Source organism: Erwinia persicina (assembly GCF_019844095.1).
Lineage (GTDB): Bacteria > Pseudomonadota > Gammaproteobacteria > Enterobacterales > Enterobacteriaceae > Erwinia > Erwinia persicina.
Map to the genome: position 1 here is coordinate 514,723 of NZ_CP082141.1, position 57,671 is coordinate 572,393.

Annotated in this window: 53 protein-coding genes and 1 tRNA gene (2 of these 54 only partly in view); 30 read left to right on the top strand and 24 right to left on the bottom strand. The window is 55.5% G+C overall.

The features are described 5' to 3' along the window. From truB to K6L24_RS02425, 6 genes are all read left to right on the top strand, one after another. Positions 1-103, top strand: the end of a protein-coding gene (gene truB / locus K6L24_RS02400) for a tRNA pseudouridine(55) synthase TruB (protein WP_062744452.1). The gene continues 842 nt to the left of window position 1, outside the view; only the last 103 of its 945 coding nucleotides appear in the window; its start codon lies beyond the left edge, outside the window; its stop codon occupies positions 101-103. A 107-nt stretch (positions 104-210) separates the two neighbouring features. Further along, the gene (gene rpsO, locus K6L24_RS02405) at positions 211-480 is read left to right on the top strand and encodes a 30S ribosomal protein S15 (RefSeq protein WP_062744451.1); all 270 of its coding nucleotides are present in this window, start codon (positions 211-213) and stop codon (positions 478-480) included. A gap of 308 nt (positions 481-788) precedes the next feature. Further along, positions 789-2,918 (top strand): polyribonucleotide nucleotidyltransferase, encoded by a 2,130-nt coding sequence (gene pnp, locus K6L24_RS02410; RefSeq protein WP_062744450.1) that lies wholly within the window; start codon positions 789-791, stop codon positions 2,916-2,918. 129 nt (positions 2,919-3,047) lie between these two features. Next, positions 3,048-3,932 (top strand): lipoprotein NlpI, encoded by an 885-nt coding sequence (gene nlpI, locus K6L24_RS02415; RefSeq protein ID WP_062744449.1) that lies wholly within the window; start codon positions 3,048-3,050, stop codon positions 3,930-3,932. A gap of 103 nt (positions 3,933-4,035) precedes the next feature. After that, positions 4,036-4,092: a protein YrbN gene (gene yrbN, locus K6L24_RS22445; RefSeq protein WP_100229640.1), complete on the top strand. Its 57-nt coding sequence runs from the start codon at positions 4,036-4,038 to the stop codon at positions 4,090-4,092. A gap of 16 nt (positions 4,093-4,108) precedes the next feature. Beyond that, positions 4,109-6,028: a DEAD/DEAH family ATP-dependent RNA helicase gene (locus tag K6L24_RS02425; RefSeq protein WP_062744448.1), complete on the top strand. Its 1,920-nt coding sequence runs from the start codon at positions 4,109-4,111 to the stop codon at positions 6,026-6,028. Between the two features lie 61 nt (positions 6,029-6,089). Here the strand turns inward: K6L24_RS02425 and K6L24_RS02430 are convergent, their stop codons facing one another. The 3 genes from K6L24_RS02430 to ubiU form a co-directional block, all read right to left on the bottom strand. Next, the gene (locus K6L24_RS02430) at positions 6,090-7,097 is read right to left on the bottom strand and encodes a luciferase-like monooxygenase (RefSeq protein WP_062744447.1); all 1,008 of its coding nucleotides are present in this window, start codon (positions 7,095-7,097) and stop codon (positions 6,090-6,092) included. Between the two features lie 243 nt (positions 7,098-7,340). Next, complete coding sequence (locus K6L24_RS02435; protein WP_062744446.1) at positions 7,341-8,219, bottom strand: U32 family peptidase; 879 nt, start codon at positions 8,217-8,219, stop codon at positions 7,341-7,343. 8 nt (positions 8,220-8,227) lie between these two features. After that, on the bottom strand, positions 8,228-9,223 hold the full coding sequence (ubiU, locus tag K6L24_RS02440; protein WP_062744445.1) for a ubiquinone anaerobic biosynthesis protein UbiU: 996 nt from the start codon (positions 9,221-9,223) through the stop codon (positions 8,228-8,230). 208 nt (positions 9,224-9,431) lie between these two features. Between ubiU and ubiT the strand changes: the two genes are divergently transcribed. After that, positions 9,432-9,956: a ubiquinone anaerobic biosynthesis accessory factor UbiT gene (gene ubiT / locus K6L24_RS02445; protein WP_118665922.1), complete on the top strand. Its 525-nt coding sequence runs from the start codon at positions 9,432-9,434 to the stop codon at positions 9,954-9,956. Further along, a complete protein-coding gene (locus tag K6L24_RS02450; RefSeq protein WP_222681900.1) occupies positions 9,950-10,453 on the top strand; it encodes a GNAT family N-acetyltransferase in 504 nt (167 codons plus the stop codon). Before ubiT ends, K6L24_RS02450 begins: the two co-directional genes overlap by 7 nt. Here K6L24_RS02450 and K6L24_RS02455 read toward each other — a convergent pair. Next, the gene (locus tag K6L24_RS02455; RefSeq protein ID WP_062744443.1) at positions 10,440-10,745 is read right to left on the bottom strand and encodes a GIY-YIG nuclease family protein; all 306 of its coding nucleotides are present in this window, start codon (positions 10,743-10,745) and stop codon (positions 10,440-10,442) included. The two genes, K6L24_RS02450 and K6L24_RS02455, sit on opposite strands and share 14 nt — an antisense overlap. Positions 10,746-10,845: 100 nt before the next feature. Further along, on the bottom strand, positions 10,846-11,367 hold the full coding sequence (locus K6L24_RS02460; protein ID WP_062744442.1) for a type 1 glutamine amidotransferase domain-containing protein: 522 nt from the start codon (positions 11,365-11,367) through the stop codon (positions 10,846-10,848). Positions 11,368-11,578: 211 nt separating this feature from the next. Here K6L24_RS02460 and K6L24_RS02465 point away from each other — a divergent pair, with 211 nt between their 5' ends. The 3 genes from K6L24_RS02465 to K6L24_RS02475 are packed head-to-tail and all read left to right on the top strand — an operon-like array spanning position 11,579 to position 13,827. Further along, the gene (locus K6L24_RS02465; RefSeq protein WP_062744536.1) at positions 11,579-11,977 is read left to right on the top strand and encodes a DUF350 domain-containing protein; all 399 of its coding nucleotides are present in this window, start codon (positions 11,579-11,581) and stop codon (positions 11,975-11,977) included. Between the two features lie 27 nt (positions 11,978-12,004). Next, complete coding sequence (locus tag K6L24_RS02470; RefSeq protein WP_062744441.1) at positions 12,005-12,628, top strand: DUF1190 domain-containing protein; 624 nt, start codon at positions 12,005-12,007, stop codon at positions 12,626-12,628. 2 nt (positions 12,629-12,630) lie between these two features. Continuing rightward, complete coding sequence (locus tag K6L24_RS02475) at positions 12,631-13,827, top strand: glutathionylspermidine synthase family protein (RefSeq protein WP_222681901.1); 1,197 nt, start codon at positions 12,631-12,633, stop codon at positions 13,825-13,827. A gap of 2 nt (positions 13,828-13,829) precedes the next feature. Here K6L24_RS02475 and nrdG read toward each other — a convergent pair whose 3' ends face one another. From nrdG to K6L24_RS02490, 3 genes are all read right to left on the bottom strand, one after another. Then, a complete protein-coding gene (gene nrdG, locus K6L24_RS02480) occupies positions 13,830-14,294 on the bottom strand; it encodes an anaerobic ribonucleoside-triphosphate reductase-activating protein (RefSeq protein WP_062744439.1) in 465 nt (154 codons plus the stop codon). Then, on the bottom strand, positions 14,291-16,429 hold the full coding sequence (nrdD, locus tag K6L24_RS02485; RefSeq protein WP_137269565.1) for an anaerobic ribonucleoside-triphosphate reductase: 2,139 nt from the start codon (positions 16,427-16,429) through the stop codon (positions 14,291-14,293). The genes nrdG and nrdD overlap by 4 nt, the downstream gene beginning before the upstream one ends. Before the next feature lie 145 nt (positions 16,430-16,574). Further along, positions 16,575-17,741 (bottom strand): YbfB/YjiJ family MFS transporter, encoded by a 1,167-nt coding sequence (locus K6L24_RS02490; RefSeq protein WP_118665424.1) that lies wholly within the window; start codon positions 17,739-17,741, stop codon positions 16,575-16,577. 227 nt (positions 17,742-17,968) lie between these two features. Between K6L24_RS02490 and K6L24_RS02495 the strand changes: the two genes are divergently transcribed. Both K6L24_RS02495 and K6L24_RS02500 read left to right on the top strand, forming a co-directional pair. After that, positions 17,969-19,795: an FAD/NAD(P)-binding protein gene (locus K6L24_RS02495; protein WP_222681902.1), complete on the top strand. Its 1,827-nt coding sequence runs from the start codon at positions 17,969-17,971 to the stop codon at positions 19,793-19,795. A gap of 148 nt (positions 19,796-19,943) precedes the next feature. Further along, a complete protein-coding gene (locus tag K6L24_RS02500) occupies positions 19,944-22,496 on the top strand; it encodes a DEAD/DEAH box helicase (RefSeq protein ID WP_062744436.1) in 2,553 nt (850 codons plus the stop codon). 36 nt (positions 22,497-22,532) lie between these two features. On the opposite strand, the gene treC is transcribed toward K6L24_RS02500, so the two are convergent. Next, on the bottom strand, positions 22,533-24,197 hold the full coding sequence (treC, locus tag K6L24_RS02505) for an alpha,alpha-phosphotrehalase (protein WP_118665426.1): 1,665 nt from the start codon (positions 24,195-24,197) through the stop codon (positions 22,533-22,535). Positions 24,198-24,398: 201 nt separating this feature from the next. Here treC and K6L24_RS02510 point away from each other — a divergent pair, with 201 nt between their 5' ends. Continuing rightward, positions 24,399-26,771, top strand: coding sequence for a beta-N-acetylhexosaminidase (locus K6L24_RS02510; RefSeq protein ID WP_191927572.1), 2,373 nt, complete (start codon positions 24,399-24,401; stop codon positions 26,769-26,771). Between the two features lie 45 nt (positions 26,772-26,816). On the opposite strand, the gene ridA is transcribed toward K6L24_RS02510, so the two are convergent. The 4 genes from ridA to argF form a co-directional block, all read right to left on the bottom strand. Further along, positions 26,817-27,203: a 2-iminobutanoate/2-iminopropanoate deaminase gene (gene ridA, locus K6L24_RS02515; RefSeq protein ID WP_062744433.1), complete on the bottom strand. Its 387-nt coding sequence runs from the start codon at positions 27,201-27,203 to the stop codon at positions 26,817-26,819. 73 nt (positions 27,204-27,276) lie between these two features. Next, entirely contained in the window at positions 27,277-27,741 is a 465-nt protein-coding gene (gene pyrI / locus K6L24_RS02520) for an aspartate carbamoyltransferase regulatory subunit (RefSeq protein WP_062744432.1), read from the bottom strand. Positions 27,742-27,753: 12 nt separating this feature from the next. After that, positions 27,754-28,689: an aspartate carbamoyltransferase gene (pyrB, locus tag K6L24_RS02525; RefSeq protein ID WP_062744431.1), complete on the bottom strand. Its 936-nt coding sequence runs from the start codon at positions 28,687-28,689 to the stop codon at positions 27,754-27,756. 307 nt (positions 28,690-28,996) lie between these two features. Beyond that, on the bottom strand, positions 28,997-30,007 hold the full coding sequence (gene argF, locus K6L24_RS02530) for an ornithine carbamoyltransferase (RefSeq protein ID WP_222681903.1): 1,011 nt from the start codon (positions 30,005-30,007) through the stop codon (positions 28,997-28,999). Between the two features lie 280 nt (positions 30,008-30,287). Here argF and rraB point away from each other — a divergent pair, with 280 nt between their 5' ends. Together rraB and miaE are read left to right on the top strand one after the other, a co-directional pair. After that, on the top strand, positions 30,288-30,719 hold the full coding sequence (rraB, locus tag K6L24_RS02535) for a ribonuclease E inhibitor RraB (RefSeq protein WP_062744429.1): 432 nt from the start codon (positions 30,288-30,290) through the stop codon (positions 30,717-30,719). A 54-nt stretch (positions 30,720-30,773) separates the two neighbouring features. Further along, on the top strand, positions 30,774-31,538 hold the full coding sequence (gene miaE, locus K6L24_RS02540) for a tRNA isopentenyl-2-thiomethyl-A-37 hydroxylase MiaE (RefSeq protein WP_062744428.1): 765 nt from the start codon (positions 30,774-30,776) through the stop codon (positions 31,536-31,538). 57 nt (positions 31,539-31,595) lie between these two features. On the opposite strand, the gene K6L24_RS02545 is transcribed toward miaE, so the two are convergent. Then, complete coding sequence (locus K6L24_RS02545; protein WP_062744427.1) at positions 31,596-32,099, bottom strand: GNAT family N-acetyltransferase; 504 nt, start codon at positions 32,097-32,099, stop codon at positions 31,596-31,598. Positions 32,100-32,319: 220 nt separating this feature from the next. Between K6L24_RS02545 and K6L24_RS02550 the strand changes: the two genes are divergently transcribed. Together K6L24_RS02550 and K6L24_RS02555 are read left to right on the top strand one after the other, a co-directional pair. Further along, on the top strand, positions 32,320-33,507 hold the full coding sequence (locus tag K6L24_RS02550) for a YjgN family protein (protein WP_062744426.1): 1,188 nt from the start codon (positions 32,320-32,322) through the stop codon (positions 33,505-33,507). A gap of 1 nt (position 33,508) precedes the next feature. After that, a complete protein-coding gene (locus tag K6L24_RS02555; protein ID WP_137269560.1) occupies positions 33,509-34,525 on the top strand; it encodes a M48 family metallopeptidase in 1,017 nt (338 codons plus the stop codon). A gap of 80 nt (positions 34,526-34,605) precedes the next feature. Here K6L24_RS02555 and K6L24_RS02560 read toward each other — a convergent pair whose 3' ends face one another. From K6L24_RS02560 to pepA, 3 genes are all read right to left on the bottom strand, one after another. Further along, positions 34,606-37,461, bottom strand: a complete 2,856-nt coding sequence (locus K6L24_RS02560) for a valine--tRNA ligase (RefSeq protein WP_222681904.1) — start codon at positions 37,459-37,461, stop codon at positions 34,606-34,608. Between the two features lie 5 nt (positions 37,462-37,466). Then, positions 37,467-37,922: a DNA polymerase III subunit chi gene (locus K6L24_RS02565; protein WP_062744424.1), complete on the bottom strand. Its 456-nt coding sequence runs from the start codon at positions 37,920-37,922 to the stop codon at positions 37,467-37,469. An 89-nt stretch (positions 37,923-38,011) separates the two neighbouring features. Beyond that, positions 38,012-39,520: a leucyl aminopeptidase gene (gene pepA, locus K6L24_RS02570; RefSeq protein WP_062744423.1), complete on the bottom strand. Its 1,509-nt coding sequence runs from the start codon at positions 39,518-39,520 to the stop codon at positions 38,012-38,014. Positions 39,521-39,797: 277 nt separating this feature from the next. On the opposite strand from pepA, the gene lptF reads away from it, so the two are divergent. Together lptF and lptG are read left to right on the top strand one after the other, a co-directional pair. Then, entirely contained in the window at positions 39,798-40,898 is a 1,101-nt protein-coding gene (gene lptF, locus K6L24_RS02575) for an LPS export ABC transporter permease LptF (protein WP_062744534.1), read from the top strand. After that, positions 40,898-41,974: an LPS export ABC transporter permease LptG gene (gene lptG / locus K6L24_RS02580; protein WP_062744422.1), complete on the top strand. Its 1,077-nt coding sequence runs from the start codon at positions 40,898-40,900 to the stop codon at positions 41,972-41,974. Before lptF ends, lptG begins: the two co-directional genes overlap by 1 nt. Positions 41,975-42,061: 87 nt before the next feature. Here lptG and K6L24_RS02585 read toward each other — a convergent pair whose 3' ends face one another. Together K6L24_RS02585 and K6L24_RS02590 are read right to left on the bottom strand one after the other, a co-directional pair. Further along, on the bottom strand, positions 42,062-43,339 hold the full coding sequence (locus K6L24_RS02585; protein WP_062744421.1) for a DUF445 domain-containing protein: 1,278 nt from the start codon (positions 43,337-43,339) through the stop codon (positions 42,062-42,064). A gap of 7 nt (positions 43,340-43,346) precedes the next feature. Next, the gene (locus tag K6L24_RS02590; protein WP_118665924.1) at positions 43,347-44,849 is read right to left on the bottom strand and encodes a helicase HerA-like C-terminal domain-containing protein; all 1,503 of its coding nucleotides are present in this window, start codon (positions 44,847-44,849) and stop codon (positions 43,347-43,349) included. Between the two features lie 200 nt (positions 44,850-45,049). Here K6L24_RS02590 and K6L24_RS02595 point away from each other — a divergent pair, with 200 nt between their 5' ends. After that, positions 45,050-45,829 (top strand): acetoin reductase, encoded by a 780-nt coding sequence (locus tag K6L24_RS02595; protein ID WP_118665926.1) that lies wholly within the window; start codon positions 45,050-45,052, stop codon positions 45,827-45,829. A gap of 36 nt (positions 45,830-45,865) precedes the next feature. Here K6L24_RS02595 and K6L24_RS02600 read toward each other — a convergent pair whose 3' ends face one another. Together K6L24_RS02600 and K6L24_RS02605 are read right to left on the bottom strand one after the other, a co-directional pair. Beyond that, positions 45,866-46,282, bottom strand: coding sequence for a hypothetical protein (locus K6L24_RS02600; protein WP_222681905.1), 417 nt, complete (start codon positions 46,280-46,282; stop codon positions 45,866-45,868). Positions 46,283-46,442: 160 nt separating this feature from the next. Next, positions 46,443-46,958 (bottom strand): YjjA family protein, encoded by a 516-nt coding sequence (locus K6L24_RS02605; protein ID WP_062744419.1) that lies wholly within the window; start codon positions 46,956-46,958, stop codon positions 46,443-46,445. Positions 46,959-47,314: 356 nt separating this feature from the next. Here K6L24_RS02605 and K6L24_RS02610 point away from each other — a divergent pair. Next, positions 47,315-47,399: transfer RNA gene (locus tag K6L24_RS02610), tRNA-Leu, on the top strand. A gap of 162 nt (positions 47,400-47,561) precedes the next feature. After that, a complete protein-coding gene (locus tag K6L24_RS02615; RefSeq protein WP_222681906.1) occupies positions 47,562-48,821 on the top strand; it encodes a tyrosine-type recombinase/integrase in 1,260 nt (419 codons plus the stop codon). Between the two features lie 80 nt (positions 48,822-48,901). Here the strand turns inward: K6L24_RS02615 and K6L24_RS02620 are convergent, their stop codons facing one another. From K6L24_RS02620 to K6L24_RS02630, 3 genes are all read right to left on the bottom strand, one after another. After that, positions 48,902-50,161, bottom strand: coding sequence for a HEPN domain-containing protein (locus K6L24_RS02620; RefSeq protein ID WP_222681907.1), 1,260 nt, complete (start codon positions 50,159-50,161; stop codon positions 48,902-48,904). 860 nt (positions 50,162-51,021) lie between these two features. Then, positions 51,022-51,267: an ogr/Delta-like zinc finger family protein gene (locus K6L24_RS02625; protein WP_222681908.1), complete on the bottom strand. Its 246-nt coding sequence runs from the start codon at positions 51,265-51,267 to the stop codon at positions 51,022-51,024. Beyond that, the gene (locus K6L24_RS02630) at positions 51,264-51,974 is read right to left on the bottom strand and encodes a hypothetical protein (protein ID WP_222681909.1); all 711 of its coding nucleotides are present in this window, start codon (positions 51,972-51,974) and stop codon (positions 51,264-51,266) included. The genes K6L24_RS02625 and K6L24_RS02630 overlap by 4 nt, the downstream gene beginning before the upstream one ends. 543 nt (positions 51,975-52,517) lie before the next feature. Between K6L24_RS02630 and K6L24_RS02635 the strand changes: the two genes are divergently transcribed. The 7 genes from K6L24_RS02635 to K6L24_RS02665 all read left to right on the top strand — a co-directional run. Continuing rightward, positions 52,518-52,775, top strand: coding sequence for a helix-turn-helix transcriptional regulator (locus tag K6L24_RS02635; RefSeq protein WP_222681910.1), 258 nt, complete (start codon positions 52,518-52,520; stop codon positions 52,773-52,775). Next, a complete protein-coding gene (locus K6L24_RS02640; RefSeq protein ID WP_222681911.1) occupies positions 52,772-53,020 on the top strand; it encodes a hypothetical protein in 249 nt (82 codons plus the stop codon). The genes K6L24_RS02635 and K6L24_RS02640 overlap by 4 nt, the downstream gene beginning before the upstream one ends. A gap of 13 nt (positions 53,021-53,033) precedes the next feature. Further along, positions 53,034-53,561, top strand: coding sequence for a host cell division inhibitor Icd-like protein (locus tag K6L24_RS02645; protein WP_222681912.1), 528 nt, complete (start codon positions 53,034-53,036; stop codon positions 53,559-53,561). Beyond that, positions 53,558-53,821, top strand: coding sequence for a hypothetical protein (locus K6L24_RS02650; protein ID WP_222681913.1), 264 nt, complete (start codon positions 53,558-53,560; stop codon positions 53,819-53,821). The genes K6L24_RS02645 and K6L24_RS02650 overlap by 4 nt, the downstream gene beginning before the upstream one ends. Continuing rightward, on the top strand, positions 53,811-54,149 hold the full coding sequence (locus K6L24_RS02655) for a DUF5375 family protein (protein WP_222681914.1): 339 nt from the start codon (positions 53,811-53,813) through the stop codon (positions 54,147-54,149). Before K6L24_RS02650 ends, K6L24_RS02655 begins: the two co-directional genes overlap by 11 nt. Before the next feature lie 14 nt (positions 54,150-54,163). Further along, positions 54,164-56,485, top strand: a complete 2,322-nt coding sequence (locus tag K6L24_RS02660; RefSeq protein ID WP_222681915.1) for a primase-helicase zinc-binding domain-containing protein — start codon at positions 54,164-54,166, stop codon at positions 56,483-56,485. A 378-nt stretch (positions 56,486-56,863) separates the two neighbouring features. Beyond that, positions 56,864-57,671, top strand: partial view of a TIR domain-containing anti-phage reverse transcriptase gene (locus K6L24_RS02665; protein WP_245006708.1) — the 5' end (the start) only. The gene runs 824 nt beyond the window's last position; the window shows 808 of its 1,632 coding nt (coding positions 1-808); it begins with the start codon at positions 56,864-56,866; the stop codon falls past the right edge of the window.

Below are 57,671 nucleotides of genomic sequence, written 5' to 3' on the forward strand. Positions count from 1 at the left end.
GCGGGTGACGGAAGGCGAGGAGCACAAGTTTATTGGTATGGCGGAAATCGCCGACGATGGACGGGTAGCCCCGCGCCGGCTGGTTGTAGAATATTTCGACTAGCTATTTGCGCTTAAGTAGCGCTAAGAGTAGAATGGCGCGGCTTTACACTGGGTTGCTGAATTAGAGATCGGCGCCTGTACATTTATCTTAATTTTTGGAGTTGTCTCATGTCTCTAAGTGTTGAAACTAAAGCACAGATCGTTGCTGATTTCGGTCGTGGCGCAAACGACAGTGGTTCTACTGAAGTTCAGGTTGCACTGCTGACCGCGCAGATTACTCATCTGCAGGGTCACTTCTCTGAGCACAAGAAAGACCACCACAGCCGTCGTGGCCTGCTGCGCATGGTATCTCAGCGTCGTAAGCTGCTGGATTACCTGAAGCGTAAAGACGTTGCACGCTACACCAGCCTGATCGAACGTCTGGGTCTGCGTCGCTAAGTCTTACAGGTTGTCCCGCCACGGTTTCAGATCTTCTGAAAGTGTAAGTGGGTCATCGGACAACCTGGTGCGAGTTTCGCTGGAAAGGGGCCTTTAAGGCCCCTTTTTTCAAGCAAGCGGCAGCAATTACACGCAAACTATTGTATTGTTGCTGAGTGTGATCTTCAGTTGCAGACGTTCGCGCGGCTAATGAGAGGCTTTATCCCATCTGGGATTAGGGTTGTCATTAGTCGCGAGGATGCAAAATGAAGATTAAATATCCACGGTCGGTATAAAAAACTACTGACCCTGAAGTTAAGGAACTAATTTTGCTGAACCCGATCGTAAAAAAATTCCAGTATGGTCAGCATACCGTCACTCTTGAGACCGGTATGATGGCCCGCCAGGCAACGGCTGCCGTAATGGTAAGCATGGACGACACCGCGGTGTTCGTGACCGTTGTTGGCCGTAAAAATGCAAAACCAGGTCAGGATTTCTTCCCACTGACCGTTAACTATCAGGAGCGTACCTACGCTGCTGGTCGTATCCCGGGTAGCTTCTTCCGTCGTGAAGGCCGCCCAAGCGAAGGCGAAACACTGACTTCACGTCTGATTGACCGTCCGCTGCGCCCACTGTTCCCGGAAGGCTTCGTCAACGAAGTGCAGGTTATCGCTACCGTTGTTTCCGTTAACCCACAGGTTAACCCGGACATCGTTGCGCTGATCGGTGCTTCTGCGGCACTGTCACTGTCTGGCCTGCCGTTTAACGGTCCAATCGGTGCTGCGCGCGTCGGTTACCTGAACGACCAGTACGTACTGAACCCAACGACCGATGAGCTGAAAGAGAGCAAACTGGATCTGGTCGTTGCCGGTACCAAAGGCGCTGTGCTGATGGTTGAGTCAGAAGCTGAACTGTTAAGCGAAGACCAGATGCTGGGTGCCGTGGTGTATGGCCATGAGCAGCAGCAGATCGTTATCGACACCATTAACGAACTGGTGGCTGAAGCAGGCAAACCTCGCTGGGACTGGACACCAGAAGCACCGAACGACGCGTTGAACGCCCGTATCGCTGCGCTGGCGGAATCCCGTCTGAGCGATGCTTACCGCATCACCGAAAAACAGGAGCGTTATGCTCAGGTTGACGTGATCAAATCAGAAACCACTGCGGCCCTGCTGGCTGAAGATGAGTCACTGGATGCCGGTGAGATCAGCGACATTCTGCACGCGCTGGAAAAAGACGTGGTACGTAGCCGCATTCTGCGCGGTGAGCCACGTATCGATGGCCGTGAAAAAGACATGATCCGTGGTCTGGATGTGCGTACCGGCGTTCTGCCACGTACCCACGGTTCAGCACTGTTCACCCGTGGTGAGACTCAGGCACTGGTTACCGCAACACTGGGTACTGCCCGTGATGCGCAGAATCTGGATGAACTGATGGGTGAGCGTACTGATAACTTCCTGTTCCACTACAACTTCCCTCCGTACTCTGTCGGTGAAACCGGCATGGTCGGTTCGCCTAAGCGTCGTGAAATCGGTCACGGTCGTCTGGCGAAACGTGGTGTTCTGGCCGTGATGCCAAAAGGCGATGCGTTCCCGTACACCGTGCGTGTGGTGTCTGAAATCACCGAATCTAACGGTTCATCATCCATGGCGTCCGTATGTGGTGCTTCTCTGGCACTGATGGATGCCGGTGTCCCTATCAAAGCAGCCGTAGCCGGTATTGCGATGGGTCTGGTGAAAGACAACGATAACTTCGTTGTTCTGTCAGACATTCTGGGTGACGAAGATCACCTGGGCGACATGGACTTCAAAGTAGCCGGTAGCCGTGAAGGTATCACTGCGCTGCAGATGGACATCAAAATTGAAGGCATCACTCGCGAAATCATGCATGAAGCGCTGAACCAGGCTAAGGGTGCGCGTCTGCACATTCTGAGCGTTATGGAACAGGCAATCAGCACTCCGCGCGGCGATATCTCTCAGTTTGCACCACGCATCCATACCATCAAGATCAGCGTTGATAAGATTAAAGACGTGATCGGTAAAGGGGGTTCGGTGATCCGTGCGCTGACCGAAGAAACCGGCACCACCATCGAAATTGAAGATGACGGTACGGTTAAAATCGCAGCGACTGACGGTGAGAAAGCGAAATTCGCTATCCGTCGTATCGAAGAGATTACTGCAGAAATCGAAGTGGGCCGTATCTATAACGGTAAAGTGACCCGCATCGTTGACTTCGGTGCCTTCGTTGCTATCGGCGGTGGAAAAGAAGGTCTGGTTCACATCTCTCAAATCGCTGACAAGCGCGTTGAGAAAGTGACAGACTACCTGCAGATGGGCCAGGAAGTACCAGTGAAAGTACTGGAAGTTGACCGTCAGGGTCGCGTACGCCTGAGCATCAAAGAAGCCAGCGAACAGGCTCAGCCTGAAGCTGAAGTTCCTGCAGCACCTGAAGCAGAGTAACGGCATTACCATTGAGTTCTCCGCATCTTCGGGTGCGGAGGATTGTTTCATCGCGAGGGCTGGATGGCCTTGTGAACGGCAGGCGGATGACAGGATGTCCATCCCAATGTTTGTTTTCGGGAGTGGTAAATGAAGCCATTTTTGCGCTGGTGTATAGTTGCGACAGCTTTGACGCTGGCAGGATGCAGCAACACCGAATGGCGTAAGAACGAAGTTTTGGCGGTCCCCTTGCAGCCTACGCTGCAGCAGGAAGTCATTCTCGCGCGCATGGAACAAATACTTGCCAGTCGGTCATTGACCGATGATGAACGCGCACAGCTGTTATATGAGCGCGGAGTGTTGTATGATAGTCTCGGTTTGAGAGCACTGGCGCGAAATGATTTTTCACAAGCGCTGTCTATCAGACCGGATATGCCTGAAGTATTCAATTACTTAGGCATATATTTAACGCAGGCAGGCAACTTTGATGCTGCCTATGAAGCGTTTGATTCTGTACTTGAGCTTGATCCAACTTACAATTATGCGCGTTTAAATCGTGGTATCGCTTTGTATTACGGCGGAAGATTTAAACTGGCGCAAGATGATCTGCTGGCGTTTTATCAAGACGATCCTAACGATCCCTTCCGCAGCCTGTGGCTGTATCTCACCGAACGTGAGATCAACGCAGACCAGGCAAAAGTTTCGCTCAAGCAGCGTTACGACAAAGCGGTGAAGGAACAATGGGGATGGAATATTGTCGAGTTCTACCTGGGCGATATCAGCGAAAAAACGCTGATGGAACGGCTCCAGGCGGACGCAACGGATAACACCTCGCTCGCTGAACATCTCAGTGAAACCAACTTCTATTTAGGTAAGTACTACCTAAGTCTGGGGGAGAAGGACAACGCAGAAGCGTTGTTCAAGCTGACGGTCGCCAACAACGTTCACAACTTTGTTGAGCATCGATATGCATTGTTGGAGCTGGCGCTACTCGGCCAGACACAAGACGATTTATCAGAATCTGACCAGCAATAGCTGACGAACTTCATTGCCCGTTTTTTCGAAAAGTCATCATCTTAGCGGATGAGGGCCTTTTTGTTCGTCAAAACCACTAATTTGAGCCGGTTCACACTTTTTGATGAAAATGACTGAAAATTTTCACGACGAGTTATGTAGACTGGCCGCCGCAATCTAAGAGGCACGTGTACTACATGACTGATATCCAAACTACTTTTGCTGACCTTGGCCTGAACGCCGACCTCCTCGAATCACTGACCGGCATGGGCTACGTGAAGCCTTCCCCAATCCAGCTTGAGTGTATTCCTCATCTGCTGGCGGGCCGTGATGTGCTGGGTATGGCGCAGACCGGGAGCGGCAAAACTGCAGCCTTCTCGCTGCCGTTATTACATAACATTGACCCAACCGTAAAAGCACCTCAGATCCTGGTGCTGGCACCGACCCGCGAACTGGCGGTGCAGGTTGCTGAAGCGATGACAGAATTCGCTAAACATATGCGCGGCCTGAACGTGGTTGCCCTTTACGGCGGCCAGCGTTACGACGTGCAGCTGCGCGCGCTGCGCCAGGGACCACAGGTTGTTGTGGGCACGCCTGGTCGTCTGCTTGACCACCTGAAACGCGGCACGTTAGACCTGTCTAACCTGCGCGGCCTGGTGCTGGACGAAGCCGATGAAATGCTGCGTATGGGCTTCATCGAAGACGTTGAAACTATCATGGCGCAGATCCCAGACAATCATCAGACTGCTCTGTTCTCTGCCACCATGCCAGAAGCCATTCGTCGCATTACCAAGCGCTTTATGAAAGATCCGCAGGAAGTGCGTATCCAGTCAAGCATGACCACGCGTCCGGACATCAGCCAGAGCTACTGGACTGCTTACGGCCGTAAAACGGATGCACTGACCCGCTTCCTGGAATCAGAAGACTTCGATGCTGCAATCATCTTCGTGCGCACTAAAAACGCGACGCTGGAAGTGGCTGAAGCGCTGGAGCGCAGCGGTTACAACAGTGCTGCCCTGAACGGTGATATGAACCAGGCACTGCGTGAGCAGACGCTGGAGCGCCTGAAAGATGGTCGTCTGGACATCCTGATCGCCACCGACGTTGCGGCCCGTGGCCTGGACGTTGAGCGTATCAGCCTGGTGGTTAACTATGACATCCCGATGGACGCAGAATCTTACGTTCACCGTATCGGCCGTACCGGTCGTGCAGGTCGTGCCGGCCGTGCTCTGCTGTTCGTTGAAAACCGCGAGCGTCGTCTGCTGCGCAACATCGAACGCACCATGAAGCTGACCATTCCTGAAGTCGAGCTGCCAAACGCAGAACTGCTGGGTGAGCGTCGTCTGGCGAAGTTTGCTGCTAAAGTTCAGCAGCAGCTGGAAAGCAGCGATCTGGAGCAGTACCGTGCTCTGCTGGCTAAAATGCAGCCAGAAGAAGAGCTGGACATCGAAACGCTGGCCGCAGCACTGCTGAAAATGGCTCAGGGCGAACGTCCACTGATCGTTCCTGCTGATGCGCCACAGCGTCCGCGCAGCCAGTTCCGCGATCGCGATGACCGCCAGGCCGGCCGCAGCGATCGTCCGGATCGTGGCCCACGTGAACCACGTGAACCGCGCGCAGAAGGCGATCGTCCACGTCGTGAACGTCGTGATGTTGGCGATATGGAAGTGTACCGCATTGAAGTAGGCCGTGATGACGGTGTTGAAGTACGTCACATCGTTGGCGCTATCGCTAACGAAGGCGACATCAGCAGCCGCTACATCGGTAACATCAAGCTGTTCGGTACGCACTCTACTATCGAGCTGCCAAAAGGCATGCCGGGCGAAGTTCTGTCACACTTCACCCGCACGCGTATTCTGAACAAACCGATGAATATGCAGCTGATTGGTGATGCACAGCCACGCAGCAACGACCGTGGCGGCGAACGTCGTCCGGGCGGCCCTGCTCGCGGCGGCTTCGGCGCTGGCGCTGGCCGTGAAGGCGGAGCCCCACGCGGTGGTGCTGAAGGCGGTCGTCGCTTCAGCAATGACCGTGGCGGTGAACGTCGTCCGGGTGGCCCTTCACGTGGTCCACGCACTGAAGGCGGCGCAGCACCTACCCGTCGTCGTGATGCGTAATCACTGATGCCAAATAAAAAAACCAGCCTTCGGGCTGGTTTTTTTTGCCCTGCGATCAGGGTTACAGAGCGTTGCGGGCCTGCATGGCCAGCTCAAAGGAGTAAAGCCGTGCCTGAGTATCGAAAATCTGCCCGTTGACCATCACTTCGTCTGCCTGGGTTTCACGCATCAGCGCCGCCAGCCCCTGACGGACTTTATCTTTATCACCCACCACCGACATACTCAGCGCCTGCTGCACGCCGTACTGTTCTGACGGTGACCACAGGTTGTCCATGTTATCCACCGGCGCGGGCAGCGGGCCCGGTTTGCCGCGGCGAAGATTGATAAACTGCTGCTGCATGGAGGTGAACAGGAAGCGCGCATCGCGATCGCTGTCGGCAGCCACCACGTTGACACACACCATTGCATAGGGTTTATCCAGCCGCGCAGAGGGTTTGAAGTTCTCGCGGTATAAATGCAGCGCCTGTAACAACATATCGGGAGCAAAGTGCGAAGCGAAAGCGAAAGGCAGACCCATCTGCGCCGCCAGCTGCGCGCTGTACAGGCTGGAGCCAAGCAGCCAGACCGGTATTTTCAGCCCTGTTCCGGGAACCGGCTGTACCACCGGCATCTCTTCCCCCGAGTGATCGAACCAGCGGATGAGTTCACTCACATCGGATGGGAAATTATCGACATGGCCGGCCATATGGCGGCGCAGCGCCAGCATGGTGCGCTGATCGGAACCCGGTGCGCGGCCCAGACCCAGATCGATACGGCCAGGGTAAAGCGACTCCAGGGTGCCGAACTGCTCGGCAATCACCAGCGGTGAATGGTTGGGTAACATCACCCCGCCCGACCCCAGACGCAGGGTTTGCGTATTCGCCGCGAGATAACCAATCAGTACGGAGGTTGCCGCACTGGCAATCCCGGACATGTTGTGGTGCTCTGCCAGCCAGTAGCGGTGAAAGCCAAGCGATTCAGACTGCTTAGCCAGAGAGAGTGATGCATGAAACGCATCGCGCGCGGAGGCACCCTGAGGAATGGGGGCGAGATCCAGTACCGAAAGCGGTACATTTTTTTTATCAGGCATAGTTGCTCACTTTGTCTAACGGCCGACGCTGCGCCAGGTACAAAAGAGACAGATTAAGGGATTTGTTGTCTGTATTATTGTCCGTTCGCAGCACTCCTGGAATTAACGGTACAGCGGCGCGAACGCTTTGATCAGCCTCTGCCCCGTTATCAGGTAACTGATGCACCACTATTATAATAGCGGGATTTATCCTGACGAGAGATACCGGCCGCCAGGATAACGCAGGATCGGCGCGAGCGTGTCTTAATTCACCAGCTCCAGCCCTGCGACCCGTCGCCAGTAGCCGTTACAGTCTGCGTGGTGATCCATCTTCAGTGGCCGCTGGCCCGCTTCGTTAGCGCGGAACTGGGGGATCACCGACAGCGTTCCTGCATCCTGCGGTGAAAGACGCACAATATCGACCAGCCCCTGCATGGAGGTCAGATCGTTACCCAGGTTGTAGCAGCTGCCGCTCATGGTCTGAATGCCGTTCAGAACAAACACCTGCTGATCCTCCTGGGTATGCACACGGCGTCCCTGGGGATAGTCAATACAGCAGGTCTGACATTCATCCTTGCTGCGATTTTCTGAACGGGCGGTAAAGCAGCGGGCTGACAGAGCCAGCGGCAGATGACCATAGCTCAACACTTCAACCTCAAACCGCTGGCGGATGCCCAGTTCTTCACACTGATTGATCAACTGCATCAGCCAGTCCCGCGACAGTTCCACCGGCATGCACCAGCGCGTCATTCCCATGTCCAGCAACAGTTTCAGTGCGACGGCATTATAGACATTAAGCGCAGGGCCGGCGACGAAGGGGATCCCGGCTTCGCTGGCCAGCGTCACTGCGCCGACATCATTGGCTTCGATCAAGAATTCGCCGTTATCAATGTAGCGCTTCAGCTCGGTCAGTTCCGAAGGAGACTGCACCAGTGCCAGCGTACTGAGCACCACCTGCTTGCCGGCATCAGCCAGTTGCCTGGCCATACTCAGCCAGTCGCCGGTTTTCGTGGCGCGGCGTTTACTGCACACCGACTCTCCCAGGTAGACAATGTCAGCGTCACTGTCGGCGGCCGACTGATAAAATGCGTTCAGCGTCTCTTTTGACCAGTACCACAGTACCGGTCCCAGTGAATATTTCATCCTGTCTCCTACTGCCACTGCCGGTGATAGGCACCGAGCGTGGTTTGTGTACCTTCACTCAGCGCACTGAGCGCCGTCATCCACTGCGGCTGTGCGGTAAAGTTCTGCGGGTCAGCGTGACAGCGGTCAATGGCCTGACGCCAGATCCGTGCCACCTGTTCAACATAAGCGGGGCTGCGCTGGCGCCCTTCAATTTTCACCGAGACGATATTCGCTGCCATCAGCTCGGGCAGCAGCGCCAGCGTATTGAGGCTGGTGGGTTCTTCGAGGACATGATAATGAGCCTTGTCTACCTTATAACGGCCTTTGCACAGCGTCGGGTATCCGGCATTTTCTCCCGCGTCATAGCGATCAATCAGCACTTCATTCAGTCGGGATTCCAGCCCGGCCGGGGTCTGCTGCCAGCGAACAAAACGGGCAGGCGAGCAGGCGCCGACCGTATTGGGTGACTCGCCCGTCAGGTAAGAAGAAAGGTAACAACGGCCCTCTGCCATAATGCACAGACTGCCGAAGGCAAAGACCTCCAGGGGGACGGTGGTATCGCGGGCCAGCTGGCGCACCTGATGCATCGATAGCACTCGCGGCAATACCACGCGTGATACATCGAAGTTACGCTGATAAAAGCGAACGGCAGCCGCATTTGTCGCGGAGGCCTGTACCGAAACATGACGTTCAATATGGGGATATTTTTCTGCGGCGTACGCCAGCATGGCAATATCTGCCAGGATTAAAGCATCGGCACCGGCATGAGCGGCCATATCGACGGCGCGCTGCCAACGCACATAGCCATCAGGATGGGCAAAGGTGTTGATCGCCACATGCAGTTTGCGTTTACGCTGATGAACGTAGCGTGCTGCTTCCTGCAGGCGTTTGTCGGTGAAATTCAGACCCGCAAAGTGGCGGGCATTGGTTTCATCTTTCAGGCCGATATACACCGCATCGGCACCGTTATCGATGGCCGCCTTCAGCGCCGGAAGGTTTCCGGCCGGGCAGAGAAGTTCCATAGGGATCGATCCAACTAATCAGAAGAGTTGATGAGTTTAGTGAGGAAAGCGGTGACAAATTTTGATTTAAGGCAGCTAATGGCGTATTGATGGGGTTCGTGATCCCTGATAAAACTCGTATAGTTCGCACACTTTGTTGATCCAGCCGTCAGACGCATTTTGCTGTTGTGGCAAAATAGCTGAAATTTATTCGTAAGGAGTGATAATGGTGTTGAACCCGCTACGCAGCCGCTGTGTCCGTCACGGACCGCAATTACTGCGTTTTCCACTGCGGTTTACCCCGTTTGCCGTGAAGAAGCCGCTACTGCAGGCATTGCTACGCTGGCAGTTTCAGCAGGCGCTGGCGGAAGGTGAGCTGGATTTCCTGGAAGGGCGCTGGCTGGGAATCGAGGTTAGCGATCTCGAACTGTGCTGGTCAGTGACGCTGCAGCAGGGCGAACTTCAGGTAGCCGAACGCGCGGAAGCCGATGTCTGGTTCCGTGGCAATGCCAACGATTTGGTGCTGATCGCCGCCCGCAGACAGGACCCGGACACCCTGTTTTTTCAGCGTCGTCTGCTGATTGAAGGTGATACCGAGCTGGGTCTGGAAGTGAAAAACCTGATGGATGCGATCGACCTGGAATCCATGCCGAAGCCGTTACGCATCGGACTAATGCAACTGGCTGACTTTATTGAGGCCGGACTGAAAAAGGACGCGATTTCCCCGGCGGATCGCGCAGGTGTCTCATGTTAATTCGTTCAGAAATAGGTATTGATGCTGCCAGCATCGACAGCCTGCTGCGCCGCAGCTTCCACACCTCTGCGGAGGCGGAACTGGTGCAGCAACTCCGTGAAGACGGATTATTAACGCTCGGCGTGGTGGCCACAGATGATGATGGCCAGGTGCTGGGCTATGCGGCGTTCAGCCCGGTCACGCTGAACGATGAAGATCGTCAGTGGGTGGGATTAGCGCCGCTGGCGGTTGATGAACGTGTCCGCCGGCAGGGCATTGGTAAGCAGCTTGTCTATGAAGGGCTGGATACGCTCAATGAGTTCGGCTATGCCGCCGTGGTGGTGCTGGGCGACCCCGCTTACTTCGGGCCTTACGGGTTTGAGCCGGCTGCGCGCCACCAGCTGGACTGTCGCTGGGAAGGCACTGCAGCGACTTTCCAGGTTTACAAGCTGGCAGATGACGCCTTTAACGGCGTGGAAGGTCGTATCGAATACTCGGCGCCGTTTACGCGTTTCTGAGCGCGGCAAGCCACTGAACAAGCGACACAGGCTGGTGCTCTATCAGCCTGATTTTTTGCAACTTTTTAAGCTGTTTAACCTGATATTCCAGCTTTGACGCCAGCGAACGATCCCCCGCCTCACAGTGAAACAACAGCTCAAGCGGCCCCTTACCCCGTAATGCCTTCGCGCCTTTACCGCTCTGGTGCTGCGCAAAGCGTCGTGCCACGTCATTTGTGATGCCGGTGTACAGCATCCCGCTGGCGGTACGCACAATATAAAGTTGCCAGCCGGTAGGTGCAGCAGAATGCATAGCTTCCCAATCCACACAAAGAAGGAGGAGGGTACTTTAGCGCATCTTCGACGGGATCTTAAGGGGGGCAAGGCCAGCCGCAGCTGGCCAGGGGCCACTATCAGGCGGCGTTCAGAATACGCAGGGATTCACGGTTAAAGGCGGGCAGGTCGTCCGGGGTACGGCTGGTGACCAGGCGATCGTTGTCGATCACGACCTCTTCATCGTAAAAATCCGCGCCAGCGTTTTTCAGGTCAATCACCACCGGTTTCACCGTGGTCATTTTACGCCCGCGTACCGCATTGGCGCTGATCAGCAACTGCTGGCCGTGACAGATGGCAAAAACGGGTTTACCCAGCGCAACAAAGGCTTTGGTGAATTCTACAAACCGGTCGTCACCGCGCAGTGTATCAGGGGAGTGACCGCCCGGCAGCAGCAGGGCATCAAATTCAGCCGGATGCACATCATCGATACTTTTATCGACCTTCACGCTGGCTTTACCCTGTTTCCCGGTAATCGTTTTACCGGCCTCAGTCTCAATGGTAATCACCTCGTGGCCGGCATTTCTGTACGCCTCGGCGGGGGAAGTAAATTCTGAGTCTTCAAATTCATCGGTTATCAGCACCGCAATCTTCTTGCTCATATTTCCTCCTGTGAGCTTTCGTTGAGAACGGAATAAGTGTGGTTCACTGACGCTGAAAATCAACCCGGGGCGGCTTTTGAATTCACAGGCTCCTGATTTTTCGGGAAAAGAAGGCGCACACAAAGGTAAAGAAAATGCAGCCTGCTGGCGTTTACCGGTAGCGCCCCTTATGATGAATTCTCACTCTGCCTATCACCTTCAGGACGAATCCATGGCTACGCTGCATCTGTTACTCGCTTTCGGCTCCTATTTTTTCACCAGCTGTGCAATGGTGCTGATATTCCTGTTTATCTACACACGCATTACCCCGCATAACGAGTGGCGCCTGATTAAAGAGAATAATCTGGCGGCGGCACTGGGTTTCATTGGTGCACTATTAGGTTATATTATCCCGCTGGCCAGCGTGGCGATTAACTCCGTCAATTTACTCGATTATGTTATATGGGGTGCCGTCGCGCTTGTCGTTCAACTGCTGGTGTTTGGACTGGCGCGCATTTATCTGCCGAAAATCAGCCAGCATATTGAAGATAACCATCTGGCTGTCGGCTTATTTCTCGGCGGGGTCTCCCTTGGCGGAGGGATCATCAATGCAGCCTGTATGACCTACTAAAACTTTTCAGGCAGGGAAGCAGTAAACTTGAAAAAGAAACGTCGCCGCTCACGTTCGGGCGGTCAAAAGCCGGTGGAATTTAAGTCCTTCTCGCAAGGTGCAGCCCTGAATGACGCGCCGCGTAAATCCACGACATGGCTGACGCTGGTTATTATGGGCGGCACCGGTATGGCACTGCTCCACAGCTGCCGGGACCAGGGGGAAGAGCAGACCATCTTTGCCAGCAGCAATGAGTGCACGCAGGCAGGCTATTCCCTCCGGGCCTGTGAGGCGCAGGAGCAGGCCGCCCAACAACAGCTGGATGCCAGTTCACAGGGATTTGATAACAGTTATGCCTGTCAGAACTATTATGGCCTCGGGAACTGCCATTACAGCCTGGTAACACACCATTTTCTGCCGCGACTGGCGGGCTTTACTATGGGTAAGCGCCCGCAGGAAGACAGTCAGGGGGCGTCCTCTTCAGGGGGCGGTTACTACGGCGGCGGGCGCGCCTTCTATCGTGATCCGAACGATCGTGAGACGCTGAGGACGCCGGGCAGTGAAGCACGCTGGACGCGTTCCTCTGCTGATGCTGACGCCCATAAGTTCAGTGGGCGCACGGTCTCACGCGGCGGGTTTGGCGGCAGTTCATATCATCGTTCAGGGGGCTGAAGATGATACGTATCGCCTGCACGCCACGGCGCGACCTTGCTGCCATCGCTGCCCGCTACGGTTTTAACTTCCATATTATCGATGATGAAGTGTACTGGGATGAAACCCGGGCCTATCGCTTTACCCTGCGTCAGATCGAGCAGGATATTGAGGGGCCAACGGAAGAGCTGCATCAGATGTGCCTTGATTTGGTCGATCGCGTCACCGGCGATGAAGAGCTGCTGACAGCCCTGGCGATCCCGCCCCTCTACTGGGAGGCCATTGCCCGCAGCTGGCAGCGTCGTGAACCCTCACTCTACGGCCGGATGGACTTCAGCTGGGGAGGCCAGGGGCCGGTTAAGCTGCTGGAATACAATGCTGATACCCCCACGTCTCTGTATGAAGCCGCGTTTTTTCAGTGGCAGTGGCTGACCGATGTCGCGGGCAGGGGGCAGATCCCCCATCATGCCGATCAGTTTAATTCCCTGCAGGAGAAGCTGATCGCGCGGCTGGCGCTATGGCGCAATCAGCACCCGCTCTATTTTTGCTGCTGTCAGGGATCGGCGGAAGATCGCGGCACGGTGCAGTATCTTGAAGATTGCGCCCGACAGGCAGGCCTTGAAACACGTTTTCTCTATCTGGAAGAGGTGGGCATGGGCGTGGGGGGCGTGCTCACGGATATGCAGGATCGGGTGATAGAACAGGCCTTCAAGCTTTACCCGCTGGAGTGGATGCTGCGTGATGATTACGGACCGCTACTGCGCAAGGGCCGTGAACGCTGGATTGAACCCCTGTGGAAAACCGTGCTCAGTAACAAGGGCATCTTACCGCTGCTGTGGCGCTGGCATCGCGGGCATCCTAACCTGCTGCCGGCCTGGTTTGCCGGGGAAGTGGATAAACCGGGCTGGCGGTTAGCGGAGGAAATGGGCGCTCAGTGGCGCGGCTTCGTCAGTAAACCGTTGTTCTCGCGCGAAGGGGCGAATATCACCATGTATGCCGATCGCGATGGCCGGCAACGGCTGGCCAGTGAGCCCGGCGAATACGCGGATGAACCCCGTATCTGGCAGGCCAGTGCGCCGTTACCCCGGTTCGGGCATGACCATACGCTGATCGGCAGCTGGATTGTGGGCGACAGCGCCGCGGGTATCGGTATTCGTGAGGATAACGGGCCGATCACCAAAGACAGTTCAAGGTTTATCCCGCACTTTATCGCTGACTGATCTCAGCGCAGCTGATGAATGACCTGGTTGCTGCTGCCGCGCCAGCGCAGCGCCGGGTCTCTGAGCGCCTGGATATATTTCCCGTCAATCAGTACGTTAACCTCGGCGACCACCCGCTGCTGCTGCGCGTCCAGCTCCTCCCGTCGGTAGCCGGTCCACATCCAGATATCCTTTCCCGCACAGTCACGGCGCACCCGCCGTAACAGCCGTCCGACATCGGCGAGATTAGCCGGATGCAGAGGATCGCCGCCGGACAGCGACAATCCCTGGCGCGGAATGCGCGTGTCGTTGAGATCGGCAATCAGCCGTTCTTCCATATCCAGCGTAAACGGCACCCCGGAGTTTACCCGCCAGGTACTTTTGTTATAGCAGCCCGGGCATTCGTGCACGCAGCCGGAAACAAACAGCGTGCAGCGCGTGCCGGGGCCGTTAACGATGTCCACCGGGTAATACTGATGGATGTTCATCCCAGTTGGCCGTTTTGCAGATGCTTAACCCGACGTTTTACCTCTTCCTGCTTGCCGGCGTTAAAGGGGCGGGCATCCGGGCTGCCAAGGTAGCCGCATACCCGACGGGTGACGGAAACGCGGGTGCTGTCGTGGTTACCGCATTTCGGGCAGGTGAAGCCTTTGCTGGTGCAGTCGAATTCGCCGGTAAAGCCGCACTCATAGCATTCGTCGATCGGCGTATTGGTACCGTAATAAGGCACCCGGCTGTAGCTGTAATCCCAGACATCTTCCAGCGCCTTCAGGTTGTGCTGAATATTGGGATATTCGCCGTAACAGATAAAACCGCCGCTGGCTAACGGCGGGTAGCCCGCCTCAAAGTCGATTTTATCGTATGGGTTCACCTTCTTCTCCACGTCAAGGTGGAAGCTGTTGGTGTAATAGCCCTTATCCGTCACACCCGGCACCACACCAAACTCCGCGGCATCAAGGCGGCAGAAGCGATCGCACAGATTTTCGCTGGGGGTGCTGTACAGGCTGAAGCCGTAGCCGGTCTCCTCTTTCCAGGCTTCCACGGCCTCACGCAGCCGGGCGACAATCTGCAGCCCTTTCGCCCGCAGTTGTTCATCGTCATAAGGATGCACGCTGCCGCCACTCAGGGCGTTCAGCGTTTCGTGAATGCCGATATAGCCCAGAGAAATGGAGGCTCTGCCGTTGCGGAAGATCGAGGCTACCGGCTCATCGGCCTTCAGGCGTACCCCGCAGGCACCTTCCATATAGAGGATCGGCGCAACGCGGGCTTTGACATTTTCCAGCCTGGCGATACGTGTCATCAGCGCTTTTTTCGCCAGCAGCAGGCGCTGCTCCAGCAGAACCCAGAAGCGCCCCTCGTCCCCCTCCGACTCCAGCGCAATACGCGGCAGGTTCAGGCTGATCACGCCGATATTGTTCCGGCCATCGTGGATCTGCTCGCCGTTCTCCTCATAGACCCCGAGGAAACTGCGGCAGCCCATTGGCGTTTTAAACGAACCGGTGACTTTCACCACCTGGTCGTAATTGAGGATATCCGGATACATGCGTTTACTGGCGCACTCCAGCGCCAGCTGTTTGATGTCGTAGTTAGGCTCACCCGCCGCCTGGTTCAGCCCGGCTTTAATGGCAAACACCAGCTTCGGGAACACTGCCGTTTTATGGTTTTTCCCCAGGCCGGCAATACGGTTGCGCAGGATCGACTGCTGAACCAGACGCGCCGACCAACGGGTACCCAGGCCAAAACCGAAGGTGACAAAGGGCGTCTGGCCATTGGCGGTGTGCAGGGTGTTGACCTCGTATTCCAGTGACTGGAAAGCGTCATAACACTCTTTTTCAGTGCGCGAATGCGCATAGGCTTCAGCATCCGCAATCTGCCACTGCTGTGCGGTCGCGCGGTGCTTCTCCAGGCTGGCTTCAACAAACGGTGCCAGCACCTCATCAATACGGTTAATTGTGGTTCCGCCGTAAATATGGCTGGCCACCTGCGCGATGATCTGGGCGGTGACGGCGGTGGCGGTAGAGATCGACTTCGGCGGTTCGATCTCCGCATTGCCCATCTTGAAGCCGTGCGTCAGCATGCCGCGCAGGTCGATCAGCATGCAGTTGAACATCGGAAAGAACGGAGAGTAGTCGAGATCGTGATAGTGGATCTCACCGCGTTCATGGGCGCTGACCACATCACGCGGCAGCATATGCTGACGGGCGTAATGTTTAGCCACAATACCGGCCAGCAGGTCGCGCTGTGTCGGGATCACTTTACTGTCTTTATTGGCATTTTCATTCAGCAGCGCGGGATTGCTCTGCTCAACCAGACCACGGATCTCATGATTCAGACGACCGCGCAGCTCGCGGGCGACGTCGCGATCGTGACGATACTCAATATAGCTGCGTGCCAGCTGGGGGTAACATCCCGCCATCAGCTGGTTTTCCACCGCGAGCTGCACCTCGGCAATATCCACCCGGGGACGGGCGGTCAGCAGGGCGCTGATCTGGCTGGCGGCGGTGGCGCAGTAGTCATTATCGTCAATGCTGGCTGCCTGTGCGGCAGCACGAATCGCTGCCTCAATACGTGCTGGATCGAAGGCGACCTGACAGCCGTCCCGCTTGATTACCTGAGTTGCCACCGCTGCTCTCCTGAAGGAAGAAAACTATATGTAGGTTTCGATGGCTATAGTAAGCGCTATATGTAGTGTTTGTGCGGAGAATAATGGTGATTTTATTGATTTACCGCATGGAACTTAAGAGTGGAAAATCTTTCCCGCAGCCCCCTCAGATAACGGTTGAACGTTTCAGGCAGAGCAACGCGGCGATAAACAGCGCCAGGGCGCCGATAATGATCGACATCCTCAACGGATCCGCGTGGCCGTGGAGCCATCCTGTCATCAGTGGCCCGCAAACCTGGCCGACACCATAGGTGAAGGTTACCAGCGCCATCAAATTGATACCGGAAGGAACCGGCAGTTTCTTCGCCAGCGGCATCACCAGCGCGGTGGTACCCATAAAAGTGAAGCCAAATCCGAGGCAGCAGAGGATCAGGAGTAAAGGTGAATGGCCATTCAGTGAGAGCAGTACGCAGACCGCCTGCAGGATCAGATTAAACATCAGGGAAAGCGTGATGCCAAATCGATATTCCATCAGCAGCCAGAAAAAACAGCCGGGAATAATGGCCAGCCCGACCAGCGACCAGAGGTGTTGAGAGATCGTGCTGTCTGAGAGCTGATGGGAGATGAGCGGCAGAAAGGTGGCGACAATAATATAGCCGAAGCCGGCCAGGCCATAAATAATGATCAGTTGCCACCAGCTCACCACGGCGCTTTTTCGCACCTGTGTCTGTTGTGACTCCGGCGTGAACGCAATGGCTTTGGGGGAAAGGATAACCAGCAGAATCAGCAGGACCAGGCCCACCAGGCCCGCACCGAACCAGAGATCATAAGAGGTTAAGTGGTGGCTGATGCCCACATTCACACATTCATTGCCGAGTAAAATCCCGACGCCAACCCCTGAAAACAAGGACGCTGTCACCCGGTGATTATTGGTGTGGTGCAGGACCGTCACTGAACCAAAGATCATTAATGCCGCACTGGCCACCCCAGCCAGAAAGCGCACGGCCAGGGCAAGGCTAATCTGAGTGACCCCCCACATCGCGAAGAGCAGAACAACGGAGAGCGTCGCAAAAATAAACACCATATGTTGCGAATGGGGGCGGTGAAAACCGCTCCAAGAAAATACCAGGCTCCCCACCAGATATCCGGCATAGTTGGCACTCGCCAGCCATGCCAGTTGTGGGAACGTGAAAATATGCTCTCCCAACATGGCGGGTAACATCGGCGTGTAAAGGAAACGACTGAGTCCGACCCCCAGCGCAAGTAGTAATACGCCATAGAAAGCTATCCGGATATCTTTGCGCACAAGGGCTTTTTTGGTGTTATGCAACATACCTGCAATTCCCTGACCCATCATTGATGGCGAATAAATTAGCACGCAGATAAACGATAGCGAGGTAACGATAAGTGTGATTAGGGTTATATTTTTTTTAAAGCCTTAATTTGTTCATTTCAGCATTTATTGTAGTGTTAATGCGAAAAATAAAATCCGCACTTTGAGTAAAAAAATAAGAGGGATGTTCTTGTTTGATTATTCGTAACGGTTAACAGGGGGGACAGATGGAAAAAATAAACATAGCTATTATTGGGTGCGGCTCTCGAGGTATCAGTGTATTAGAAAGGATAATTACGCTCTACTCTTCGTATTGTCAGGGTAAAGAGATTAAGATATGGCTGATTGATAAAGATAAATTGGGGTTTGGCGTTCATCGCCCTGAACAGCCAGATTATTTTTTGGCCAATACGGTTGCATGTCAGATTACTATGTTCGGAGATGACACCTTGACTGACGCGGGGAAAATCCGTAAAGGCCCCGACTTCTGGCAGTGGGCATGCACACAGGATGCTATAAATCCAGATGGTTTTTTTTCAGACCGAAAGCAGGAAAAATTAATATTACCAGACGACTACCTTCCCAGGAAAATGTTGGGTAATTACCTTTATTATGTTTATTTGAGTATTATACATGATCTTCCTCAAGAAATTACGGTTCAAGAAATCCATGGGCAAGCTGTGCAAATAAGTACATTTTCTAATCATAAAATTAAAATAAAAATAGACACAGGCTTTAAATTGAAAGTAGATTATCTTTTTCTTTCAACAGGGCATGGCGATGAATTCCCTACAGAAGATGAAGAAAAAATTCAGCGCTTTGTATCTGAAAAATCATGCCAAAACAAAGCATTGCGCTATATTTCAAGGCCCTACGATATCAACAACTACAGTAAAATTAGTTCTGCCAATAAAGTATTGATAGAAGGTATTGGTTTAACAACTTACGATATTATTTCCAACTTGACTTGTGGCCGGGGTGGTCAGTTTAGTGATTGTGACGGCAGGCTGATCTACCATCCGTCTGGCAATGAGCCTGATATTTATATCTACTCACGCCAGGCCTTACCTGCTGGAAGTCGCGGTGTTAATCAGAAAGGATCCAGCGGACAGTATTTACCTCATTTCTTCACTAGCGGTACTATTGATCGGTTACGTACGAAAACGCCTGATGGGAAAATTGATTTTGTCACCGACCTGCTGCCGTTGTTAACTAAGGAGATGAGTTATGTCTACAGGTGTGTCCAGCAAGATGAATGGCTGGATGCTGAAGACTATTATGTTGGCCAATATGAACGTGATGCAATAAATCAACTCTTCTACCCTCATCATAATTTAATTTTTCCAAACCTGAAATCGTATCGAAATTGGTTTAAGGTATTTCTGAAAGCTGATATCGCTGAAGCTGAAAAAGGTAATGTTTATGGTGGTTTAAAAGCTGCTGCTGATGTTATCAGAGATACCCGTGATATTATTCGCTATGCCGTTAACTACGGTGGGCTAACCCCGCAATCGCATCGTCAGTTTCTGCACGAGTTTTGTCCTATATTCAACCGGATTTCCGTTGGGCCTCCTTTGAGACGCAATAAAGAGTTACTGGCTTTGCTGGAAGGCGGTGTAGTGACACTGGGCGCAGGACCGAGGCCCCAATTAGTTTGCCAAAACGAGAGTAATTGTTTCGCATTGAACAGCACATTTCTTTACGAAAATAGTGTCACATTTGGGGATGTTCTGGTGAAAGCTCATATCCCGTCTTTTTCACCCATTAGAGACAATTCATTGCTATACCATAATCTGCTGATGGAAGGAGTGATCAGGCCCTATGATAATGGAGGGTTTCGCGCGGGTGGTATTGATATTGACAGACAGCATCATGTCATCAACAGGAAAAAAATAAGTCAGAAGAATATTTATGCTATTGGTAATCCCGTCGAAGGCGCAAATTTCTATACTTACATTCTACCCCGGCCCGCAGTCAATTCGACAGCCTTAAAGGAAGCGGCTTTGTGTGTCATCGACATGTATAAAAATATCTGCCAACACCCTGTCAGGTGACTCGCCCTGCTGCCTTTCTGAACGCAGCGCTATTTTTTGCCGCTCATACGTGCGGTGGTGGTTGCATTCAACCCTGAGGAGTTACTACTATTGTCGGTTGCTGTGGAGCGAACCCCATTTCGCTCTGGTTACTCAGGGATACTGCCCGATGTCGTCCGTCGCTTATAACGAAAAACAGGTCATTCGCTGGCTCGGCTCGCGAACCGTTGCCCGTGCGCGCGATCTGGTCGCCAGCGTACAGAATGTTCAGTGGCAGAATAACCTGTTAACCGGGGAGGTTCCGGGCCGTAAAGCGGAACCGTTCAGCGTGATGGTGCATTTCAGCCGCCCGCAGGGCAGGCTGCTCGCCAGCGGTGAGTGCAGCTGTGCGGTAAAGAATAACTGTAAGCACGTTGCGGCACTGATGCTGGCTAATCTTCAGCCGCGCCAGCAGGACGTCACGGTGGTGCTGGACACGATCCGGGCGACGCCGGTGCCGGTGCTGCAGCTGCAGTCCCGGGCCAAATTTATCAGCGGCTACGGGCATTACGGCCACCGGCAAAAGCGTCTCGACTTTGCCTCCGTCAGCTTTGATTACGCCGGGGTCAGCGTGGATGCCGGTAGTCGTTCGGAGAGCTTCAGCGACCGTTCGGGACTGCGCTATCACGTTCAGCGTCATACCGAAGAGGAGCAGTCCTGGCTGGCTCAGATTGACTCGGCCGGGCTGAACGCCATTCCTGCCGGCCATATCTACACCCCCGCACCGTTGCCCCCGGCCATTTTTGCCCCGGCAACGCCGCCGCAGTGGCGCGACTTTATTAAAAAAGGCCTGCCGGCGCTGCGCAAACGCGGCTGGCGCATCAGCATGGATGATGATTTTACCTGGAATGTCTCCGAGGTGGATGCGATAGAAGGGCGTGCGATCCAGGGCGAGGATGGCTGGTTCGATCTGGAACTGGCGATGAAGATTGGCCGCCGTCGCGTGCGGCTGGAGCCGCTGCTGGCAAAGCTTTTCGAGCGTGACCGTCGCTGGACGTCCGGCAATCTCAGCCTGATCGCAGACGATGAACAGATTGAACTGCGTGATGATAAAAATCAGCGCCTGCTGTTCCGCGCCGCCCAGCTTAAGCCGCTGGTGGGCAATCTGATCGATCTGTTTGACACCGCGCAGCCGCTCAGGCTGGCAGCGTGGGACATCGGGCGGCTCAGTCAGTCGGACGATCGCAGCCGCTGGATTTTTGACGGTGATAATGCCGTTCACCAGCTGGCCGAACGGCTGAGTGGCAACAGCGGTATTCAGGCCATTGCTCCCCCTGCCGGATTGCAGGCGACCCTGCGTGATTATCAGCAGCAGGGGGTGAACTGGATGCAGTTCCTGCGTCAGCATCAGCTGGCGGGCGTACTGGCCGATGATATGGGGCTGGGAAAAACCATCCAGACGCTGGCGCATCTGCTGCTGGAAAAAGAGGCCGGGCGGCTGGATCGCCCGGCGTTAATCGTGGTGCCGACCACCCTGGTGCACAACTGGTGCTGTGAGGCCCGGCGCTTTGCGCCCGATCTGCGCGTGCTGGCCCTGACCGGGCCGCAGCGCAAAGATTTTTACGACCAGCTGGAGCAGTACGATGTGGTGATCACCACCTATTCGCTGCTGTGGCGCGATCAGCCTCAACTGGTGGCACACTTCTACCATCTGCTGATCCTTGATGAAGCGCAGTACGTGAAGAACAGCGCCTCGCGTGCCGCCTCGGTGATCCGCACCCTGAAGACGCGTCATCGCCTGTGCCTGACCGGAACGCCACTGGAAAACCATCTTGGCGAGCTGTGGTCACAGTTTGATTTTCTTCTGCCGGGCTTCCTGGGCAGCGAGCGCGACTTCACCCAGAACTGGCGTATTCCGGTCGAGCGCAACGGTGACAAAGTGCGGCGCGAGCTGCTGGCAAAACGCGTGCGGCCGTTTATGCTGCGCCGCCGCAAGCAGGAAGTTGCCAAAGAGCTGCCGCCGAAAAACACCATCGTCCGCAGCGTACCGCTGGAGGGCGCGCAGCGGGACCTGTACGACCAGGTGCGGGAAGCCATGCAGGATCGGGTGCAGCTGGCAGTGCAGCAGCAGGGGCCGGGGCGCAGCCATCTGCTGGTGCTGGACGCGTTGCTGAAATTACGGCAGATCTGCTGCGATCCGCGCCTGATGTCTGATCCGCGTGCCGAACGGGTCAAACAGTCCGCCAAGCTGGCGCTGCTGCGCGAGATGCTGCATGACCTGCTGGCAGAGGATCGGCGCATTCTGATCTTCTCCCAGTTCACCACCATGCTCGGCATTATTGCGGAAGAGTTACAGAAAGCACGTATTCCCTTCGTGATGCTGACCGGCAGTACGCGCGATCGCAATGAGCCCGTGCGCCGTTTTCAGGAGGGGGAAGTGCCGGTGTTTCTGATCAGCCTGAAAGCGGGCGGCGTCGGGCTGAACCTGACGGCGGCGGATACCGTGATCCACTACGATCCCTGGTGGAACCCGGCGGCAGAAAATCAGGCTACCGATCGTGCTTACCGGCTCGGGCAGGATAAACCGGTGTTTGTCTACAAGCTGATCGCCGCCAACACCATTGAAGAGAAGATCGTCGCCATGCAGCAGCAAAAAGCCGATCTGGCCGGTGAGATACTGGATGATGAACTGAGCGAACCGGGCCAGTTCAGCCCGGACGATCTTACTGCGCTGTTTTCGTAACGGGGATATGGGCCAGCCGGAACAAACGCGCGGCCCCTACCGCAGGGTTTTCTGATACCACCACACCGCCTCCCAGGGACGCAGCATCACTTCACCCGGCGTGACGTGCGTATCGGCATAGTTGCTGATTAACACTTCCCAGTGGCCGCTGTAAGCCGGTGGATGCCAGACCTGCGTTTCACCACTGAAGTTGGTTGCCACCACCAGCGTTTCCCCCGCTATCCGGCGGCAGTAACACCACAGGCGCGGATGGTCAGGCAGCAGGTCAAGGTAGTCCCCGTGGGTCAGGATGGCGTAGCGTTTACGCAGCGCGATCAGCTTTTGATAGCAGTAAAAAACGGAGTCCGGGTCTGCCAGCGCGGCGGCCGCATTCACGGTGCTCACATTGTCGCCCATGCCAATCCACGGTGTGCCCTGGGTAAATCCGCCGTTCTCACTGTCGTCCCACTGCATCGGCGTGCGGCCGTTATCACGGGATTTACTGGCGAGGATCGCCAGCAGGTTATCGCTGTCGCGGCCCTGGGAACGCAGCTCCGCGTACATATTGTGACTTTCAATGTCGCGATAATCGATAATGCGGGTGAAGTGCGGGTTGGTCATTCCCAGCTCTTCCCCCTGGAAAATATAGGGGGTGCCCTGCATGCCGTGCAGGGCCAGGGCCAGCATCTTGGCAGATTCAACCCGGTAGTTAAACTCATCCCCCCAGCGTGAGACAACCCGTGGCTGGTCATGATTACACCAGAACAGCGCATTCCACGCCTGGTTGTGCATACCCTGCTGCCAGTGGGTAAATATCTCTTTCAGTGCCACCAGATTGAGCGGCGTCAGCGTCCACTTCTGGCCCTGATAAAAATCGACCTCCACATGATCGAAGCTGAACACCATCGACAGCTCTTCGCCACTCAGCGCCCCGTAGCGCTGGCAGTGCTCCAGGGTGGCGGAGGACATTTCGCCTACGGTCACCAGCTGACGCGGAATAAACACCTCGCGGCTCATCTCCTGCATAAACTCGTGAATACGCGGACCATCGGTGTACAGCCGCAGGCCGTCGCCCCCCGGATCATCGGCAAAATCCTGCTGCTTGGACACCAGGTTGATTACATCCAGGCGCAGGCCGTCAATGCCCCGGTCGGCCCAGAAATTGACCACCTGCTTCAGCTCGGCGCGGACGCTGTCATTTTCCCAGTTCAGTTCGGCCTGTTCCGGTGCCCACAGATGCATATAGTACTGGCTGCTTTCCGGATGCCAGCGCCAGGCGCTGCCGCCAAACTTGGACATCCAGTTATTCGGCAGTTGTCCGGGAGCCCCGTCGCGCCAGATATAGTAAGAACGATAGGGACTGTCGCGATCCAACGCCTCATGGAACCAGTGATGCTGAGTGGACGTATGATTAAACACCATATCCAGAATAATGCGCATCCCGCGCCGGTGGGTTTCCTCCACCAGATTATCGAAATCATTGAGGGTGCCAAACTGCGGATCGATGGCGGTATAGTTCGCCACGTCATAGCCATTATCTACCTGCGGAGAGAGATAAAATGGCGTCAGCCAGATGGCATCAACGCCCAGCGTTTGCAGATAGTCCAGCCGCTGGATTACGCCGGGCAGATCGCCAGTACCGCTGCCGGTGGTGTCCTGAAAACTCTTGGGATAGATCTGATAAATTACGCCGTTCTGCCACCAGGGTGGAGTATTTGTCATTGCTGAATCCTGATATCCAGTGGGTTGCTGAGAGCGTTATTCCCTAAGATTAGCCACAGAGAGACAATTCCGCATAGTGTGTACCGATTTATGACATCATCGGGACGAAATGTCGCGCAAAGGTCGCTTTCCTGATGTGTAACTTGATGTGACAAGCGAATTATGTTTTAAGAGTGCATCACAAAAAAAGGATGCCCTTATATGCCATGGTCACTGCGCTGCCTGCTGCTTACCTGTTCCCTGATCCTGCCGTTTTCGGTAGCTGCCAGCCCGGCCCGCACGCTGCCGCTGATGCCGTGGCCGCAGCAGGTGGAGCAGCCGCAAGGTGAAGGGCGAGTGACGCTGACCACGCCGCTGGCGATCCAGGTACAGGGCGACAGCCTGCGCGAGGCGCTGCCGCGCTGGCAGAAACGGCTGGCACGGCAGACGGGTAACCCGTCGTTGCCGACCTCAGCCAGTGCGACCTCATTACAGATCCGTATTGCGCATCCGGTGGCGGCGATCCCCCAGCCGGACAGCGATGAAAGCTATCAGCTGAAGGTCAGTACCGACGGGATCGTGCTTGAGGCAAAAACCCGTTTTGGCGCGATGCGCGGCATGGAAACGCTGCTGCAGCTGGTGCACAACGGTACCGTGCCGCTGATCACTATTAATGACTATCCGCGCTTTCCCTGGCGCGGCATCCTGATTGATTCCGCCCGCCACTTTCTCCCCATTGAGACCCTGAAACGTCAGATTGACGGTATCGCGGCGGCGAAAATGAACGTCTTTCACTGGCATCTGACCGATGACCAGGGCTGGCGCTTTGCGTCTGACCACTATCCCCAGTTACAGGAAAAAGCCAGCGACGGCCTGTGGTACAGCCAGCAGCAGATGCGCGAGATCGTCAGTTATGCGGCCAGCCGGGGGGTGCGCGTTGTGCCGGAGATCGACTTTCCCGGCCACGCCTCCGCGCTGGCGGTGGCGATGCCCGAGCTGATATCGGCACCGGGGCCGTACCAGATGGAGCGCGGCTGGGGAGTGTTCAAACCGCTGCTCGATCCGTCCAGTGAACAGGTTTATCAGTTTATTGATACGCTGGTGGGTGAAGTGGCGGCCATTTTCCCGGATCCGTACCTGCATATTGGTGGGGATGAGGTGGATGCCAGCCAGTGGAATGCCTCGGCGTCGATCCGGCAGTTTATGCAGCAGAAAGGGTTGAAGGACAGCCACGCGCTGCAGGCGTATTTTAATCAGCGTGTGGAGAAGATCCTGGAAACACACCAGCGGCGCATGGTTGGCTGGGACGAGATTGCTCACCCCGATCTGCCGCGCAGCATCCTGATCCAGTCCTGGCGCGGCCAGGATGCGCTGGGCGAAGCGGCAAAGAATAACTACCGCAGCATCCTCTCCACCGGTTTCTATCTTGATCAGGCGCAGCCTGCGGCTTTCCACTACCGTAACGAAGTCTGGCCGCAGGGGCTGAACGATGCCGACCGCGTCGTCGAAGGAGAGGTGGCACAGAGCTGGGCATTTACGCTGCCCCGACTGAAGGGCAACCCGCTGAAAGGCAGCGTGACGCTGATTGACGGGCGGGGGGGATGGCGTGGTTTTATCGACTTCGACGGACGCTCCCGCCGCATGGTACGTGAGATCCGCTGGCTCTCTCCCACCCAGTTTACCTTCCGCGTTGACAGCTGGATGGGAGAGCTGCGTCCGGTGCTGACTCTGGCCGGCGACACGATGAGCGGCTACTGGCGCATTGGTAACGTGCGTTATCCAACGGTAGGCAGCCGGCTGGCGCAGATCCCGGCGGGAATACGGCCCGCACTGCCGGATGACGCGCAGCTGCGGGCTAACCTGCTGGGCGGCGAGGCGGCGCTGTGGAGTGAAATCGTGGATGAGAACGTCATTGACGTGCGGCTGTGGCCCCGGGCATTTGTGGTGGCTGAACGGCTGTGGTCAGCTTCCGGCATCAATGACGAGCAGAACATGTATCAGCGCCTGGCGTCGGTAGACAGCTGGTCGGCGGTCTCGGTGGGGCTGCAGCAGCACGCGGAAACCCAGCTGCAGATGATGCGCCTGGCCAACAGCAGCGACACGGTTGCGCTGCAAATCTTTGCACAGGCACTGGAGCCGGCGCAGTTTTACACCCGCCAGCATCTGAAATATCAGGCCGGACATTACACTCAGGCAGAACCGCTCAACCGTCTGGCGGATGTGCTGCCCAGCGAGAGCAATAACGTTCGTGAACTGGATCGTCAGGTGGACGCGCTGATAGCCAACCGGGGTAACCGCCAGGCGGCGCTGGCCATCCGTCGTCAGCTGGAACAGTGGCGGCAGAATATTCCCCAGGTCGCTCCGGTGCTGGCACAAAGTCCTCAGCTGCGGGCGCTGATGCCGGTTGCCGAACAGGTTGAGGAGATCAGTCAGATGGGGCTTTCGCTGCTGGAAGCGATAGAAAAGGAGCGAACGTTCGGTGCACGCGAAGTGGCCAGGATGCATCAGCGCCTGGATCAGGCGGCGCTGACGCAGGATGAAGTGGTGATCGCGCTGGTCTATCCGATCGAGAAGCTGTTACGTTACGGGAAATAACCCGTCAGGGGCGATCGGCTGTCGCCCCTGACGGCTGCGCGCCGGTTAACGACGAAGGGCAATGGCCTCGATTTCAATCTTCACATCTTTTGGCAGACGCGCCACTTCCACGCACGAACGCGCCGGGAAGGCGGCCTGGTGTTCAGTGAAAAACGCTTCATAGGTGGCGTTTACCGTGGCGAAGTCGTTCAGATCCTTCACAAAAACCGTGGTCTTAACGATGTCACCCACCTTCAGCCCTGCGGCTTCCACAATGGCCTGCACGTTCTCCAGCGACTGGCGTGCCTGAGCGGCGATATCTTCTGCCACCGTGCCGGTTTTCGGATCAACCGGGATCTGGCCTGAAGTGATGATCATGCTGCCAAGATCGACACCCTGAACATAAGGGCCGATAGCCGCTGGCGCGTTTTCCGTACTGATTTCGCGAGACATAGTTTCTCCTGAATGTGTCTGATAAGAGGGGACAGCCCATCCTGCCCACCGGGGCGGCGAAATGCAAACGGCTTTAATCGTTTGCCATCACCACAGAGTGCGCGAACTCTTTCTCGCAGTATTTGCATTTCAGGTGCAGCTCATCCTGCCGCTGCTTCACCGCAAAGCTGGAGAACACAGGTTCCGTCCGGCTGATGCAGTTGCTGTTCGGGCAGGTAAGCACGCGGTCAATACGGTCCGGCAGCGTCGGGGCAATCTTCGCCACCACGTTGTAATCATCAATACGGTTGACGGTGGCGTGCGGGGCATAGACCGCCAGCTGGTTGATCTGGTCATCGGTCAGGAAGGTGTTTTCAATCTTGATCAGATCCTTACGGCCTAGCTCACCGGAGGGCAGGTTCAGACCAATGGTGATGCGCTGGTCGGTTTCCGTCAGGCGGAACAGGGACAGCAGCTTAAAACCCACCTGCGCCGGGATATGGTCAATCACCGTGCCGCGTTTGATCGCTTCAACCTGTAATTTATTATCTTGCGTCATGTGCTTATCCCCTTACAGAACCGGTTCGCTGTTCAGTACCAGCGCCAGAAGCGCCTGGCGTGCGTAGATGCCGTTACCTGCCTGCTGGAAATACCAGGCGTGCGGCGTGCGGTCAACGTCAGTGTCGATTTCGTCAATGCGCGGCAGCGGATGCAGCACTTTCATGTTCTCACGTGCGCCCGCGAGGTCGGCAGCGCGCAGAATAAACTGGGCTTTGACGTTGGCGTATTCCGACGGGTCTAGGCGCTCTTTCTGCACGCGGGTCATATACAGAATGTCCACCTGCGGCACCACTTCTTCAATGCTGTCGTGGCGCGTCCAGACAATGCCTTTTTCGTCGAGCATGTCGGTAATGTAGGCCGGCATCGCCAGCGCATCGGGGGCGATAAAGTAGAAGCGGTTGCCTTCAAACTTCGCCAGCGCCTGAGTCAGTGAATGGACGGTACGGCCATATTTCAGATCACCGACCATCGCCACGCTGAGGTTATTCAGGCGGCCCTGGGTTTCCTGCAGGGTAAACAGATCAAGCAGCGTCTGGGTCGGGTGCTGGTTAGCGCCGTCGCCCGCGTTCAGCACCGGTACGCCGTTGGAAAACTCGGTGGCCAGGCGGGCAGCGCCCTCCTGCGGATGACGCATCACAATCGCGTCCACATAGGTGCCGATCACCGAGATGGTATCGGCCAGGGTTTCGCCTTTCTTGCCCAGCGACGTGTTACCGCCATCGGCAAAGCCGACCACCGACGCGCCCAGACGGTGCATCGCCGTTTCAAAAGAGAGGCGGGTACGGGTGGACGCTTCAAAGAAGCAGCTGGCAATCACGTTATGCTTCAGCAGCTCGGGCTGCGGGTTAGCTTTCAGGCTGGCTGCGGTACGCAACACCAGTTCCAGCTCGTCGCGGTTGAGATCATTAATTGAGATGATGTGTTTTTGATACAGGGGGTTAGCCATTTCCACTCCTTGTGCTGGTCATCAATCCCGGTGCAGCGCGGTGGGGCGGCCTCAGGACGGCGACAGAGCAACGTTTCAGCATTGAAATGCGGGCAAAAAAAAGCCCCTCATTGAGGGGCTTTCTTAACGATCGGTCATGCCACGGAAGGAAAAACGGTGCTGCCCGCCTGTAGTACGGCGCGTCAGTACGGCTTGATTAATGCGGCTCAGTTTCATGCATCCTCCCGGCAAACGGGGTGCATTATACGCATTCACCCGGCGGCGGCAAGTGAAAAACGCAGCGACGTAATCGTTTGCCCGGCCTGATTTATCCCTGCTGCGCCAGCGTGGCCACCATCACGGCTTTAATGGTGTGCAGGCGGTTTTCTGCCTGATCAAACACTACGCTGTGCGGCGATTCAAACACCTCATCGGTCACTTCCATCCCGCCGTGCAGATCGTACTGCTGCGCCATTTGCTGGCCCAGCGTGGTCTGGTCGTCGTGGAAGGCGGGCAGGCAGTGCAGGAACTTCACCTGCGGGTTGCCGGTGGCCTGCAGCATGGCCATATTGACCTGGTAAGGGCGCAGCAACGCGATACGTTCCTGCCAGACTTCTTTCGGTTCACCCATCGACACCCAGACGTCGGTATAGATAAAGTTCGCGCCTTTCACGCCCTGCGCAATGTCTTCGGTCAGGGTGATCGTCGCCCCGGTTTTTTCAGCCACCTGGCGGCATTCGGCCACCAGCGCGGCATCCGGCCAGCAGCTTTTCGGCGCGACCAGACGCAGATCCAGACCGGTCAGCGCGGCGGCCTCCAGCAGGGTATTCCCCATATTGTTATGGGTATCGCCCACGTAGGCCAGCGTCATCTGGCTGAAGGCTTTTTCCGGCAGGTGCTCCTGCATGGTGAGCAGGTCAGCCAGCAGCTGGGTCGGGTGAAACTCATTGGTCAGCCCGTTCCACACCGGCACACCAGCATGTTCGGCCAGCGACTCAACCAGCGCCTGGCCGTGACCGCGATACTGAATGGCGTGATACATGCGGCCCAGCACGCGGGCGGTATCCTTCATCGACTCTTTATGGCCGATCTGGCTGCCGCTCGGGCCCAGATAGGTGACGTTTGCTCCCTGATCGTAAGCGGCAACTTCGAAAGAGCATCGGGTACGGGTCGAGTCTTTTTCGAAGATGAGCGCAATATTCTTCCCTTTCAGGTGCGGAGTCTCTTCGCCATTTTTCTTATCGGTCTTCAACGTGGACGCCAGCGCCAGCAAGCCGTTGATTTCAGCAGGGGTGAAATCGAGCAGCCTGAGGAAGTGACGTTGATATAACTGACTCATAAAGCACTCCAGGTAACGGATACCGTCATATTTCAAGCTGCCTGTGCGTTAGCGGCTCTCGTTCATCCGCATCGCTTACCGGAGTAAGTTCATCGTGATTCACGCGTTTGCTGCCGTCATGCAACTCGAATAATCGTGGTTATAGAATGAATTAAAATTCAATTTAACCGTATTAATATTCACTTTCAACCCCGCAGCGCAGAAACTTGCTTTTAAAGGTAGTGGCGCAGAGGGCACTGTGGGAAAATACGCGAAATAACGCCCTAATGAGGAAGAAATCATGGCTAACGAAGCATTACTGGAAGAGCAGCGTGAAGAAACGCGGCTGATTATTGAAGAACTGCTGGATGATGGCAGCGATCCGGACGCGCTGTACACCATCGAGCATCATTTTTCCTGTGACAGCTTCGATGCGCTGGAAAAAGCGGCCGTGGAAGCCTTCAAGCTGGGCTATGAAGTGACCGAGCCGGAAGAGCTGGATCTGGAAGACGGCACCAAAGTGATGTGCTGCGATATCCTCAGTGAAGGCGCCCTGAACGCCGAGCTGATCGACGCGCAGGTTGAGCAACTGATCGACGTGGCCGCCAAATTCAACGTCGACTACGACGGCTGGGGTACCTACTTCGAAGATCCGGACGCGCAGGATGAAGACGACGAAGACGGTGAAGATGGCGAAGCCATCGACGGCGAAGATAACGGCATCCGTCACTAATCGCGCACTGGCCGGGGAAACCCGGCCACGATCCCCTTACCTCTGGTCTGACTGATGAACACCGAACACCTGCTTGCCCCTGTCCTGGAATTCCTTCACTGCCGTACGCCACAGGCCTGGATTGACGAAGCCCGTCAGCCGCAGCATCTGCCTCTCCTCCTGACCGACCATCTGGTGTGCGAACTGAAAGCCGCGCAGACCGCCATGTGGCTGATCCGTAAATATGTCGCGGATAAAGCCAGCGGCGATGCCTTACTGGCCTGGCTCAAGCCCTGGGAAAACTTTGTCCATAACGATCGGGCCGATCTGGCATTTCTTGAGCAGCATAAAGGCCTGTCGAAAACCATTATCAGCCGTGAAGAAGTGCCGTATGGCGATGAGCTGGTGGATAAGATGGTGCTGCTGATTAAAGAGGAGCTGCACCACTTTTACCAGGTGCTGGAGATTATGCAGGCGCGCGGTATTCCCTATATGCGTATTACCGCCAGCCGTTATGCAAAAGGGCTGCTGCGTGAGATTGCGACCTACGAACCGCAAACGCTGGTGGATAAGCTGATCTGCGGCGCCTATATCGAGGCGCGATCCTGCGAGCGCTTTGCCAGCCTGGCACCGTATCTGGACGACGAACTGGCGGCGTTTTATGTTTCGCTGCTGCGCTCTGAAGCGCGTCACTATCAGGATTATCTGGCGCTGGCGGCAAGGATTTCACCGACCGATATCAGCGCGCGGGTGCGTAAAATCGGAGAAACGGAGGCGCGGCTGATTAATGAACCGGACAGCCAGCTGCGGTTCCACAGCGGCGTGCCGGTTTTAGCCTGACGGCTGGCCCCAGAAAAGGGGCCGGAAAAGTCACCCCGGCCTTTCAGCCTGCGGTGATTACAGCGTCTTCAGCATGGTGACTTCGCAGTCTACGTGGCCGGTTGACCCCATTGGCCCGTTGATATGCACGAAGCCCAGGTGCTCATACAGACGGATAGCGCGCGTCAGCGAAGCGGTAGTTTCCAGATAGCAGCGTTTAAATCCCTGCTCGCGGGCGAAGTCCATCGCCTGAATGGCCAGGCGGCGCGCCAGGCCCAGACCGCGCACCGACGGCATAAAATACATTTTCTGCAGTTCACAGACGTCGGCTTCACTGCACGCCAGCGGAGCGATACCGCCGCCGCCCACCACTTTCCCTTCCACTTCGACCACCCAGAACGCACAGCGCTCTGCGCTGTAGACCTCGTAGAGATGGTCAAGGTTCGGGTCAGAGACGGTATAGCCTTTGTCTGCCGTCAGGCCGAATTCTGCCGATACCACGCGGATCACCGCAGCGATATGCGGATTGTCAGCGGGAACGATCGGGCGCACGCGCAGGGAGGTCTGTAATGCGGTTGTCATACATTTCGCTCATGGTCGGTCGGTTGCAGGTAGTGTAATAACACTGCCGGCGAACAGATGCAATGGCGACACGCGGACCCGCACTGGTCTTATCATCTTTCTAAATGATAATTATTTATTGTCGGGTTTCTGGCGCCATGCTTAAATAGCCCAGCTATTTATTACGCTTTTTATTTTCTGCAATGCAGAAGACTATTTCTATTTTCAGGAAGAAAAAAAAATGGAAAACAATACCTCGAATCAGCAACGCCATGCGGTGCTGTTCCACGGGCGTTCTGGTGAATATTTTTCTATCTGGCTGGTCAATGTACTGCTGACCCTGGTTACGTTAGGTATTTATTCTGCCTGGGCAACCGTCCGTCGCCGTCGCTATTTCTTTGGTAACACTGAAATTGCGGGTGACCGTTTTGATTATCATGCCCGTCCTGTCGATATTCTCAAAGGCCGTATTATCGTCTTTGTGGGGATGGTGCTGTTCTTTATCCTCTCCTCCGCAATGCCGGCTATTTCTCTGGTTTTCCTGCTGGCGTTCTGTGCTCTGATCCCGTGGATTATCATCCGCAGCTGGCGCTATAACGCGCTGATGAGCAGCTTCCGTGGCGTGCGGTTTAACTACCTGTGCCGCGTGGGTCGTGCTTACTGGACAATGTATCTGTGTCCGGTGCTGCTGATTGTCGCTCTCTATGCGGTCATGGCGTTGATTGGTATGGTGGCTATCAACACCGGCAGTATGAGCGTCTCGTTGATCCTCGGCATTGTGGGTTTTGTGGCGTTCCTGGCCGGTCTGGCAGCGGTGCAGGGCATCGTGGCTGCACTGAACCACGATCTCTATATCAACAACATGTCCTACGGTTCGCTGCCTTTTAAAGCTGAACTGAGTAAAAAAGCCTTCATCAAAATGGTGCTGATCAGCTTCCTGATTATGTTGCCTTTCCTGATTGTCGCGGGAATGTTGATTGGGACATTATTTGTTTCGATCTTTTATTCCATTGCCATGGGCATGACCGATCCTGAGATGCTGAACTCATTGATGGCGGGGAATATGTTAAATATCTTCCTGACCTTCCTGGTATTACTGTTTGGTGCTTTAGTTTCCTCTGCTTATTTAGTGGTTGCCCAGCGTAATTACGTGTTTGGTCAGACTAAACTTGGTGAAAAACTCCGCCTTAAGTCAACTATGTCTACCGGTTCGTTCCTTGGTCTGACGCTGACCAATACCCTGATTGTGATTTTCACACTGGGTCTGGGCACGCCGATTGCCGAAGTCCGTCTGGCACGCTATATGGCCAACAGTACGGCGCTGGAAGGGGATATTTCTCTGCTGGACGTGCAGGCGCATAACGATAGTGCCGGTACGGCCGTGGCTGAGGAAGTGGCTGCCGCTTTCGATCTGAACGTTGGCATCTGACTTGCAGCTGAACGGTTATTATCAGTACCCCGGACGGGCAGCTCGCGAGGCTGCCCGTCTCACATTGTCGGAACAGCATCTGACGCTGGAGCAGGGCAGCCACCGGCAGCTGGTGATGATGAAGGATGTGGCGGTGTCTGATGCGCTGGGCACCATCCCGCTGACCCTGACCTTCCCGGACGGCGGTCGCTTTGTGCCGGAGGATGACAGGGCGTTTCGCCAGTGGTGGCAGCAGCGTCATCGTCCGGGCCTCGTGCACCGGCTGGAGCAGCATCGCCGCGGCGTGCTGCTGACCCTGCTGGGCACGCTGGTGGCGATTGCCTGCTGGATCTGGGTGATCCTGCCGGTGACCAGTCAGGTACTGGCGCAGCATATTCCTTCCTACGTTGAGCGGCAGATTGGCCAGCAAACCTTTACCCTGCTGCAGAACACCGGGTTCACCGCCGGACGGCTGACGCCTGCACAGCAGCAGCGCATCAACCGGCTGTTCCGCGACACGGTTCCTGCGGAGATGAAAGAGGACCCGACGCCGCTGCGGCTGAAGATCATGCATTTCGACGGCGGGGCGAATGCCTTTATGCTGGCGGACGGTACGCTGATCGTCAGTGACGACCTGGTGCGCATGGCCCGAAGTGATGACGCGATCGCGGCGGTGATGCTGCACGAGATGGGCCACCACCAGCATCGTCACGTGATGCGGATGCTGGTGCGCTCGTCGCTGGTATCGCTGAGTTACCTCTGGCTGACCGGGGACGTCAGCGGCATCGGGGATACGCTGCTGCAGTCGGCGGCCTTTATCGACCAGATGCAGTATTCCCGCAGCATGGAGCGTGAGGCGGATGACTTCGCCATTGCGCAGATGAAAGCTCAGGGACGGTCGCTGGCGGCGATGGCAGAGATTTACGGTCAGCTTGAGCAGTCAGCGAAAAAGCAGGGCGGGAACAGCGACCTGCCGGAATGGATGAGTACCCACCCGGATATGCCGGCCAGGATCAAAGCCGTTCAGGCGGCAGAATAATGCCATAAAAAAGGGGCCAGGCATGCCTGGCCCCTGCGGGGAACGGTGCTGCAGGGATGGGCAAGCCCATCCCGTTACCCTTACAGCGCGGCGATCACCGCCTGCTGCTCAATCAGCTTGATCTTCGCCTGTTCAAAGTCAGCCAGACGCTCACGCTCTTTAGCCACGACGGCTTCCGGTGCGCGCGCCACAAAGCCTTCGTTGCCCAGCTTGGTGGTGATTTTTTCCATCTCCACGTCCAGCTTCAGTACTTCCTTCGCCAGACGCTCCAGCTCGGCAGCTTTATCCACCAGGTCAGCCATCGGGATCAGCAGCTCGGCACCGTCTACCAGTTTGGTGACGGATACCGGGCCTTTCTCACCCGCGGGCAGCAGTTCCAGCGTTTCCAGCCGCGCCAGGGTTTTCAGGAAGTTATGGTTGTCGTTCACACGACGAACCACATCGGCGCTGGCCCCGCGCAGCACCACGTCCAGCGGTTTAGCCGGAGAGATATTCATCTCGTTGCGGATATTACGCACCGCGACGATAGCCTGCTTCATCCATTCGGTATCGGTCATCGCCGCCGCATCGACGCGGCTTTCGCTGAACTCTGGCATCGGCTGCAGCATGATGGTGTCGTCGCTGATGTTTTTCAGCGCTTTCACCTGCTGCCAGATGGTTTCGGTAATAAACGGAATAATCGGGTGCGCCAGGCGCAGCAACGCTTCCAGTACCGTCACCAGCGTATTACGCGTGCCGCGCAGCTGGGCTTCGGAACCGCCGTTCATCACCGGCTTGGCCAGCTCCAGATACCAGTCGCAGAACTGGTTCCAGGTGAACTCATACAGGATGTTCGCGGCGATATCGAAGCGGTAGCTGTCCAGCGCAGCCCGGTAGGCTTTCACCGTTTCGTTGAATTCCGCGAGGATCCAGCGGTCCGCCAGCGACAGTTCCAGCTCGCCACCGTTGAAGCCGCAGTCGTGCTCAGCGGTGTTCATCAGCACAAAGCGACTGGCGTTCCACAGCTTATTACAGAAATTGCGGTACCCTTCCAGGCGCTTCATATCCCAGTTGATGTCGCGGCCGGTAGAGGCCAGCGCCGCCAGGGTGAAACGCAGGGCATCGGTGCCGTGGGGTTCAATCCCGTTCGGGAACTGCTTCTCGGTGCGCTTGCGGATTTTCTCCGCCAGCTGCGGCTGCATCATGTTACCGGTACGTTTTTCCAGCAGATCTTCCAGCGAGATCCCGTCAACCATATCCAGTGGATCGATGACGTTACCCTTCGACTTGGACATTTTCTGCCCTTCATCGTCGCGGATCAGGCCGGTCATATAAACGGTTTTAAACGGAACCTGCGGCTTGCCGTCTTCGTCTTTGATGAAGTGCATGGTCAGCATGATCATGCGGGCAATCCAGAAGAAGATGATGTCGAAGCCGCTGACCAGCACGCTGGTCGGGTGGAAGGTGCGCAGCGCCTCGGTATTCTCTGGCCAGCCAAGGGTGGAGAAGGTCCACAGCCCGGAAGAGAACCAGGTATCCAGCACGTCTTCGTCCTGGGTCAGCACCACGTCGGCCGCGATGTTGTTTTCCGCACGAGCTTCGGCTTCGTTACGCGCCACGTAGACGTTGCCTTCGGCATCATACCAGGCCGGAATACGATGACCCCACCACAGCTGGCGGGAGATGCACCAGTCCTGAATATCACGCATCCAGGAGAAGTACATGTTTTCATACTGCTTCGGCACGAACTGGATCTCACCCTGTTCCACCGCTTCCACTGCCACTTTCGCCAGCGGGGCGGTACGCACGTACCACTGGTCGGTCAGCATCGGTTCGATCACCACGCCACCGCGATCGCCGTACGGCACGGTCAGGTCGTGAGGTTTGATCTCATCCAGCAGGCCGAGGGCATCAATCGCAGCGACAATGGCTTTACGCGCGGCAAAGCGCTCAAGCTTCTGGAATTCAGCCGGGATGGTCGGGTCACAGGCGTCAGACTCTTCGCCGTTGGTATCGTAAACCTGTGCGGTTTCGCGGATATCACCGTCGAAAGTCAGAATGTTGATCATCGGCAGCTTGTGGCGACGGCCCACTTCGTAGTCGTTGAAATCGTGCGCCGGGGTGATTTTCACGCAGCCGGTGCCTTTCTCCATGTCGGCATGTTCGTCACCGACAATCGGAATACGGCGACCGACCAGCGGCAGCACGAGGAACTTGCCAATCAGATCTTTGTAACGCGGATCTTCCGGGTTCACCGCCACGCCGGTATCCCCGAGCACGGTTTCCGGACGGGTGGTGGCGACCACCAGATACGCTTTCCCGTCGGCGGTTTTCACGCCGTCGGCCAGCGGATAGCGGATATGCCACATGGAGCCTTTCGACTCGCGGTTTTCCACTTCCAGGTCAGAAATGGCGGTACGCAGTTTCGGATCCCAGTTCACCAGGCGTTTGCCACGGTAAATCAGGTTCTCTTTGTGCAGGCGAACGAACACCTCTTTCACCGCGTTAGACAGGCCTTCATCCATGGTGAAGCGCTCGCGCTCCCAGTCCACGGAGTTACCCAGACGGCGCATCTGGCGGGTAATGGTGCCGCCGGATTCTGCTTTCCACTGCCAGATTTTTTCGATAAAGGCATCACGGCCGTAATCTTTACGGGTTTTACCCTCTTCGGCGGCGATTTTGCGCTCGACCACCATCTGCGTGGCGATGCCTGCATGGTCTGTACCCGCCTGCCACAGGGTATTTTTCCCCTGCATACGCTGGTAGCGGATCATGGTGTCCATGATGGTCTGCTGGAAGGCGTGACCCATGTGCAAGCTACCGGTGACGTTCGGCGGCGGGATCATGATGCAGAAGCTTTCCTGGCTTGTGTCGCCATGGGGTTTAAAGTAGCCCTGTTGTTCCCAGTGCTCGTAAAGCGGCTGCTCGATATCTTGCGGGTTATATGTCTTTTCCATGTCTGCTATGTCTTAGGCAAAGGTGGCGTTGCCGTATTCAAGTGGAATCCAACGCTGCGATAGGCTTTATAGCGGTCGCGCGCCAGCTGTTTCAAAGATGGTTCATAGGGGACGAAGTCTACCACTTCATAGAAAGCGGTGGCAAAATCTGCAAACTGCGGCAGCAGGCTGATCAGCAGGTCGCGCGGCGCGTTGCCGCGGCGCTGAGGCCAGGCCAGTTCAACCGGCGCACCGTATTTCGGGCCCTCACCGGCGAGGTTATGCGGCACGAAGGCGTTCGCCGGTCGTTGCCACAGCGCTTCATCCAGCCGGATAGCCTGCGCTTCGTCTTCACAGGCTATCAGCACGCGTTTTCCGTCACGCCAGCGGGCCTCGGCCAGATCGCAGACCAGCGCTTCCAGCGCGCTCAGCCCGTCAACCGGGGTGTCGGTTTCCAGCAGATAGAAAGTGGCGTTTTTCATGCATTCTGGCCTGATTAAAATAAACGGCAGGGGCGGATCGGTGATCCGCCCCTGAGGAACCTGGGGGCGACCTGCGGCCGCCCGCCGGTTTAATCGTCGCCGTTCAGGCCCGCACGGTTGAGCAGGAACTGCGACAGCAGGGCAACGGGACGACCGGTTGCTCCTTTCGCTTTACCTGAGCGCCAGGCAGTGCCTGCCACATCGAGGTGGGCCCAGTTGTACTTACGCGTAAAGCGCGCCAGGAAGCAGGCGGCAGTGATGGCCCCACCGGGACGACCACCAATGTTTGCCATATCGGCAAAATTGGAGTCCAGCTGCTCCTGGTACTCATCGGCCATCGGCAGACGCCAGGCGCGATCGCCCGCCTGCTCGGAAGCGCCAATCAGCTCATGCGCCAGCGGATTGTGGTTTGACAGCAGGCCGCTGATATGGTGGCCCAGCGCAATCACGCAGGCTCCGGTCAGCGTGGCCACGTCGATCACCACATCCGGATCGAAGCGCTCAACGTAGGTCAGGGCATCGCACAGCACCAGGCGACCTTCTGCATCAGTGTTGAGCACCTCAACGGTCTGGCCGGACATGGTGGTCAGCACGTCGCCCGGACGGTAAGCGCGGCCGCCCGGCATGTTTTCACAGCCGGCCAGGATGCCCACCACGTTCAGCGGCAGACCCAGTTCCGCGACCATGCGCATCACGCCATACACCGAGGCGGCGCCGCACATATCGTACTTCATTTCGTCCATCGCTTCGCCCGGCTTGAGCGAGATGCCGCCGGTATCAAAGGTCACGCCTTTGCCGACCAGCACAATAGGACGGGCTTCTTTATCCGGATTACCTTTGTACTCAATCACCGACATCAGCGATTCATTCTGCGAACCGGCCCCGACGGCGAGATAGGCGTTCATTCCCAGCTCTTTCATCTGCTGTTCGCCGATGACGCGGGTGGTGATATTCGCCCAGGTATCCGCCAGCTGACGCGCCTGGGAGGCCAGGTACGCAGCATTACAGATGTTCGGCGGCATATTGCCGAGGTCTTTCGCCGCCTTCACACCGGCGGCAACCGCCAGCCCGTGCTGAATGGCGCGTTCACCGCTGGTCAGCTCACGGCGCGTCGGCACATTAAACACCAGTTTACGCAGCGGACGGCGCGGTTCGACTTTGTTGCTTTTCAACTGGTCGAAGCTGTACAGCGTCTCTTTCGACGTTTCCACCGCCTGGCGTACTTTCCAGTAAGTGTTGCGGCCTTTAACGTGCAGCTCGGTCAGGAAGCACACGGCTTCCATCGATCCGGTATCATTAAGCGTGTTAATGGTCTTCTGAATAACCTGCTTGTACTGACGCTCATCCAGCTCACGTTCCTTGCCACAGCCTATCAGCAGGATACGCTCAGAGAGAATGTTCGGCACATGATGCAGCAGCAGGGTCTGGCCGACTTTTCCTTCCAGTTCACCACGGCGCAGCAGGGCGCTGATGTATCCATCGCTGATTTTATCCAGCTGTTCAGCAATCGGTGACAACCGGCGCGGTTCAAACACGCCCACCACGATACAGGCACTGCGTTGTTTTTCCGGGCTACCGCTTTTTACACTGAACTCCATGCACTCTCCTGAATCTTAAAGACAACGGCGCTTGCTGCGGCTAGAATGTACCGCTTCCGTAACGTATAGCGCTGGCGCATTACGTCGTTGTCAGATTGGGTTTTGGTGAAGATTGTTATTTTTTTCATCACCAGAACGCGATTGTTGTCATAAAATTTATACTTGAAGTCTGACGAGTATAACGATGACCAGGGCCATTGATGAGAATAAATGGCGTATAAGCGATGAAACTAGCGATTTTCCTGCAAAAAGACAAGTTTTCACAGGCGTATTCAGCGTGATCATTATTAGATATCTGGTTCGGGAAATGCTCAAAAGCCAGCTGGCTATCCTGTTCATCCTGCTGCTGATCTTCTTTTGCCAGAAGTTAGTCAGGATACTGGGAGCCGCGGTGGATGGCGAAATTCCAACAAATTTAGTCCTGACATTACTGGGTCTTGGCGTGTCCGAGATGGCGCAGCTGATCCTGCCGTTAAGCCTCTTTTTAGCCATTCTGATGACGCTTGGCCGGTTATACACCGAGAGTGAGATCACCGTCATGCATGCCTGCGGTCTGGGCAAAAGCGTGCTGGTGAAGGCGGCGATGATCCTGATGCTGTTCACCGCGCTGGTGGCGGCGGTCAACGTCGGCCTGCTGGGGCCCTGGTCATCGCGTTATCAAAGCGAAGTGATGCAGAACGCCAAGGCGAACCCGGGGGCGGCTGCGCTGGCAGCCGGTCAGTTCCAGCAGTCCGGCGACGGTAAATCTGTGCTGTTTATTGAAAACGTGAAGGGCAACACCTTCGGCAACGTTTTCCTCGCGCAGCTGCAGCCGAAAGGCAATGCCCGCCCGTCCGTGGTCGTGGCTGACCACGGCAATATGGAGCAGCGTCGCGACGGTTCACAGGTGGTAACTCTGGACAACGGCACGCGCTTCGAAGGTACCGCGCTGCTGCGTGACTTCCGCATTACCGATTTCAAAAACTATCAGGCGATTGTGGGTCATCAGGAAGCGACGCTGGATCCGAACGACTCTGAACAGATGAGCTTCGGCGAGCTGTGGTCGTCGGATAAACCTGATTTCCGCAGCGAGCTGCACTGGCGACTGACGCTGATCTTCTCGGTGCTGATTATGGCGCTGATGGTGGTGCCGCTCAGTGTGGTTAACCCGCGTCAGGGCCGCGTGCTGTCGATGCTGCCGGCGATGCTGCTCTACCTGATATTTTTCCTGTTGCAGAGTTCGCTGCGCTCCAGCGGCAACAAAGGCCGACTCGACCCGGCTGTGTGGATGTGGGGCGTTAACCTCGCCTATCTGGCCCTGGCCGTACTGCTGAATGCGTGGGATACGGTGCCAATGCGCCGGCTGCGCGCGCGCTTCACTCGCGGAGGATCGGTCTGATGTTTGGCGTTCTTGACAGATATATCGGTAAAACGATTTTTAACACCATTATGGCGACGCTGTTTATGCTGGTGTCGCTCTCCGGCATCATCAAGTTTGTCGACCAGCTGCGTAAAACCGGGCAGGGCGAGTACACCGTGCTGGGTGCCGGTTTGTATACCGTGCTCAGCGTGCCGAAAGATATTGAGATCTTCTTCCCGATGGCGGCCCTGCTCGGGGCGCTGCTGGGCCTGGGGATGCTGGCCCAGCGCAGTGAGCTGGTGGTCATGCAGGCTTCCGGCTTTACGCGTATGCAGATTGCCGCCTCGGTGATGAAAACCGCCATTCCGCTGGTGCTGCTGACCATGGCGATTGGCGAGTTCGTTGCTCCCCAGGGGGAGCAGATGGCGCGTAACTACCGTGCGCAGCAGCTGGTGGGCGGTTCACTGCTCTCCACGCAGAGCGGGCTGTGGGCGAAAGACGGCGATAACTTTATCTTTATTGAGCGCATTCGCGGCGACAACCAGCTGGCGGGCATCAGTATTTACAGCTTTAACAAAGAGCGCCGGCTGCAGACGGTACGCTATGCGGCCTCTGCGGAGTACAACGCGGATAAAAAACTGTGGGAACTGGCGCAGGTGGATCAGTCTGACCTGACAGATCCGCAGCAGATTAAAGGCAGCCAGACGCTGACTGGCGAATGGAACACCACCCTGACGCCGGACAAACTGGGCGTGGTGGCGCTGGATCCGACGGCGCTGTCGATTACCGGGCTGTATAACTACGCGAAGTACCTGAAGCAGAGCGGGCAGGTTTCCGGCCGCTATGAGCTGAACATGTGGAGCAAGATCTTCCAGCCGCTGTCGGTGGCGGTAATGATGCTGATGGCGCTGTCGTTTATCTTTGGCCCGCTGCGCAGCGTGTCGATGGGGATGCGCGTGGTAACCGGCATCAGCTTCGGCTTCCTGTTCTACGTGCTGGATCAGATCTTCGGTCCGCTGAGCCTGGTGTATAACATTCCACCGGTTCTGGGTGCGCTGCTGCCGAGTGCGGCGTTCTTTGCCATCAGCGTGTTTATGCTGCTGAAGCGGCGGTAATCAGGACACGACGCTTTATCGCACGGGCGGGCCTTTTGTTTCGGTCCGCCCGTAGCGTTCCTCTGGCTCTGGCCGTCAGGGCTCCCTCTACAACAGTTGCGGCACCAGCGACAGCAGATACAGAATCAACCCAATCACCCCACCGACCAGCGTGCCGTTAATACGGATGCGCTGTAAATCCTTGCCGATATTCAGCTCCACCTGATGCGACATATCTTTCGCATCCCAGCTTTTTACCGTATCGCTGATATGACGGCTGAGAAACGCCGAGAACTCCGGAGCAACACTGCTGGCGGCCTCTTCCATATGCTGATTGAGTGAGTTGCGCAGCGGTTCGTCCTGCATCAGGGTTTCGCCAAACCACTGCCCGGCGGCGCTGACCCGGGCGTGCAGCACCGAGTCGGGGCGTTCCAGATCCTCCTTCAGCCAGGTTCTGAGGTCGTGCCACAGCTGGCCGATATAACGGTTCAGCGCCTCGTCCTGCTTAAGGTACGCCTTGATCTCCTCCGCTTTCACCGCCATCTCCGGGTCAGTACGCAGACGGGCGATCAGCCGCTGCACGGCGCGGTTAAAGCCCTGGCGCAGCTGGTGGGATCCATCATGCTCTATCTCGGTGAGGATCGACTGCACCGCGCTGGCCGCCAGGTCGGCGCTCTTTTCCCCCAGCCACTCGCTGGGCAGCATCTTCTCTTTCATCGGATGCTCGCGCTTCAGCCAGCTCACCACCTGATGGGCGATAAACTCGTGAGTGGTGGGTTTATTCACCAGCTGCAGGATCTGCGCCAGCGCGTCGTCCAGCAGCTGCTGATGACGGTTATTTTTAGTCAGGCTTTCCAGGATCATCGCCGTCGACTGGCTGAGATCGACCTTATCGATGGCCTTGTGAATGGCACGGCGCATAAACCCCTGAATGCGCTGGTCGTCGGCCAGGTCGAGGAAGCCACGCACCGTTTTCAGCACCATCCCGCTGAGGCGGGCGGCATTATCAGGGTGACTGAGCCAGTTGGCGATAATCTGCGCCGGATTATGGCGGCGGATCAGCGCCAGCAGGGAGTCCGTATTGAGGAACTTGTCCTGCACGAACAGGGCCAGGTTGTCGGCGATGCGGTCCTTGTTGCGCGGGATAATCGCCGTATGACGCCCCGCCAGCGGAATGGGGACGCGACGGAACAGCGCGCTGACGGCAAACCAGTCGGCCAGCGCCCCGACCATGGAGGCTTCCGCCACCGCCTTCAGTCCGGCGATCCACGGGTTAGGTGGCCAGTACAGCGGCCAGAGAATAGTGGCGACAAACAGCAGTGCCGCCGCCGCCAGTAACAGTAACGGCAGGCGCTTCGCCCGGATTAACTCACGTTCCTTATCCATAAACGTCCTATCTTTTCCTTCCGCCCATAATGCTGCCTAACACGCCGCGAATGATTTGATTGGTGATCTGCCGTGCGGCGCTTTTGGCCACGCTCTGCACCACGCCGTCGTGCTTACCGCCGCGTGGCCCGGTGGTGCCGAACAGAATATCCTTCAGCCCGCCAAGAATGCCGTTATCCACCGCCACGCTTTCGCCTCTGGCCGGTGGCGCGCTGCTGTTGTCGGTGGCTTCCTGCATGCCTTTTTGCAGCCGTTCGTAAGCGGATTCGCGGTCAATGGTTTCTTCATACTTACCGGAAAGCGCGGAGTGGTTGATCAGGCCGTTACGCTCATCGTCAGTCACCGGGCCCATACGTGAGCCGGGCGCAATCACCATCGCACGCTGTACCACTGACGGGCTGCCTTTAGCATCGAGGAAGGAGATCAGCGCTTCGCCGGTGCCCAGCTCCTGAATGGCCGCCACCGTGTCGAACGCCGGATTGGCACGCATGGTCTGCGCCGCCACTTTGACGGCCTTCTGGTCTTTCGGGGTAAAGGCGCGCAGGGCGTGCTGCACGCGGTTGCCTAGCTGGCCCAGCACCGCATCCGGTACGTCCGACGGGTTCTGTGAGACAAACCACACGCCGACACCTTTGGAGCGGATCAGGCGGATCACCTGCTCGATCTTATCCAGCAGCACCGCCGGGGCATCGTCAAACAGCAGATGCGCCTCATCAAAGAAGAACACCAGCTTAGGCTTATCCAGGTCGCCCGCCTCCGGCAGCTGCTCGTACAGTTCGGACAGCAGCCACAGCAGGCTGGTGGCGTACAGCTTCGGCATCTGGTACAGCTTCTCCGAGGCCAGGATATTGATCACCCCTTTGCCGTTTTCATCGGTGCGCATCCAGTCCTGGATATCCAGCATCGGCTCACCGAAGAAGTACTCCGCTCCCTGCTGTTCCAGCGACAGCAGCCCGCGCTGGATGGCACCCACCGAGGCGCTGTTGATGTTGCCGTACTGGGTCTGGAACGCTTTGGCATTCTCGCCGATATACTGCGTGGCGGCGCGCAGATCCTTAAAGTCGAGCAGCAGCAGGCCCTGGTCGTCCGCTACGCGGAAGATAATCTGCAACACGCCGCTCTGTACGTCGTTCAGATTCAGCAGGCGGGCCAGCAGCAGGGGCCCGAGGTCGGACACCGTGGCGCGCACCGGGTGGCCGCGTTCGCCGAAGATATCCCACAGCGCCACCGGATTGCCCTGCGGTGACCAGTCCGTCACGCCAATTTTCGCCAGCCGCGCGAGTAACTTCTCTGATTCCGCCCCGGCTTTGGCGATCCCGGTCAGATCGCCCTTCACATCGGCCATAAACACCGGTACGCCGATATTGGAGAAGCTTTCCGCCAGCTTTTGCAGCGTAACGGTCTTGCCGGTGCCGGTGGCCCCGGTGATCAGCCCGTGACGGTTGGCCATGGCGGGCAGCAGGTGCAGTTGGTGTTCAGTGGTCTGAGCGATCAGCAGCGGCTCGGTCATCATCCAGTATCCCTTTGGTTGTGAAGCGGGAAAATAGGTTAGTAAGCATAGCAGGCAGCCTGTGCACGCGGATCAGCGACAATCATGCCTGAAGTCATTGCAATCAATAGTAATACATTGAAAGGCACGAAAGAGTCAGTTTTCCTGCAAAAAACGGACGCATGCTGAAAGCGGATTTCTCATTTCAGCGAGGTAACACGATGTCGATTCATGGAAAAGTGGCGCTGGTCACCGGGGCGGGCCAGGGAATTGGACGCGGTATTGCATTAAGACTGGCGCGCGATGGTGCCGATATTGCGCTGGTGGATGTTAATGACGATAAAATCCGGCAGGTAGCGGAAGAGATTATCGCCCTTGGCCGCCGCGCCATATTTATCAACGCTGATGTCAGCCAGCGTGAGCAGGTATTTGCTGCCGTTGAGCAGGCAGAAAAGCAGCTTGGCGGTTTTGACGTGATGGTCAACAACGCCGGTATCAGCCAGACCAAAAACCTGCTGTCGGTCACCCGCGAGGAAGTGGAAAAAATTTTCCAGATCAACGTGCAGGGCGTGCTGTGGGGCATTCAGGCGGCGGCCAGTAAATTTAAGGCGCGTCAGCAGAAGGGCAAAATTATCAATGCCTCGTCGATTGCCGGGCACGAAGGCTTTGCGCTGCTGGGGATCTATTCCGCCACCAAATTCAGCGTGCGTGCGCTGACCCAGGCGGCAGCAAAAGAGCTGGCCGCGTTCGGCATCACGGTGAATGCTTACTGCCCCGGCGTGGTGGGTACCGATATGTGGCTGGAGATTGATAAACGCATGGCGGAAGAGACGGGCGCAGCGCCGGGCGCAACCTATGAGAAGTACGTCTCCGGCATTGCCCTGGGGCGCGCCGAGACCCCGGATGACGTGGCGGCGTTCGTCTCCTTCCTTGCCGGACCGGACGCCGACTATATGACGGGCCAGGCACCGCTGATTGACGGTGGGCTGGTCTACCGTTGAGTTCCGGTCAGCATCCATAAACAGGCCGCCCGACGCTTAGTGTTGGGTGTCCTGACCCTCAAAAATATTGGCACGGCTGGTTGAGGTCGTGCCGTCACTGTAGTGCGTATCCTGGCCTTTGAAGATGTTCTCCCGGCTGCTTGACGAACGCCCGTCGCTGTAGCTTGTGTCCTGGCCCTTAAAGATGTTTTCACGACTGGTCGAGGTTGAACCATCACTGTTGCGCGTGTCCTGGCCGCCAAAAATATTGGCCCGGCTGGACGAGGTGCGCCCGTCGCTGTAGGTCACATCCTGCCCGTTAAAGATGTTGGCGCGGCTGGTGGACGTGGTGCCGTTATCATAGGTGCAGTCGTAGCCATCGAAGATATTTTTACGGCAGCTGTCCGCCTGGGTGCTGGCAGAGACGCCGGTCAGCAGGATAGCGGTTAACGCGGTGAGTACCCGGAGTTTCATCGTATTTTCCCGTAGGCAAGCCGGAGCGGCAGAACCTCACCATAAGCAAACACTGTGCAGAAAGAATGAAGAACGGGGGGCGGCAATAAAAAAAGGCCACACAGCGGTGGCCAGGGGAAGAAGGCGGTAAGGGGACAGCCTGACCGCCTTTAGAGAGACGTTACGAGATAAACTGTTTACCCTGCTTCAGCACCAGGTCGCAGGCTTTGGTTTTCACCTTTTTGCCCATCGGGGTATCACCCAGCGCTTTCAGGTTCACCTGCTGATTGTTGCCGGTATTCAGCAGACCCATCAGGCCCTGCTTATAATCGGTGGTTTCCTGCTGTTTCTGCGTATCTTGCAGCCCCAGCTTGCCGAGCAGCTGCTCCTTCACTGAAGAGACATTATTATCGACAATATTGTTCTGCACGCAGTACTGCAGCACGCCCGCCGCATTGGTCATGGTACCGGCGCTGAGGGACTGGCTGCCGCCGTTCAGCAGGCCGGTAAGTGCACCCAGCGAGTTCCCGGCTGGCGCGGCGTTAGCGCCGGAGGTATTGGTGGTGCTGCTGCCGTTCTGACCCAGCGCGCTGGCGGCAGAGTTAAGCTGATCCTGCCAGCTGGCCGCACCTGCTGTGGCGCTGAACAGCGCGGTGGTAACAGAACAAGCCAGAACCCATTTCATTGCTGCTTTCATTGATATACCCATTCAGTGTGACGTGACGCACGCCGCCTGCCCGGCAGCGCGACGGATCTGTACGTTCCGACTGCCAGATAGCGGGGGAGTTCCCCCACGCGGCGTCACATAGCCATTATGGTGCAAGGATTGAGAATTATCTGCCCAGGCAGAAAATTTGCCGAACGGGGAACAGGTTAAGCACCCCTCGCACCCCGGCATGGCGCCAGCACGACCCGCAGGAGCGACACTCTTTGCGGGCACCCGACACGCCACGCGGGTGTTTTTTCAGCATTCAGACACACCACATGCGCAAGGGGGTTGCGTATGCAGAGGGTAACGGTATAATCCACAACGTTTTCCGCATACCCTTCAGTGCCGAAGTGGCGAAATCGGTAGACGCAGTTGATTCAAAATCAACCATCGAAAGATGTGCCGGTTCGATTCCGGCCTTCGGCACCATTAGTATGTTCGATAACGTCCGTAACAGTCCGTAAGTTACTGAAAAAAAGCCGAAAGGCTTTTTTTTTGCTCCAAATTCGTCCGGGCACATCCGTTGCAATCCGGGCATCGCTGGGGGCATAATTGGGGGCATCCTCACTTCGATAGAAAATGTGCCCCCAAATGAAGCTCAACGTCCGCCAGGTCGAAACCGCAAAACCCAAAGAAAAAAACTATAAAATGGCCGACGGCGGCGGTTTGTATCTTGAGGTGTCCACCAAAGGATCTAAGTACTGGCGCATGAAGTACCGGCGTCCCGCTGACAAAAAAGAAGACCGTCTGGCGTTTGGTGTTTGGCCGACAGTCACGCTTGCTGAGGCACGCGTTAAGCGTGAAGAAGCTAAAAAGCAGTTAGGGCAGGGGATAGACCCCAAAGCAGAAAATAAAGAAGCGCAAGCCGAATCAGCAGGGGCATACACCTTTGAAACTATTGCCCGTGAATGGCATGCGAGCAATAAGCGCTGGGGTGATGATCATCGTGCCAGGATACTGCGTTACCTTGAGCTTTATATTTTCCCTCATATTGGTTCGGCAGATATCAGGAAGTTGAAAACCAGTCAGCTACTGGCACCAATTAAAACAGTCGATGCCAGTGGCAGGCATGACGTTGCTCAACGTCTTCAGCAGCGTGTCACGGCGATTATGCGTTATGCAGTGCAGAATGATTACATCGATACGAATCCGGCGATTGATATGGCTGGTGCGCTTGCTACGACAAAAGCCCGGCATTATCCTGCATTGCCCTTTAGCCGTTTCCCCGAGTTTCTGGAGCGCCTCGCTGCATACCGGGGCCGATTGATAACACGTATCGCGGTTGAGCTTTCACTCCTGACGTTTGTCCGTTCCAGTGAATTACGTTTTGCCCGCTGGGATGAATTCGATTTCGAAAAATCTCTCTGGCGCATCCCGGCGAAGCGAGAAGAGATAAAAGGCGTGCGTTATTCCCATCGCGGAATGAAGATGAAAGAGGAACACATCGTTCCTCTTAGTCGGCAGGCACTAACCGTGCTGGAGCGCCTAAAGCAGTTGAGCGGTGATAATGAACGCTTGTTTCCAGGTGATCACGACCCCAAGAAAGTCATGAGTGAAAACACAGTTAATAACGCTCTGCGCGCTATGGGCTATGACACTAAGACAGAGGTTTGCGGGCATGGTTTCAGGACAATGGCACGTGGGGCACTGGGGGAGTCTGGATTGTGGAGTGACGATGCGATAGAGCGGCAGTTGAGTCATACTGAACGCAACAATGTGCGAGCTGCTTATACTCATACATCTGAACATCTGGATGAACGTAGGTTAATGGTTCAATGGTGGGCTGATTATCTTGATGAAAATAGAATTAATTCTATTTCATCATATGAATTTGGGAAAAGTACTCCGTAATATTATTTTGCAAGTTTAAATCCCCCTCTCTATGTCGATGCTCTTTTTTAAGAGGGGGCTTCCCCTCTTTTTTTGATTTCTTATATTACTGTTGCTATGGTTTTTAAATATTCCTTGGCTCTTGATAGTTCTAACTCTAGCATGTTATGGAAAAAAGGATTATCTGTTGATGCCTTGTAATTCTCGAAGGATTTATTTAGTTTGCTCCTGTGTTTTCTAAGCTCCTTTTTATATGAATCATGAATGTTCATGTAAATATACCTGGTTAGCTTTTTAATTGTTTGTTCACTATCACTTGATAGTTTTTGGTCTTCAGGTTTTTTATCCATATCCTCACTTTCGCTTATATCAACAGTATCCCCAGTTTTTTCGTGTATGGTTGTCTTTAACTCTGTTTTAATTTCGCCTTCTTGCTTTTTAGTTATTTCAATGTTTTCAATGGCATTTAATGCTTCGCTAATCACAATGTCAATGCTATTTTTTTTGCTAATTATTTTTTTCAGTTCTTCATAAGTGATGAATCGATTGTGCGCCACTTTATTTCTTAGCTCATATAGTGATTCCCAATCGTCAATTAACTGTTCTTCTTTTTTATTTCTTTCTTTTGGTTCTGTGTTTTCGGGGTAAACTTCAGGGAAAAAATATCTTTGCCAGTTACTCTTAGGTACGAAATCCATTAGTTTATCTACGTCAACGGTTTTTTTTGTGCTATTAAGAATACGATGAACATCTGCTGTTTTTATCGTGCTGTATTTGTCGAAAAGGAACTTAGATAATTGAATGAAATCTGTTTCCGATAAAAACGTATTTATTGATTGAGCCTCTGTTTTTAACTCCTTGTTTTTTATTGAATCGATTACTTCTTGAGGGATATTGGATTTTATCCATTCCAATCCGACTTTGGTTGACATAAATATTGTAATTAACTTTCTCATTTTGTTTTCTATTTCATGAATATGCTTATACCCCTCAATAGAAAACTCCGTAGCTAAATCATCTCTTAATGTGTTTAGTTGTGAATGCTGTAGCTCTCTAATTGTAGCAATGATTTCTCTGTTTAGATCTCTGGTTGTGAGTTTTTCTTCTTCATTTGAAATGGGTGTGGTGCTGCTAATTTCTATAAAATAGCTTCGGTAGTTTTCATTTTTAGATTTTATTTTTTTTACATTCAAATTAAAGTCAATGTTATCAAATGAAATAATGTTGACATTGTTGTTTTCTGATATTTTAAGTTTATTGTTTAATTGAAGGCCTCTAATTAAGTCATCTTCACTTTGCATTAATCGTCTTTCTTCTGAGAAAATGAGTAAGTATTCGGATGTGTAATTTTTCCCGTCCATAACAGCTCCTTTTATTTTTCTATTAACATATGAATTAATGAATAAATAGATAATGACTGAAATTTAATCGCACATATGGCTTTTAAATCGCTTAGACCTAATTAACTTCATTGGATACAATTTGTCAACAGTACCTATGGAGGTAGATGATATCCGGTATGCATGGCTAATACTTAGGTGTCGCGACGTTGTTACTGAGTTGCGAAAAACATAGTTGTCAAAGGTCCTTAGCTGGAAGTTTTGGCGAACGGCATTCATCTGACTCAGCGTTGAGCCGTAACGCACAAAGACATACCTCTCTGAGGAGGTATCGTGACCTAAAACTGCTTTCCAGCTTCCTGACTCTATTTTGTCCCCATTCATGCGCAGGCTCAGCTTAGGACCAGCTTCGTCACTCCCGCACGTACAAGCTGGATCAATGAGCAATACTATCCCGGCCAGGGTCAGTTGACCACTCCCCTCTAACGGCTCCCTTGATAAACCACTACCGCATGACCCATCGCATGATTCTCTCAGAGCCACGCTGCCACGTTCTGCCCCTTATTTAATTCATACTGGCACCACACGCCGCCTGCGTGCGTCCTGCTTCTCCTGCGCCGCACATGCAAAGGTGCCAGCGCGCAATGCTACCCCCTCCTCGCCTGCCCGCTTTTTCGGTCGCATTTAATGCAATTGCATGAGGTGGCTCAGGCCGCGCCATATCTGCTTTTAATGGGGATTATGTACCCTGCAAACTGCATGCAAATCCATGCACCTTATGCATGCACGGCTCTTTACAAAGCGGGCTGGCCAGAAAAAGGGCTTTCGAAAGGCAAGCTGCGGGCGTAAAAAAGCCGCTGTGGTGGCAGCGGCATCAGGGATTAGTGTGACCGGAAAGATGAACCATAACGCCCGATTGTTTGCGCCTTACTCTGCGGCTCTGGAGCCACCGGCAGTGATTCCTGCTGAGGCGGGCAGGTGATGACCTTTGTAATGTTTTCGTGCGTCTTGAACGTGCATGAGCAGTCGAGGTTAGTGCACTGATGATAGCGCTCCTTCACCTGTTCGGACATGTACCGGCTTGATTTGGCATGTGCAGGGCTTTTGCAGAACGGGCAGTGCATCATGATACTTTTCCTCCTTCAATGGCTTCGCGCTGCGCTCTGATACGCTCCACCAGCTTTATGCGTGATGCCGGACTGCGATACAGGTCCATATCAACGCCAGTCAGAGGCGGTGTGTGCATGCCAATGTTTTTCAGCTCCGGTATCTCCTCCAGCATCTTCAGAGGCAGCGCCGATGCCGTTCTCGTCAGCCTGCTGCCAATCAGTGCCGCGACTGCGCCTGATGCGCTGCCACCTTCACCGTGCGTGGGCAGGACTTCCTCGCGCTGAAGCCGCAGGCGAATGGCCCACAGTAGCTCGGGGCTGATGGTTTTCATCGCGGCATCCCAGTGCCGGTCGGTGATTTCCGCAAAGGCCGTCCGGTACTCTTCTACATATGCCTTGCCGCTGGAGCAGCAGGCGAGCATTGCACTCTGTTTATCCAGTTCAAGCACCGATATCAGACCGGTAAACTCGTCGGCCAGCTCCCGGCTGGCAATACGCTGGCTGTGCTCTGCCTTTAGCTCATCGGTCAGTTGACCCCGCAGACTACGAAAACGGCTGCGCCAGTTGGTTTCGGCTTCCTTTCCCGCCTCAATTGCTGCCTTTCGCTCTTTATCACAGCGTAAAATATCAGCGCAGATAGTGTTATAGCGCTTCATGTTCTCCGTGTGTTTCGCCCTGGCGACTTCAAACTTCTCTGTTGCGGTCTGCGGCTCTGCGTTGCTCATGGTGGTATCTCGTCGTCTGTAAAGGGTGAGGCCATTCTGCTGCGTACCAACAAACAAATCATTTCATTGCCTCTTGCCTGTCAGTGAGCAAACAGACCCGCCTCAGCCCTGATATACCCCCTTTGAGATTTTAGTTTTACTAAAACTATTCACTACTGTTCACCTTAATAAAAAAGATAATAAATACAGTAAGTAATGGGGTGAACACTCTGGTGATGAGTATTCACCGGGTGTTCACCACTGTTCACCTTTCCTTTGAAGAGCCTTTTCTCTGGTGAGCTTTTTTTAGAACTTTTAACTCCATTTTTCTTGTTTTCCCCTTATTTTGATTATGAATAAAGTACAGAAATTATTCAGCTCATGACTATTCAGTTCTATCCAGTTCTATTCAGTAACACGTTACTTTTTCTGGTGGCCAAAGTGTGTTTTTTGACCGATGCCACCTTGTTGCATCCGGGGTAAATATTCTGAAAATAAGGGGTTACCGAAACAATTCCGCCGGAACCGGCCAGCGCCGCCCGGATACAAAAAAGAGGTAACACCATGCTTTTAGTTTCTCCATTTTCCGCCCCTGCCACCCCGCCAGCGAGCCATCTGCACTACCCGCGTGACCGTTTCATGCGCCTGCCCGAAGTCATCAGCACCTGCGGCCTGTCGCGCTCAACCATCTACGACTTAATCAGCCGGGAACAGTTCCCGTCGCAGATTTCCCTCGGCGGGAAGAACGTCGCCTGGCTTGCGTCAGAGATTGACGACTGGATGCAGGCCCGTATCGCGCAGCGCGCAGGCGGTGCGGCATGATCGCCCTCAATATAGGCACCCGCAGCTTTCCCCTGACGCCTGACGAAGCGGCATACCTGGCTGAAAACCTGCTGGTTGCCGCTACCGGAAAGACCGGCGTTATCCCCGCCTTTAACAGCGGCGCGCACGGGCATATCTGCGTGCGCACGGAGCGGCAGAAGCCTGAAGCCGTAAACGGTGGAAAAGAAAAAGCGACGTTCCGATCAAATCCGCAGCAGTCGGATCACGTCCTGACCGATTGCTGAGGAAAACGCCCCGATGTGTGAAAAAAGCCTTTTCTCTGGCGAGCCTCCGGTCTATAGTTTTCCCGCTGCCGCAAAATCGGCAGCCGGGCGTAGGAACCCGAGTTACTTATTGGCGACACGACACGCGCCACGCGTGTTTTTTTACGTCGTAGCCTCAGTGCACCTGCTTCGAGCGTGGTGGCTATCATGCCGTCATGCCTATTGCGTAATGGTGGCTCAGGCGGGGCAGCCTTCGGGCTGGCCGGTTTCCAATAAGGCCGGTATTCCTACCCCCGTCTGGGCTACCACCCCTGAGTGTAGGAACTCCGGTGGTAGCTATCATCGCTACTTATTGGAGACTGCCATCATGGCTACGGTTCATCATACCGCTCACCCCGAATTCACCTTTATCTTTGCCGCCGTCCGTCGCTCACGCGCCGACGCCCGTCCCTGCATGCTGCGCACCGTGGCCGCCGACGAGCGCACCGCCCGCCTGAGCCTGGTGCGTGACTACATGCTGTCATTTGCCGGGCGCGTGCCCGTTAAGGCGGTGGCTGCATGAATACCCTCTCCGCACGCATGCACGGCGACGAAACCTACGCCATCCCTCACGCCGACTTCCTGCGCCTCCAGCACGCCCACGGCGTGGGCGTCACCGTTCTCGATATGTTCTCGCTGGTCATTGCCACCGGCGACAGGCGTCACGTCCCTGACGGCGAGGCGCTGGCCTCGGTGATTGCCGTGCTGACCGACCAGCTCGGCAAGGTAGTCGCCACCTGTGAGAACGGCTTTATGGAACAGGAGCTGCGCCATGACTGTTAACCACTCCTGCCTCCCGGTGGAGGTGCGCACCGCCGTTTACCGCCGCGCGCTGGCGCAGGGCTACCTCAACGCCTGCGGGCAGCAGGGCATCCGCGTTGCGGCGACTCTCGACGAACTGCAGATGACCATCGCCCTCGAGCTGGAGGGGTTTTACGTGCGCCGCCACGGCCCGGAGGCGGGCATGGAGATGGCCTGCACCATGCTGGCCGATATGGTCGGGTCTGACCTGCTGACCGCACCGCCGCGCCTGACCCCGCTCGGCGTCACCATGATGGACGAGCTGTTCTGCGGGCAGCTATCTGCCGCCAGCCGCGCCACGCTGCACTGAGGGATAAGCAGACCATGAAAAATATTGTCTCAGATACCGTAAAAAGCGCCGCCGGTCAGTGGCCGCTGCTGCTGCCCGCACTTGGCATCCCCGTTACCACGGGGGGCCATCACGGCCCCTGTCCGGCCTGCGGCGGCAAGGACCGCTTCCGCTTTGACGACCGCGACGGTCGCGGCACCTGGCTGTGCAACCAGTGCGGGGCCGGTGACGGCCTGAACCTGGTGGAAAAGGTGCTGGAAGTGGGCGCAAAGGAGGCCGCGCTGAAGGTGGCCGCCATGCTCGGTAACCTGCCCGCATCCGGCCTGCCGGTGAAAGCAGAAAAGAGCGCGGAGGAGAAAGCCCGCGCCCGGGCTGACGCGGCAGAGCGGGCCGCCGGGCTGATTGCCGCCGCCGTGGCCCGCACGGATAACGCCTACCTGCTTTCGAAGGGGCTGGACGGCACGCGGGCGCTGACGCTGGCCGCCGGATTGCGCTGCGGCGGCGTCGCCTTTCAGACCGGTGACCTGCTGGTGTCGCTCACCGACACCGAGGGCCGAGTGGTTAACGTGCAGCTCATTAACGCGGCGGGCGACAAGCGCACCCTGCCGGACGGGCGGGTAAAGGGCAGCTTCCACCCGTGCGGCGTCCCGGACGGGAAAACGCTCTGGCTGACCGAGGGCATTGCCACCGGCCTGACCGTGCACCGCCTCACCGGCCAGGCGGTTTACGTGGCCCTCAGCGCGAACAACCTGCCTGAGCTTGCGCGCCAGCTTCGGGCGCAGTACCCGGACGCGCTGATGCTGCTGGCCGCCGACAATGACGACAACGGCATGGGCCAGCGTAAGGCCGAAGAGGCCGCGAAAGCCTGCGACGGCAAAATAGCGCTGCCGCCGGTGGCGGGCGACTGGAACGACCTGTGGCAGACGCAGGGCGATACCGCCGCCCGTGCGCTGCTGACCGCGTTCATGCAGCCGCCTGCGCCCGGCCCGTTTGAGTCGGTGAGCGAGGCCGACCTGAAGGGCATGAGCGCCAGCGAAAAGGCGGAGCTGCTGGTTGCGCACTACGGCAACGCGCTGGCCGTGCCGCCGGTGGGCGAGGAAATCTGCCGCTATGAGAACGGCGCCTGGCTGGTCGTGCCGCAGCAGACGCTGCGCCGGGAGATTGTCGCGCTGTTCCAGACCGCCCGCGCCCCGTTCTCCGCCGCCGGGATTAACAGCATCCTGGACACCCTGAAGCTGATGGTGCCGCAGATGGGCGACCCGGCGCGCCGCCTGATTGGCTTTCGTAACGGGGTGTATGACACCGCCACCGGCACCTTCAGCCCGCACGACCGGGAGAACTGGCTGCGCTCGGTGAACAGCGTGAGCTACACCGCGCCAAAGCCGGGGGAAAGCCTCGCGGAGCACGCGCCGAACTTCTGGAAGTGGCTGACGCGGGCCGCCGGACGCAGCCACGACAAGCAGAAGCGTATTCTCGCGGCGCTCTTTATGGTGCTGGCAAACCGCTACGACTGGCAGATGTTTCTGGAGGTGACTGGACCAGGTGGAAGTGGGAAAAGTGTGTTAGCCTCGATCGCCACGCTGCTCGCTGGCCGCGATAACACCACGTCCGCTACCATCGACACGCTGGAATCATCACGCGAACGCGCCAGCATTGTCGGATTCTCGCTAATCATTCTGCCCGATCAGGAGAAATGGAGCGGTGACGGCGCGGGCATCAAGGCGATTACCGGCGGCGATGCGGTAGCCATCGATCCCAAATATCGCGATGCCTATTCAATCCACATTCCGGCTGTGATTCTGGCGGTGAATAACAATCCTATGCGTTTCAGCGATCGCAGTGGCGGCATTTCACGGCGTCGGGTAATCCTGACCTTCCCGGAAGTAATACCAGCGAAAGAGCGCGATACTCATTTGCTGGATAAAATCCGCCAGGAGCTGGCGGTTATCGTGCGCCACCTTATGCAGCGCTTTGCGAAGCCGGAGGAGGCGAGAAAGCTGCTCCAGGCACAGCAGACCTCGGGGGAGGCGCTGGAGATTAAACGACAGGCCGATTCGCTGGTTGATTTTTGTGGCTACCTGATGCCTTTGAGCACGCCGAACGGGTTGTTTATAGGCAACGCCAACATTCGCCCGATTAACCCCAAGCGCTATCTATATCATGCGTATCTGTCATTTATGGAATCGCGTGGGCATCAGCACCCGCTCAGCCTGACGGCTTTCGGCCAGGCTGTCCCGCAGACGCTCAAAGAGTATGAGCGCGTGTTGCTCAAACGCAGAACGAATAACGGCATACAAACCAATCTCATGCTGCATGAAGATAGCGAGGCAGATTGGCTGCCCGCTTGCAGCGTCTGATCGCATCCCAAAATGTAAACCGGCTCAGGCCGGTTTTTTTATTACATACCGAAGTGATCCCTCCATATGAACACTAGTGTACATGAAGTGCTTAACTATGTGTTTTCTAACTTATTGATTTAAAATCATTTTATCAAAAATAAATAGAGTGAACACTTTCAGATGAAATCTTTTTACTTTATTTTGATTTATCAAAATGGTACATATCTTATACGGCTCTGCCTTAAATTTGTGAGGTTGTTTCGCCTCGAAGGAACTAATGTTAGGACACATGCCACCGTTCATCCGATGGTTATTGTTCGCAACGGGTTGTCAGCTATACGTTGCGCAAAGTGATTGGGCAGAGCCGTATTATTGATTAAGTTATAGGGGTTGATTTTGTCACTACATGATAAATTATTAATGCACAGCCTCACCTTTGCTAATAAAGAAAATCCAGACTCCATTCCCGAAATACCTCAAGTTGAACCTGAACCATACAAAGATGGAAAGAACGTAAAATGGAGAAATAAAAAACTCAAAAATAAATCAACCATAGACCACGAGAGCTTAATAAATTTATGCAAACTAATTGAGTCTGGTAGCATTGTTATCACATCAGCAAGCGATATTGCTAACCTTCTTGAAATCCCCGTAGGCCAATTACTCTATATCCTTTATCATAAAAAAGATAACTATCGAACTTTTGAGATAGAAAAGAAAAATGGTAAAAAAAGAATTATCAATGCTCCTAATGGAGGAGTATCAATACTACAAGAAAAAGTAAAGCCTATTATAGAGTATTTTTACAGGCCAAAAAAATCTGCTCACGGCTTCATAAAAGAAAGAAGCATCATTACAAATGCCTTCATGCACACTAAGAAAAAGTTTGTTGTAAATATTGATATTGAAAATTATTTTGATTCAATAACATTTGCTAGAGTTTATGGGATATTCAAAAGTAAACCATTCAACTTTGCTCATCCAGCGGCTACTGTTTTGGCTCAGTTATGCACACACAATGGTAAGTTGCCTCAAGGAGCATGTACATCTCCTATATTAGCTAATCTTGCATCGACTTCGCTTGATAAACAGCTTACTCAACTGGCAGGTAGAAAAAGCATATCTTACTCTCGATATGCTGATGACATAACCTTTTCATTTAATCAAAAAAAAGTGCCTGACATAATTGAACAAAATGATGATG

Coding starts and splice junctions, on each gene's coding strand:
- rpsO (WP_062744451.1), top strand. CDS start 211: ATGTCTCTAAGTGTTGAAACTAAAGCACAGATCGTTGCTGATTTCGGT.
- nlpI (WP_062744449.1), top strand. CDS start 3,048: ATGAAGCCATTTTTGCGCTGGTGTATAGTTGCGACAGCTTTGACGCTG.
- K6L24_RS02425 (WP_062744448.1), top strand. CDS start 4,109: ATGACTGATATCCAAACTACTTTTGCTGACCTTGGCCTGAACGCCGAC.
- K6L24_RS02430 (WP_062744447.1), bottom strand. CDS start 7,097: ATGCCTGATAAAAAAAATGTACCGCTTTCGGTACTGGATCTCGCCCCC.
- K6L24_RS02435 (WP_062744446.1), bottom strand. CDS start 8,219: ATGAAATATTCACTGGGACCGGTACTGTGGTACTGGTCAAAAGAGACG.
- ubiU (WP_062744445.1), bottom strand. CDS start 9,223: ATGGAACTTCTCTGCCCGGCCGGAAACCTTCCGGCGCTGAAGGCGGCC.
- K6L24_RS02450 (WP_222681900.1), top strand. CDS start 9,950: ATGTTAATTCGTTCAGAAATAGGTATTGATGCTGCCAGCATCGACAGC.
- K6L24_RS02455 (WP_062744443.1), bottom strand. CDS start 10,745: ATGCATTCTGCTGCACCTACCGGCTGGCAACTTTATATTGTGCGTACC.
- K6L24_RS02460 (WP_062744442.1), bottom strand. CDS start 11,367: ATGAGCAAGAAGATTGCGGTGCTGATAACCGATGAATTTGAAGACTCA.
- K6L24_RS02465 (WP_062744536.1), top strand. CDS start 11,579: ATGGCTACGCTGCATCTGTTACTCGCTTTCGGCTCCTATTTTTTCACC.
- K6L24_RS02475 (WP_222681901.1), top strand. CDS start 12,631: ATGATACGTATCGCCTGCACGCCACGGCGCGACCTTGCTGCCATCGCT.
- nrdG (WP_062744439.1), bottom strand. CDS start 14,294: ATGAACATCCATCAGTATTACCCGGTGGACATCGTTAACGGCCCCGGC.
- K6L24_RS02490 (WP_118665424.1), bottom strand. CDS start 17,741: ATGTTGCATAACACCAAAAAAGCCCTTGTGCGCAAAGATATCCGGATA.
- K6L24_RS02495 (WP_222681902.1), top strand. CDS start 17,969: ATGGAAAAAATAAACATAGCTATTATTGGGTGCGGCTCTCGAGGTATC.
- K6L24_RS02500 (WP_062744436.1), top strand. CDS start 19,944: ATGTCGTCCGTCGCTTATAACGAAAAACAGGTCATTCGCTGGCTCGGC.
- treC (WP_118665426.1), bottom strand. CDS start 24,197: ATGACAAATACTCCACCCTGGTGGCAGAACGGCGTAATTTATCAGATC.
- K6L24_RS02510 (WP_191927572.1), top strand. CDS start 24,399: ATGCCATGGTCACTGCGCTGCCTGCTGCTTACCTGTTCCCTGATCCTG.
- ridA (WP_062744433.1), bottom strand. CDS start 27,203: ATGTCTCGCGAAATCAGTACGGAAAACGCGCCAGCGGCTATCGGCCCT.
- pyrI (WP_062744432.1), bottom strand. CDS start 27,741: ATGACGCAAGATAATAAATTACAGGTTGAAGCGATCAAACGCGGCACG.
- pyrB (WP_062744431.1), bottom strand. CDS start 28,689: ATGGCTAACCCCCTGTATCAAAAACACATCATCTCAATTAATGATCTC.
- argF (WP_222681903.1), bottom strand. CDS start 30,007: ATGAGTCAGTTATATCAACGTCACTTCCTCAGGCTGCTCGATTTCACC.
- rraB (WP_062744429.1), top strand. CDS start 30,288: ATGGCTAACGAAGCATTACTGGAAGAGCAGCGTGAAGAAACGCGGCTG.
- miaE (WP_062744428.1), top strand. CDS start 30,774: ATGAACACCGAACACCTGCTTGCCCCTGTCCTGGAATTCCTTCACTGC.
- K6L24_RS02545 (WP_062744427.1), bottom strand. CDS start 32,099: ATGACAACCGCATTACAGACCTCCCTGCGCGTGCGCCCGATCGTTCCC.
- K6L24_RS02550 (WP_062744426.1), top strand. CDS start 32,320: ATGGAAAACAATACCTCGAATCAGCAACGCCATGCGGTGCTGTTCCAC.
- K6L24_RS02560 (WP_222681904.1), bottom strand. CDS start 37,461: ATGGAAAAGACATATAACCCGCAAGATATCGAGCAGCCGCTTTACGAG.
- K6L24_RS02565 (WP_062744424.1), bottom strand. CDS start 37,922: ATGAAAAACGCCACTTTCTATCTGCTGGAAACCGACACCCCGGTTGAC.
- pepA (WP_062744423.1), bottom strand. CDS start 39,520: ATGGAGTTCAGTGTAAAAAGCGGTAGCCCGGAAAAACAACGCAGTGCC.
- lptG (WP_062744422.1), top strand. CDS start 40,898: ATGTTTGGCGTTCTTGACAGATATATCGGTAAAACGATTTTTAACACC.
- K6L24_RS02585 (WP_062744421.1), bottom strand. CDS start 43,339: ATGGATAAGGAACGTGAGTTAATCCGGGCGAAGCGCCTGCCGTTACTG.
- K6L24_RS02590 (WP_118665924.1), bottom strand. CDS start 44,849: ATGACCGAGCCGCTGCTGATCGCTCAGACCACTGAACACCAACTGCAC.
- K6L24_RS02595 (WP_118665926.1), top strand. CDS start 45,050: ATGTCGATTCATGGAAAAGTGGCGCTGGTCACCGGGGCGGGCCAGGGA.
- K6L24_RS02600 (WP_222681905.1), bottom strand. CDS start 46,282: ATGAAACTCCGGGTACTCACCGCGTTAACCGCTATCCTGCTGACCGGC.
- K6L24_RS02605 (WP_062744419.1), bottom strand. CDS start 46,958: ATGAAAGCAGCAATGAAATGGGTTCTGGCTTGTTCTGTTACCACCGCG.
- K6L24_RS02615 (WP_222681906.1), top strand. CDS start 47,562: ATGAAGCTCAACGTCCGCCAGGTCGAAACCGCAAAACCCAAAGAAAAA.
- K6L24_RS02620 (WP_222681907.1), bottom strand. CDS start 50,161: ATGGACGGGAAAAATTACACATCCGAATACTTACTCATTTTCTCAGAA.
- K6L24_RS02625 (WP_222681908.1), bottom strand. CDS start 51,267: ATGATGCACTGCCCGTTCTGCAAAAGCCCTGCACATGCCAAATCAAGC.
- K6L24_RS02630 (WP_222681909.1), bottom strand. CDS start 51,974: ATGAGCAACGCAGAGCCGCAGACCGCAACAGAGAAGTTTGAAGTCGCC.
- K6L24_RS02635 (WP_222681910.1), top strand. CDS start 52,518: ATGCTTTTAGTTTCTCCATTTTCCGCCCCTGCCACCCCGCCAGCGAGC.
- K6L24_RS02640 (WP_222681911.1), top strand. CDS start 52,772: ATGATCGCCCTCAATATAGGCACCCGCAGCTTTCCCCTGACGCCTGAC.
- K6L24_RS02645 (WP_222681912.1), top strand. CDS start 53,034: ATGTGTGAAAAAAGCCTTTTCTCTGGCGAGCCTCCGGTCTATAGTTTT.
- K6L24_RS02650 (WP_222681913.1), top strand. CDS start 53,558: ATGAATACCCTCTCCGCACGCATGCACGGCGACGAAACCTACGCCATC.
- K6L24_RS02655 (WP_222681914.1), top strand. CDS start 53,811: ATGACTGTTAACCACTCCTGCCTCCCGGTGGAGGTGCGCACCGCCGTT.
- K6L24_RS02660 (WP_222681915.1), top strand. CDS start 54,164: ATGAAAAATATTGTCTCAGATACCGTAAAAAGCGCCGCCGGTCAGTGG.